The organism is Deinococcus peraridilitoris DSM 19664, assembly GCF_000317835.1.
GTDB classification, from domain to species: domain Bacteria; phylum Deinococcota; class Deinococci; order Deinococcales; family Deinococcaceae; genus Deinococcus_A; species Deinococcus_A peraridilitoris.
Genome location: NC_019789.1, coordinates 1 through 54,854, shown reverse-complemented (window position 1 = coordinate 54,854; position 54,854 = coordinate 1). Strand labels below are relative to the sequence as shown.

54 protein-coding genes and 6 pseudogenes (1 of these 60 running past the window's edge) are annotated in these 54,854 nt (G+C 62.3%); 17 read left to right on the top strand and 43 right to left on the bottom strand.

The genetic code is table 11. The annotated features are described in order from the left end of the window. The 7 genes from DEIPE_RS18975 to DEIPE_RS18945 form a co-directional block, all read right to left on the bottom strand. Positions 1-976: the 5' portion of a hypothetical protein gene (locus DEIPE_RS18975; RefSeq protein ID WP_015231207.1), read on the bottom strand. Its footprint begins 38 nt before the window's first position; 976 of the gene's 1,014 nt are visible here — the first part of the coding sequence; it begins with the start codon at positions 974-976; its stop codon lies beyond the left edge, outside the window. A gap of 3 nt (positions 977-979) precedes the next feature. Further along, positions 980-2,110: an enolase C-terminal domain-like protein gene (locus DEIPE_RS18970; RefSeq protein WP_015231206.1), complete on the bottom strand. Its 1,131-nt coding sequence runs from the start codon at positions 2,108-2,110 to the stop codon at positions 980-982. Positions 2,111-2,115: 5 nt separating this feature from the next. After that, positions 2,116-3,909 (bottom strand): thiamine pyrophosphate-requiring protein, encoded by a 1,794-nt coding sequence (locus DEIPE_RS18965; RefSeq protein WP_015231205.1) that lies wholly within the window; start codon positions 3,907-3,909, stop codon positions 2,116-2,118. 125 nt (positions 3,910-4,034) lie between these two features. Continuing rightward, on the bottom strand, positions 4,035-4,535 hold the full coding sequence (locus DEIPE_RS18960) for a hypothetical protein (RefSeq protein ID WP_015231204.1): 501 nt from the start codon (positions 4,533-4,535) through the stop codon (positions 4,035-4,037). 121 nt (positions 4,536-4,656) lie between these two features. Beyond that, positions 4,657-5,139 carry a hypothetical protein gene (locus tag DEIPE_RS18955; protein WP_015231203.1) on the bottom strand — a complete coding sequence of 161 codons (483 nt, stop codon included), beginning with the start codon at positions 5,137-5,139 and terminating at the stop codon, positions 4,657-4,659. A gap of 307 nt (positions 5,140-5,446) precedes the next feature. Further along, positions 5,447-5,839, bottom strand: a complete 393-nt coding sequence (locus tag DEIPE_RS18950; RefSeq protein ID WP_015231202.1) for a hypothetical protein — start codon at positions 5,837-5,839, stop codon at positions 5,447-5,449. 251 nt (positions 5,840-6,090) lie between these two features. After that, positions 6,091-7,611 carry a PQQ-dependent sugar dehydrogenase gene (locus DEIPE_RS18945; protein ID WP_015231201.1) on the bottom strand — a complete coding sequence of 507 codons (1,521 nt, stop codon included), beginning with the start codon at positions 7,609-7,611 and terminating at the stop codon, positions 6,091-6,093. A gap of 337 nt (positions 7,612-7,948) precedes the next feature. On the opposite strand from DEIPE_RS18945, the gene DEIPE_RS18940 reads away from it, so the two are divergent. Both DEIPE_RS18940 and DEIPE_RS22595 read left to right on the top strand, forming a co-directional pair. Continuing rightward, positions 7,949-8,683 (top strand): Crp/Fnr family transcriptional regulator, encoded by a 735-nt coding sequence (locus DEIPE_RS18940; protein ID WP_015231200.1) that lies wholly within the window; start codon positions 7,949-7,951, stop codon positions 8,681-8,683. A 72-nt stretch (positions 8,684-8,755) separates the two neighbouring features. After that, positions 8,756-9,541, top strand: a complete 786-nt coding sequence (locus tag DEIPE_RS22595) for a Crp/Fnr family transcriptional regulator (protein WP_015231199.1) — start codon at positions 8,756-8,758, stop codon at positions 9,539-9,541. A 223-nt stretch (positions 9,542-9,764) separates the two neighbouring features. Here the strand turns inward: DEIPE_RS22595 and DEIPE_RS18930 are convergent, their stop codons facing one another. Continuing rightward, entirely contained in the window at positions 9,765-10,064 is a 300-nt protein-coding gene (locus tag DEIPE_RS18930) for a hypothetical protein (protein WP_015231197.1), read from the bottom strand. A 180-nt stretch (positions 10,065-10,244) separates the two neighbouring features. Between DEIPE_RS18930 and DEIPE_RS25570 the strand changes: the two are divergent. Further along, positions 10,245-10,523, top strand: a pseudogene (locus tag DEIPE_RS25570) (hypothetical protein); the annotation flags it as partial. A gap of 39 nt (positions 10,524-10,562) precedes the next feature. Here the strand turns inward: DEIPE_RS25570 and DEIPE_RS23300 are convergent. From DEIPE_RS23300 to DEIPE_RS18870, 13 genes are all read right to left on the bottom strand, one after another. Continuing rightward, entirely contained in the window at positions 10,563-11,084 is a 522-nt protein-coding gene (locus DEIPE_RS23300; protein WP_015231196.1) for a hypothetical protein, read from the bottom strand. Between the two features lie 4 nt (positions 11,085-11,088). After that, the gene (locus DEIPE_RS18920; RefSeq protein WP_015231195.1) at positions 11,089-11,634 is read right to left on the bottom strand and encodes a carboxymuconolactone decarboxylase family protein; all 546 of its coding nucleotides are present in this window, start codon (positions 11,632-11,634) and stop codon (positions 11,089-11,091) included. A gap of 81 nt (positions 11,635-11,715) precedes the next feature. Next, the gene (locus DEIPE_RS18915; protein WP_015231194.1) at positions 11,716-11,940 is read right to left on the bottom strand and encodes a cation transporter; all 225 of its coding nucleotides are present in this window, start codon (positions 11,938-11,940) and stop codon (positions 11,716-11,718) included. A gap of 171 nt (positions 11,941-12,111) precedes the next feature. Further along, positions 12,112-12,936 (bottom strand): alpha/beta fold hydrolase, encoded by an 825-nt coding sequence (locus tag DEIPE_RS18910; RefSeq protein WP_015231193.1) that lies wholly within the window; start codon positions 12,934-12,936, stop codon positions 12,112-12,114. A gap of 52 nt (positions 12,937-12,988) precedes the next feature. Next, complete coding sequence (locus DEIPE_RS18905; protein ID WP_015231192.1) at positions 12,989-13,507, bottom strand: DUF1684 domain-containing protein; 519 nt, start codon at positions 13,505-13,507, stop codon at positions 12,989-12,991. Further along, positions 13,500-14,009, bottom strand: coding sequence for a DUF6789 family protein (locus tag DEIPE_RS22590; RefSeq protein WP_015231191.1), 510 nt, complete (start codon positions 14,007-14,009; stop codon positions 13,500-13,502). Before DEIPE_RS22590 ends, DEIPE_RS18905 begins: the two co-directional genes overlap by 8 nt. Before the next feature lie 73 nt (positions 14,010-14,082). Then, positions 14,083-14,421, bottom strand: coding sequence for a thioredoxin (trxA, locus tag DEIPE_RS18895; protein WP_015231190.1), 339 nt, complete (start codon positions 14,419-14,421; stop codon positions 14,083-14,085). A gap of 117 nt (positions 14,422-14,538) precedes the next feature. After that, positions 14,539-14,970, bottom strand: coding sequence for a hypothetical protein (locus tag DEIPE_RS22585; RefSeq protein ID WP_015231189.1), 432 nt, complete (start codon positions 14,968-14,970; stop codon positions 14,539-14,541). After that, positions 14,967-15,431 (bottom strand): hypothetical protein, encoded by a 465-nt coding sequence (locus DEIPE_RS22580; RefSeq protein ID WP_015231188.1) that lies wholly within the window; start codon positions 15,429-15,431, stop codon positions 14,967-14,969. Before DEIPE_RS22580 ends, DEIPE_RS22585 begins: the two co-directional genes overlap by 4 nt. Before the next feature lie 30 nt (positions 15,432-15,461). After that, complete coding sequence (locus DEIPE_RS18885; RefSeq protein WP_015231187.1) at positions 15,462-15,824, bottom strand: nuclear transport factor 2 family protein; 363 nt, start codon at positions 15,822-15,824, stop codon at positions 15,462-15,464. 144 nt (positions 15,825-15,968) lie between these two features. Next, on the bottom strand, positions 15,969-16,529 hold the full coding sequence (locus DEIPE_RS18880; protein WP_015231186.1) for a DUF7482 domain-containing protein: 561 nt from the start codon (positions 16,527-16,529) through the stop codon (positions 15,969-15,971). Continuing rightward, positions 16,519-18,834 carry a heavy metal translocating P-type ATPase gene (locus DEIPE_RS18875; protein ID WP_157449084.1) on the bottom strand — a complete coding sequence of 772 codons (2,316 nt, stop codon included), beginning with the start codon at positions 18,832-18,834 and terminating at the stop codon, positions 16,519-16,521. Before DEIPE_RS18875 ends, DEIPE_RS18880 begins: the two co-directional genes overlap by 11 nt. Then, entirely contained in the window at positions 18,729-19,064 is a 336-nt protein-coding gene (locus tag DEIPE_RS18870) for a heavy-metal-associated domain-containing protein (RefSeq protein WP_015231184.1), read from the bottom strand. Before DEIPE_RS18870 ends, DEIPE_RS18875 begins: the two co-directional genes overlap by 106 nt. A gap of 237 nt (positions 19,065-19,301) precedes the next feature. On the opposite strand from DEIPE_RS18870, the gene DEIPE_RS18865 reads away from it, so the two are divergent. Then, a complete protein-coding gene (locus tag DEIPE_RS18865; protein ID WP_015231183.1) occupies positions 19,302-19,613 on the top strand; it encodes a GNAT family N-acetyltransferase in 312 nt (103 codons plus the stop codon). A 50-nt stretch (positions 19,614-19,663) separates the two neighbouring features. Here DEIPE_RS18865 and DEIPE_RS18860 read toward each other — a convergent pair whose 3' ends face one another. Further along, complete coding sequence (locus tag DEIPE_RS18860; RefSeq protein ID WP_015231182.1) at positions 19,664-19,999, bottom strand: four-helix bundle copper-binding protein; 336 nt, start codon at positions 19,997-19,999, stop codon at positions 19,664-19,666. Between the two features lie 130 nt (positions 20,000-20,129). Then, positions 20,130-20,612, bottom strand: coding sequence for a heavy metal-responsive transcriptional regulator (locus DEIPE_RS18855; RefSeq protein WP_015231181.1), 483 nt, complete (start codon positions 20,610-20,612; stop codon positions 20,130-20,132). Between the two features lie 136 nt (positions 20,613-20,748). Here DEIPE_RS18855 and DEIPE_RS18850 point away from each other — a divergent pair, with 136 nt between their 5' ends. Together DEIPE_RS18850 and DEIPE_RS25565 are read left to right on the top strand one after the other, a co-directional pair. Beyond that, on the top strand, positions 20,749-21,033 hold the full coding sequence (locus DEIPE_RS18850; RefSeq protein ID WP_083865895.1) for an ATP-binding cassette domain-containing protein: 285 nt from the start codon (positions 20,749-20,751) through the stop codon (positions 21,031-21,033). Between the two features lie 46 nt (positions 21,034-21,079). Then, a pseudogene (locus DEIPE_RS25565) lies at positions 21,080-22,291 on the top strand (IS3 family transposase). A 23-nt stretch (positions 22,292-22,314) separates the two neighbouring features. On the opposite strand, the gene DEIPE_RS18840 reads toward DEIPE_RS25565, so the two are convergent. Continuing rightward, positions 22,315-22,545 carry a recombinase family protein gene (locus DEIPE_RS18840; protein WP_041231767.1) on the bottom strand — a complete coding sequence of 77 codons (231 nt, stop codon included), beginning with the start codon at positions 22,543-22,545 and terminating at the stop codon, positions 22,315-22,317. Positions 22,546-22,631: 86 nt separating this feature from the next. On the opposite strand from DEIPE_RS18840, the gene DEIPE_RS25315 reads away from it, so the two are divergent. Together DEIPE_RS25315 and DEIPE_RS22575 are read left to right on the top strand one after the other, a co-directional pair. Further along, the gene (locus DEIPE_RS25315) at positions 22,632-22,976 is read left to right on the top strand and encodes a transposase (RefSeq protein WP_342663295.1); all 345 of its coding nucleotides are present in this window, start codon (positions 22,632-22,634) and stop codon (positions 22,974-22,976) included. A gap of 79 nt (positions 22,977-23,055) precedes the next feature. Beyond that, complete coding sequence (locus tag DEIPE_RS22575; RefSeq protein WP_015231179.1) at positions 23,056-24,894, top strand: sensor histidine kinase; 1,839 nt, start codon at positions 23,056-23,058, stop codon at positions 24,892-24,894. A gap of 30 nt (positions 24,895-24,924) precedes the next feature. Here the strand turns inward: DEIPE_RS22575 and DEIPE_RS25070 are convergent. Then, positions 24,925-25,130, bottom strand: a pseudogene (locus DEIPE_RS25070) (IS3 family transposase); the annotation flags it as partial. Here DEIPE_RS25070 and DEIPE_RS18825 point away from each other — a divergent pair. Continuing rightward, positions 25,056-25,283, top strand: coding sequence for a tyrosine-type recombinase/integrase (locus DEIPE_RS18825; RefSeq protein WP_041231765.1), 228 nt, complete (start codon positions 25,056-25,058; stop codon positions 25,281-25,283). The pseudogene DEIPE_RS25070 and the gene DEIPE_RS18825 sit on opposite strands and share 75 nt — an antisense overlap. A 417-nt stretch (positions 25,284-25,700) precedes the next feature. Here DEIPE_RS18825 and DEIPE_RS22570 read toward each other — a convergent pair whose 3' ends face one another. Continuing rightward, on the bottom strand, positions 25,701-28,742 hold the full coding sequence (locus tag DEIPE_RS22570) for an EAL domain-containing protein (protein ID WP_015231178.1): 3,042 nt from the start codon (positions 28,740-28,742) through the stop codon (positions 25,701-25,703). Positions 28,743-28,846: 104 nt separating this feature from the next. Between DEIPE_RS22570 and DEIPE_RS25560 the strand changes: the two genes are divergently transcribed. Continuing rightward, a complete protein-coding gene (locus DEIPE_RS25560; RefSeq protein ID WP_041231764.1) occupies positions 28,847-29,155 on the top strand; it encodes an IS1/IS1595 family N-terminal zinc-binding domain-containing protein in 309 nt (102 codons plus the stop codon). 59 nt (positions 29,156-29,214) lie between these two features. Next, positions 29,215-29,568, top strand: a pseudogene (locus DEIPE_RS18810) (IS1 family transposase); the annotation flags it as partial. A gap of 78 nt (positions 29,569-29,646) precedes the next feature. On the opposite strand, the gene DEIPE_RS18805 reads toward DEIPE_RS18810, so the two are convergent. From DEIPE_RS18805 to DEIPE_RS18775, 7 genes are all read right to left on the bottom strand, one after another. Then, complete coding sequence (locus DEIPE_RS18805; RefSeq protein ID WP_015231175.1) at positions 29,647-30,519, bottom strand: ABC transporter ATP-binding protein; 873 nt, start codon at positions 30,517-30,519, stop codon at positions 29,647-29,649. A gap of 144 nt (positions 30,520-30,663) precedes the next feature. After that, the gene (locus DEIPE_RS18800; protein ID WP_015231174.1) at positions 30,664-31,566 is read right to left on the bottom strand and encodes an ABC transporter substrate-binding protein; all 903 of its coding nucleotides are present in this window, start codon (positions 31,564-31,566) and stop codon (positions 30,664-30,666) included. A gap of 25 nt (positions 31,567-31,591) precedes the next feature. Next, positions 31,592-32,512, bottom strand: coding sequence for an ABC transporter substrate-binding protein (locus tag DEIPE_RS18795; RefSeq protein ID WP_015231173.1), 921 nt, complete (start codon positions 32,510-32,512; stop codon positions 31,592-31,594). 414 nt (positions 32,513-32,926) lie between these two features. Beyond that, positions 32,927-33,937, bottom strand: a complete 1,011-nt coding sequence (locus DEIPE_RS18790) for a FecCD family ABC transporter permease (protein ID WP_015231172.1) — start codon at positions 33,935-33,937, stop codon at positions 32,927-32,929. A 23-nt stretch (positions 33,938-33,960) separates the two neighbouring features. Beyond that, positions 33,961-34,977 carry a FecCD family ABC transporter permease gene (locus tag DEIPE_RS18785; RefSeq protein WP_015231171.1) on the bottom strand — a complete coding sequence of 339 codons (1,017 nt, stop codon included), beginning with the start codon at positions 34,975-34,977 and terminating at the stop codon, positions 33,961-33,963. Between the two features lie 115 nt (positions 34,978-35,092). Beyond that, the gene (locus tag DEIPE_RS18780; RefSeq protein ID WP_015231170.1) at positions 35,093-35,755 is read right to left on the bottom strand and encodes a (2Fe-2S)-binding protein; all 663 of its coding nucleotides are present in this window, start codon (positions 35,753-35,755) and stop codon (positions 35,093-35,095) included. Positions 35,756-35,757: 2 nt separating this feature from the next. Continuing rightward, complete coding sequence (locus tag DEIPE_RS18775; protein WP_015231169.1) at positions 35,758-36,708, bottom strand: ABC transporter substrate-binding protein; 951 nt, start codon at positions 36,706-36,708, stop codon at positions 35,758-35,760. 464 nt (positions 36,709-37,172) lie between these two features. On the opposite strand from DEIPE_RS18775, the gene DEIPE_RS18770 reads away from it, so the two are divergent. Further along, entirely contained in the window at positions 37,173-37,910 is a 738-nt protein-coding gene (locus DEIPE_RS18770; RefSeq protein ID WP_157449080.1) for a hypothetical protein, read from the top strand. 68 nt (positions 37,911-37,978) lie between these two features. Here DEIPE_RS18770 and DEIPE_RS18765 read toward each other — a convergent pair whose 3' ends face one another. Then, a complete protein-coding gene (locus DEIPE_RS18765) occupies positions 37,979-38,875 on the bottom strand; it encodes a zinc-dependent alcohol dehydrogenase (protein ID WP_015231167.1) in 897 nt (298 codons plus the stop codon). Positions 38,876-39,099: 224 nt separating this feature from the next. On the opposite strand from DEIPE_RS18765, the pseudogene DEIPE_RS23280 reads away from it, so the two are divergent. Further along, positions 39,100-40,254 (top strand): annotated as a pseudogene (locus DEIPE_RS23280) (IS3 family transposase). Here the strand turns inward: DEIPE_RS23280 and DEIPE_RS18750 are convergent. Together DEIPE_RS18750 and DEIPE_RS18745 are read right to left on the bottom strand one after the other, a co-directional pair. Continuing rightward, on the bottom strand, positions 40,197-40,991 hold the full coding sequence (locus DEIPE_RS18750) for a helicase, type I site-specific restriction-modification system restriction subunit (RefSeq protein ID WP_015231165.1): 795 nt from the start codon (positions 40,989-40,991) through the stop codon (positions 40,197-40,199). The pseudogene DEIPE_RS23280 and the gene DEIPE_RS18750 sit on opposite strands and share 58 nt — an antisense overlap. Positions 40,992-41,117: 126 nt before the next feature. Then, a complete protein-coding gene (locus DEIPE_RS18745) occupies positions 41,118-42,122 on the bottom strand; it encodes a transposase (protein WP_015231164.1) in 1,005 nt (334 codons plus the stop codon). A gap of 1,311 nt (positions 42,123-43,433) precedes the next feature. Here DEIPE_RS18745 and DEIPE_RS18735 point away from each other — a divergent pair. Further along, positions 43,434-44,843, top strand: a complete 1,410-nt coding sequence (locus DEIPE_RS18735) for a replication initiator protein A (protein ID WP_015231162.1) — start codon at positions 43,434-43,436, stop codon at positions 44,841-44,843. A 629-nt stretch (positions 44,844-45,472) separates the two neighbouring features. On the opposite strand, the gene DEIPE_RS18730 is transcribed toward DEIPE_RS18735, so the two are convergent. From DEIPE_RS18730 to DEIPE_RS18720, 3 genes are all read right to left on the bottom strand, one after another. After that, on the bottom strand, positions 45,473-46,042 hold the full coding sequence (locus tag DEIPE_RS18730) for a dienelactone hydrolase family protein (protein ID WP_015231161.1): 570 nt from the start codon (positions 46,040-46,042) through the stop codon (positions 45,473-45,475). Positions 46,043-46,513: 471 nt separating this feature from the next. After that, entirely contained in the window at positions 46,514-46,789 is a 276-nt protein-coding gene (locus DEIPE_RS18725; RefSeq protein ID WP_015231160.1) for a hypothetical protein, read from the bottom strand. A gap of 171 nt (positions 46,790-46,960) precedes the next feature. After that, on the bottom strand, positions 46,961-47,506 hold the full coding sequence (locus DEIPE_RS18720) for a hypothetical protein (RefSeq protein ID WP_015231159.1): 546 nt from the start codon (positions 47,504-47,506) through the stop codon (positions 46,961-46,963). A gap of 577 nt (positions 47,507-48,083) precedes the next feature. On the opposite strand from DEIPE_RS18720, the gene DEIPE_RS18715 reads away from it, so the two are divergent. Then, positions 48,084-48,584 (top strand): PH domain-containing protein, encoded by a 501-nt coding sequence (locus DEIPE_RS18715; protein ID WP_157449079.1) that lies wholly within the window; start codon positions 48,084-48,086, stop codon positions 48,582-48,584. 310 nt (positions 48,585-48,894) lie between these two features. Here the strand turns inward: DEIPE_RS18715 and DEIPE_RS22555 are convergent, their stop codons facing one another. Beyond that, a complete protein-coding gene (locus DEIPE_RS22555) occupies positions 48,895-49,917 on the bottom strand; it encodes an Ig-like domain-containing protein (protein ID WP_015231157.1) in 1,023 nt (340 codons plus the stop codon). A gap of 201 nt (positions 49,918-50,118) precedes the next feature. Here DEIPE_RS22555 and DEIPE_RS24735 point away from each other — a divergent pair. Next, a pseudogene (locus DEIPE_RS24735) lies at positions 50,119-50,373 on the top strand (PxKF domain-containing protein); the annotation flags it as partial. 406 nt (positions 50,374-50,779) lie between these two features. Here DEIPE_RS24735 and DEIPE_RS18705 read toward each other — a convergent pair. Both DEIPE_RS18705 and DEIPE_RS18700 read right to left on the bottom strand, forming a co-directional pair. Then, positions 50,780-51,763, bottom strand: coding sequence for a ParB/RepB/Spo0J family partition protein (locus DEIPE_RS18705; protein ID WP_015231155.1), 984 nt, complete (start codon positions 51,761-51,763; stop codon positions 50,780-50,782). Then, on the bottom strand, positions 51,753-52,523 hold the full coding sequence (locus DEIPE_RS18700; RefSeq protein ID WP_015231154.1) for a ParA family protein: 771 nt from the start codon (positions 52,521-52,523) through the stop codon (positions 51,753-51,755). Before DEIPE_RS18700 ends, DEIPE_RS18705 begins: the two co-directional genes overlap by 11 nt. Positions 52,524-53,152: 629 nt before the next feature. On the opposite strand from DEIPE_RS18700, the gene DEIPE_RS18695 reads away from it, so the two are divergent. After that, positions 53,153-54,055, top strand: a complete 903-nt coding sequence (locus tag DEIPE_RS18695) for a coiled-coil domain-containing protein (protein WP_015231153.1) — start codon at positions 53,153-53,155, stop codon at positions 54,053-54,055. Between the two features lie 315 nt (positions 54,056-54,370). Here DEIPE_RS18695 and DEIPE_RS18690 read toward each other — a convergent pair whose 3' ends face one another. Next, on the bottom strand, positions 54,371-54,835 hold the full coding sequence (locus DEIPE_RS18690) for a hypothetical protein (protein ID WP_015231152.1): 465 nt from the start codon (positions 54,833-54,835) through the stop codon (positions 54,371-54,373). Between the last annotated feature and the right edge of the window lie 19 nt (positions 54,836-54,854).

Sequence of the window (54,854 nt, the reverse complement as noted above, 5' to 3'; positions counted from 1 at the left end):
CTGCGAGGCCGGCGAGCGCCATGCCCGTGAAGGACGGAGGCGCAGGCACCGGGGGGCCTTGCAGCATCTGGCTCCAGTTGCGCCAGCCGCCCATGTTCCGCTGAACGCCGTACGCGTGAAAGCCCATTCCGGCAAAACCCAGAACGGCGGTCGATTGAAGCAAGACCCGCGCGGCGGATGCCCGGGCGGGGTGCATTGCGGACAGCATCAACGCGGACGCAGCGAGGGGTGGGATGCTCACCGGCAGGTACATGAAAGGATCGTGGAACGCTCCGCGGAAGTGCAGTAATCCCGCTTCTGCCGCCGTACCCATCAGGCCGACGGCCGCACCGACAGCCGTGAGGCGGCCCAAGCGTCCGTCAAGTCGACCGCTGTTTCTGGCCACGGCATTGCTGGCCAGTCCAGCCAGCCCTGCAAACGTCAGGCCGAGCGGCGCGCCGATGGGCGCGCCGTAAAAGGCGTTCAGCCAGCTCAGGCCCCCTTCGCGCTTCACGACGTTGAAGGTGTGAAAGCCCGCGCCGACCAGTCCGGTGACGATGGCGCAAGCGAACACCGGCGCGCGGGCCGCCGACTTCTTGCCACGGAGACCCTCGATACCGGCGAGGAGCGTCAGTGCGGATACGGTCGGCGCGACGTACATCACGCGGTTGCGAAACCCCCCGCGGTAATGCTCCATAGTGCTGTCTGCCAGGATGCTGAATGCCAGCGTTGTCGCGGCGGCAGAGAAGTGCCTGGAAACGCGGTTGGCGCCTGGCCCTTCCTGATTGAGGCTCCGCATGATCAACAGGCCGGCGAGGCCTCCGGTGGCGCCGAAGGTCAATGCGCGCAGCAACACCCCTCGCTTGCGCGCCGTGTGTGCTTCGTGTGGAGCGGGACGCGGGCCAGGACTGGTCTGGAGGTTCGGTCGGGCGTATGGGTCATGACCGCACCCCGGGTCGGTCTCCAGTTCCGTGCGGATTACTTCGTCATGCTTCACCCATCACCTCCTTGGCGAATCGGCATGGGCATCGTGCTGATGCACCAGGAACCGTCGCACGTGGCGTTCCTTGAGGCTCAGCCCATGGCCGGGCTGCGAGAGATCCGGACTCAGCGCGCCATCCAGCGGTGTTCGTACACCGTCGAAGAGCAGCTGCTCAATGCGGACGTGATCATGAAAGTACTCCAGGTGCCGCAGGCCTGGAAGTGCGGTGCACACGTGAAGGCTCAGGGCGGGCGCGGTGTGCGCGGACAGCGGCGTGTTGTGGGCAAAGCAGAGCGCCCCCACCCGCAGGAATTCCGTGATGCCCGCGACTCGGGTCACGTCGGCCTGAAGCACGTCCACCGCACCGGCGGCGAGCATGTCCCGGAAGTAGAAGACGCTGTACCCATACTCGCCCGCGCTGATGTCCATGCCCGCAGGCGCGCGGTCGCGGAGCAGCCGCAAACCCTCCCGGTCATCGGACGACACCGGCTCCTCGAACCAGGTGACGCCCAGCTGCGCGAATTCCTGCGCGAACCGCAACGCCTGTTTGCGGTCGTACGCACCGTTGGCGTCCACGAACAGTTCCGTGTCTTCCCCGATCGCGTCACGGGCCAGTCGCACGCGCCTCAGGTCTTCACTCGGACTGCGGCCTATTTTGATTTTCACTCGCTTGAGGCCCTGTTCCACCCAGCCAGCGAGCTGTCGTTGCAAGCGATCCTCGCTGTATGACGTGAATCCGCCGCTTCCGTACACGGCGACTGTCTCCTGTGCGCGTCCGAGCAGCTGCGCGAGTGGCACGTTCAGCAGGCGCGCCTTGAGGTCCCACAAGGCGGTGTCCACCGCGGCCATCGCCATGGACGCCACGCCAGGCCGGCCGATGTTGCGCACCTGGCGCAGCATCGCCTGCCACGTACCAGGAACGTCGAGTGCGTCACGGGCCAGGACCACCTCGCACAAGTGATGTCGAATCAGGTTCGCCGCCGCCTCTGGCGCGTAGGTGAACCCCAGGCCCCACACCGCACCGGAGCGGACCCGGACCACCACCAGCGTCGTCGAGTCCCACGCGAAGGTCCCGTCGGATTCGGGTTCGTCGGTCGGGACCTCGTACACGCAGACGCGGAGTTCGTGGATGCCCGTGCCTGAGTACATGATATTCACTCCTTGCCGCGGGGCAGAATGTTCGCGAAGGCGTCCTTGGCCGTCTGTACCGCGAAGTGCACCGCGTTCGGGTCACCTGCGCGGGCGGCGGACATGAAGTTCATGGCCTGCTCGAACGTGATGTGCGGAGGGAGGGTCGGTACTTCCGGATCGGTGATGGCTTCAAGCACCACCGGCCGGTCCGACGCGAACGCCTGCGCCCACGCGTCCTCCAGCTGATCCGGGTGATCCACCCGAATGCCGCGCAAACCCAGCATCTCCGCGTACCGGGCGTACGGGAAGTCCGGGACATTCTGCGACGCCTCGAATTTTGGGTTGCCTTCCATCGCGCGCATCTCCCACGTCACCTGGTTCAGGTCTCCGTTATGCAAGACCATCACAATCAGGCGTGGGTCACGCCACTCCCGCCAGTACTTCGAAATGGTGATCAAACCGTTGATGCCCAGCATCTGCATCGCGCCGTCTCCTACGCAGGCGATCACCGCGCGTTCGGGGTAGGCGAACTTCGCGGCGGTCGCGTAGGGCACGCCGGGGCACATGGTCGCGAGGTTCCCGGAGAGGGAGGCCAGCATGCCGTGGCGGATCTTGAGGTCACGCGCGAACCAGTTGGCGCTCGACCCGGAGTCGGCGGCGATGATGCAGTGATCGGGAAGTTGCTTTGATAGTTCCCAGAACACCCTTTGCGGGTTGATGGGATTTGCGTTTTGCATGGCGCGCGCTTCGAGCACCTCCCACCAGTCACGCACGTTCGCTTCGATGCGTTCACGCCAAGCGCGGTCCGCTTTGCGTTTCAGGCGGGGAATCAGGGCGCGTAGCGTCTCCGCGCTGTCTCCGGTGAGGTTCACTTCCATCGGATAGCGGATGGAAAGCATTTTCGCGTCGAGGTCGATCTGCACGCCACGCGCCTGCCCTTCTTCGGGCAGGAACTCGGAGTACGGGAAGCGCGACCCGACCATCAAGAGGGTGTCGCACTCCATCATCATGTCCCAGCTGGGTTTGGTGCCCAGCAGGCCGATGGAGCCCGTCACGAACGGCAGGTCGTCCGGCAGGGCGGCTTTGCCGAGCAGGGCCTTCGCGACGCCCGCGCCCAGCAGTTCCGCCACTTCAATGACTTCCTCCGCGGCGTTCAACGCGCCGGCCCCAACGAGCATCGCGACGCGCTCCCCGGAGTTCAGCACGTCCGCGGCGCGGTCGAGGTCGAAGTCCATGGGAATGACCCGCGGCGCGGAGTACCCGACGCCCGAATGGATGGTGCCGTGCTTGCGTGGCGGCGTCTCCACCGCGTCTTCTTCCTGCACGTCATTCGGGATGATGATGCAAGTGACCGTGCGTTCCGCGCTGGCGATGCGCATCGCGCGGTCCACCAGGTGCCGCATCTGCGCGGGTGAAGCGGCCTGCTGCACGTACTCGTGCGCGACGTCCTTGAACAGGGAGACCAGGTCCACTTCCTGCTGGTACTCTCCTCCGAGCGCGCTGCGAGCCTGCTGCCCGACGATCGCCACGACCGGCTGGTGGTCGAGTTTCGCGTCGTACAAACCGTTGAGCAGGTGAATCGCGCCCGGTCCGCTGGTCGCGAGGCACACCCCGACCTCGCCGGTGAATTTCGCGTGCGCGCACGCCATGAACGCTGCTTCCTCCTCGTGCCGTGCCTGCACGAACTCGAACTGATCGCCGGCACGGTCGAGCGCGCCGAGAATCCCGTTGATGCCGTCACCTGGAAAGCCGTAGATGCGACGCACATCCCACTCGGCGAGGCGTTGCAGCATGAAATCCGCGGTGGTCTTGGTCATGGTGTTCCTCCTGTTGAGGTGATGGGAATGCGCGGAGCGCCCCGGACAGCGCGTACTGAATCAAAAGCGCGTTGCTCTGCTGGTGAAGCGTCCGGGTTCGTCCGGGTTGTCCGGAAGGTGGCGCGTTACCCGGGGTGTGCTCGTGGCGTGCTGAGTTGCCGGTAGGCGGCACCGAACACCACGCCGTACACGACGTGCGTCGCCGTCTGCACCAGCATTCCCTTGGGTGACAACGCGAATGGCGACAACCAGAGTGGGAAGAGGGTGGGCAGCAACCAGAATCCGAAGAAGAACAGCACCGCGGCGGTGACGAGGCCCAGCGCCACGGGTGAAATGGTCAGGTGCGCGGAGAGCCAGGCGAAGACCAAACCGACCGCCGCGGACATCACGAGGTGCAGAAATAACCCCAGCAATACGTCGTTGCCAGCGAACCCTGCGGGTTCCAGCGCGTCCGGACCCACCATGAACACCGCGGGTACGCGGACGACCATCCACGGGCTGTTCCCCTGGAGTGCTGACGCGAGCGCGTTAATGAGGATGAACGCCGTTTCCGCGCTGAGCGATGCCAACAGACCGGCCGTATACCGGGGTTGGTGAAGCGCAGGGCGACTTTTGGCGGTGCTCACGAGGCCTCCGGTACGGTCACGCCGAAAACGGGGGAAGGTTACGCTCGACTGGAAGGGCGCGGCGCTCGCGGCTGAAGGCCGCACCTCAAGAGGTTGTCGCTGGAACGAGCGTCCCCGGCACTCAGTAGGAGTTGCGCCTCAGGCTGGACTGGTACGCCCATGCAGCGATCACGCCGAATACGACATGTGAGAAAATGGAAATCCAGTTGCGGGCCATGGCGAACCAGGGGAACACGGCGGTCATGCCGTAGAAGTTCACCAGGTACAGCAGCAATCCGAACACGGCGCCGACGAGGAGGGCCGCGCCGGCACTCATCCGCTCGATGACCCAGGCCAGCACCAGTGCGAACACCACCGAGAGGAGGAAATGTACGCCCATCGCCGTCATCACAATGCCGAAATCGAAGGTGGCGGGAGGTGGGAGGACACCTTGGCCCAGCGCGATCGCCGCGATCATGCGGGGTGGTCCCCAGGCGCTCCCGCCACCCACGGTCGCGACGAGGAGCATTTCGAGGACCATGAAGATCGCGCCGGCGATCAGCCCGGCGATCACCGCGGCCTTGACGTTCAGCTTGAGTCCGCTTGTGGTTTGGTGGCGTTCCATGACGTTCTCCTTCCATCAACCTTCCGGTTGGCGTTGTTGGCTCTCTTCCTGCTGAGCATGGTCTGCGACCGTCACCTCCTTTCGTGCGGTGAGATGCTGAGCCGTCGTTCGTCTTTATCCTGAACCGCTGCCGTCTGGCTGCGTGTCGGGCAGGCGACACGCGCACTTCATCCATCGCTCAGGTCACTCCCTCCTTCTGGAATTGGCCTGCCATCATCAGGAAGAAGGCGCGGTGCTCATCCCGCACCGGGAAACGCGTACAACCAGCCCAGCACCATCCCGAACAGCAGGTGGCCGATCAGGAACATCAGCACCGCCCCTGGCCGTACCCGCCCGCGAAGACCTTGAGGGCTGGCACCTGGCCGCGCTTGACACACCCGTTCATCGCGTCCATCCCGGGCAGCATCATTCCCCCGATCAGCCAGTGCAGGAGTCCCAACTTCAGTCCCGTTTCAATGGGGCGCGGCACGGCTTCCTGGTCCAGTGCTTTCGCGTACGGGATGGCGATCAACGCGGACAGCAGCAGGTGCATGCCCATCCCGGCCGCCTTGGTACTCATTCCTTGTGTCGTTCCAGTCAGCATGCTGCCTTCGTAGGTGGGCATGCTCAAACGACTGACGCCCAGGCGGTGCATCATCGCCCACGCGCCGATTGCCGCAGCGCCTTTCAGCCCTGATGTCATGGCCTGTTTGGTGTTCATGCGTCCTCCTGAGATCCCTATGAGTGTGCAGTCGCTTCACGCGTATCCGCGTGAAGCAGGTCGGGTTCACTCCGTCTGCGGCTTGCAGTGTGTTCGAGCAGATCCTGGCTCGCCTGCTTCGCTCGTCACGGCATGCTCCGCCTAACCTGACGTCTGCTGGCACCATGCAGCCCGGAGGCCGAATTCACTCGCGGAACTGGCCACCGGGTACAGTGAATTCACGAAGGATGGCGAACGGATCCCGTCTCTGGTTATTTGGTCTTGGTGACTTTCCAGATGACCCCTGTGCCGGCCTTGTAGCTGTAGGGGGGTTTGCCTTTCTCGGTCAGGCTCATGTCGATGGTCACGACACCGTAGTCCACGATGTACATTGCGCCGTCCGGGCCGAACTTCACGTCAAAGGGGCGTTCGAGGCCTCGTCCTTCGGCATTCTGAACGGACGCAGGTCCGGCTTTCTGGTTGCTCACGAAAGGCGTGACGTGACCGGTGGAGGGATCCACGCGCGCGATGCGGAAGCCGGCAGGCTGGTCTCGCAGCGGGTTGGTGGGTGGGGTGAGGTCCCCCCATTCCGCAACAAAGACGTGCCCGGCGAACTCGTTCCAGGAAGCGGGCGCGACGTCGAGCAGCGAGGGTGAGGAGTTGAAGGGGTGCTTGCCGAGCAGCAGGTTCTTGTCGGGCGCGGTCAGACCGCTCGCGGCATGATCAATCAAGAACCCGAGGTTCTTGCCTTGCGAGACGCCGCCAATGAAGACTTCTGCCTGGAATTTGTCGTCCACTTCGAACCTGGGGTCGGTGAGGGGTTCGAGCGCTGCGGAGAAGTCCGGCACGCCGTACCAGGCGCCGGGCTTCACGCGGTACGTGGGGTCGAATTCATCCTGGACGGGTCGTGCGCCACGAATGTCGTACCCGTTCTGAGCGGCGTACATGTCCCCGGTAGTTTTGTTCCAGGCGATGCCGATCAGATTGCGAAAGCCCCAGGCATACGGGGTGAGGGTCGCTTCGGCGTTGTTGGGATCGAAGACCAGGATGGAGCCGCCGCATTTGTTGGTGCCTTTGATGACCTGGCCGGGGGTGGTTTCAGTGCCAAAAGGCACGTACGCGCCGGTCATAACCATGTCGTCGGGGTTGTCTTTGGTGCGGAAGTCCGGAGTCCTGAAGTTCCGGCCTGTCAGCACGATGTCCTGGCAGGCTGTGGGGCGCAGGGTCGGGTTCGCCATGACCCACGGGGCGACGCTGGCGTCGATGACACCGGCGTTCCCGGCGAGGCCGACCGCCACGTACATCCTTCCGTCCGGACCGACTTTGATGTCATTGATCTGGTGTTCCGCCTGACTGTCGATGATGCCTTTGAAGACCTGGGTCACCGCTCCGTCCATGGTGGCTTTGGAGACGGCGCCGGTCAGGTCACCCTGCGCGCGGTGCGTGAAGTAGAAGGCTCCATTGTGAAAGGTCAGGCCCACGACGGACGCGAAGACGCCTTGATCGCTGAGCGTCACGACCGGCGTGGTTTTGCCGGCTTCGACCCGCAGGATTCGGGAGGGGGCGAGTTGTTCGGGGTTGAGGCCACCGCCAGCTTCCGCGACGTACATCTTGCCGGTGTTGTCCCAGGTGAGCGCGGTGGGGTACGTGAGGTTGCCGACGACTTTCTCGACTTTGTATCCCTGCGGGACGCTGAAGACGGTTGCAGGCTCGGTTTTCGCGGGAGCGCAGCCGGTGAGTGCGGCGCCGGTCAGCAGACTCCAGCTGAGGAGCAGGGCGTTCGTTCTGGTCATGGTCATCCTCCGTCGACTTGGGTGAGAAGCTTACCCGGTGTGCTCCTGGGCCTGCTGCGGGGTCAGCGTGCGTGAGGTCAATGGCGAGGAGCGGCTGGCGGGTTTGTCCACCTTTAGCGTGTGCGTAGAGATGGCGCTGTTGTGTCGCCTGGGAGACATCACACTGAGATATAAGAGAGCCTCAAAGACCGATGAGAAAGCGTCAGCCTGGCAACATGCGAATACGACAGCAGTGACCACGACTGCACGTAAAGCAGATGAAAGCGCCGTGAGCCAAAACTCTGGGCAGACTGCGACTCCGCAGTTCTGCATGCCCGCATCTGCTACAACCAAAAGAATGAACAGCGCATGGTTCGTGCGGGACACCGACCTGCTCCTGCGCCTGCGACCCGAGGACGTCAACACCCTTCAGCAGATCTGCCCCTACCACACCTACCAGGCTGGTGACGTCCTGTACCGTCAAGGCGAGCAGGCCACACACCTGCATATCATCCTGGAAGGTCACGTGAAGCTCTGCATGATAGGCGCCGACATGCAGCAGCACGTTCTCGCGACCCTCGGCGAAAACGACTTCGTCGGTGAATCCTTCCTCAGCGCCAACGCCCGCTACCGCGCGGAGGCCATCGTCACCAGTGACCGCGCCGTCACCTGTCCCATCACCCGAGACGACTACCTGCAACTCGCCTTTCGCGCGCCACGCGTCGTCCTCAGCTTCACGGAAGTGCTCGCCAGTCACCTCGCGTCCTGTCACGACCGTCTGGGAGTCACTGCCTACCCCCTGCAGGCTCGCGTTGTGCACGCGTTGCTCGAGGAAGCGCAGCGGTTCGGACGGGACGCGGGCGGCGCCTGGGTGACGCTGGAGCGCAGCCTTTACCATGACGAGCTCGCTGCCCGCGTGAACGCCACGCGCGTCAGCGTCACAGAAGTCATCTCCAATCTGCGCCAGTTAGGACTGATCCAGGGCACGCGAGGCCAATACCAGGTCGACGTGAAAGGTCTCGCTGCCCTGCCACAAGGGCAGTCAAGGACCGCCATCACGAGGGAAACGGCCTTGAGCAAACGGCGCTCCTGAGCGTACTGAGGCATTCCGGACTGAGAAGCCGATCAGACTCACCGACCCGGCCGCGCATACAATAAAGTCATCATGAACGTCAATGAGAAGCTGCTCACACTGCTCGCCACGAGCGCGCAGGCTGCACGGGCCCCTCATGTCTGGACGGTCATCCAGCCCAACTGGGGTGAACCCCTGTCGGGCGAGAACCGTCAGCTGGTCCACACCATCTGCCCACCCCAGCCGTTCAAACGCGGCGAATACGTGTTTCGGCGAGGCGACCCGGCGCAACACGTGCGCATCATCCTGCAGGGACTGGTGAAGCTGAGCGTGTGCGACGGGAATGGCGAAGACCAGACGCTGCTGCTCTGCGGACCGGGGGACATCATCGGCGAGAACTACCTGATCGACGCGACGTGCTGCGAAGCGGACGCGCTTTGCCTCAGTGACACGCTGATGTGCCTCATCACCCATGAAAAGTTTCTGGAAATGGTGGCCTGCGTACCCGAGGCGATACTGAGATTCGCGGCGGTGCTCGCTAAACACAACGCGGACCTGCAACAGCGACTGCGCGAAACAGCACACTGCGCCACCACTCGCGTGGCGTGGACCTTCGTGGATCTCGCCCGGCGTTTCGGCACTCCCGGACACAGCGGCCTGTACCGGCTGCGCCTGGGCGTGAGTCAGGCGGACATTGCCGGTCTGGCGAACACGACCCGCGTCACGACCACCGAGGTGATCAGCCAGTTGCGCGAGCAGAATTTGCTCCATGGCACGCGGGGACGATACCTGGTGGACGTGACGGGTCTGGAGCAGCTGCTTCACGGAGCACCGCTCGAAACGAATGAAACAAGGCCCGTTACTTCCCTGCCTACCTGACAATCCCGGGAAGATAGAAAAAGCGAGTGGCTGTTCAGTAGCGTCGAGCCAGACCAGCAGAAACAGCGTCTCATCCTGCATGAAGCTCAAGTGACGTTGAGGACGAATGAAGTGCGGACCGAAGAAATCGAATAGACATCTGCCCAGGCGCCGCTCGCCTCAATCGCTCGCGCACCGAGAAGTGAGCAATACCACCCTGCGGGCGGTGCTCGCGAGGACGACTTCACTCCAGCTTGGCGAGTTTCTGCGCCGCAGTAATAACGTTCTGCAGCATCTGCGGGTACGGACCGATCAACGCGAAGCGATTACGGCTGCGCGCCAGCAGACCGGCAAGCTGGTCTAGTTCGAGTTTCACGCTCTCCGCTTCACTGACGCGCGTGACATTGCTTTTCCGCGTCGTGTGGCCGGTGAAGGGACCACCGAGCGGCCTGTCGGGTTTCGCATGATCTCCGCTCTCTACCTGGGGTGGTTTAAGGAAGGTGCTATCAACCGCAAAGTGAATTTCTTCACTTACTTCGATCACTTCCAGTCCTCACCACCCGAGCTGAGGAGCGAATGATGCGCGCAGAAGCTCACCCTTCCACACGCACCACCCGGTACCCCCTCTGCCCCTCGGCCCAGCCGAACCGCGATGCACTCGCCGACATAGCGACCGTACAATTCCAATCCCAACTGAACCAGCGCGTTCCCGGCGCCCTCACCGTTGAGGACGCGCCACTTGGACCGCGTCTCACGACCGCGCAATTCGTGGGCGTGTTTCGCCTGGCTGGCCCTGCTGCGCTCTTTGCTGCTCGACGCGGGCGTCACCCCACTCAACCAGCGTCTTGCACGAACCCCCGACTTCAAGCTAAACCGCCTGCATTCCCGCTACCAACCCGCCCTGGACCTCGCGTGGCTGGTACTCGATGGTCTCGGCCCGCTGCAAGACGTGGGTGACCTGCCCGCCCAGACGTTCACCTTCAACATGGACCGTCTGTTCGAAAAGTACCTCGCTTCCGAACAGATGGTCCGTGTCTTCTTCTTATCGTTTCCGGGCAGCTGCTGTTCCACGTGCCTTGGGCCTCTTTTGCTCAGCAGCCTGGCTTCCGTGGCACGCGCCCAGGTCGTCCACGAGTCCCGTCAAATGCAACAGCTTGAACGTCATGATGGACAAGAGGGCAAGTTGCACGAGCGGCGTGACGCCCGCGTTCAGCAGCGGGAGGCGTGGCATGCGTGGCCCGTACGCCCAGAATTCACGCCGAACGGCGATGACCTCTGTCACGACCGCGACAAGGAGCCCGACGATCGCCGCGACTGTCCACGTGGACCGCGAGGGACGCGTGAACCACTGCGGGTCACGCCGCGCCCGCACCAGCCCCAGGTACAGCAGCGTCGTGAAGGATGCGTCGCCCAGCGTGCCGAGCAGGCAGGCCGGCAGGTGCGACCAGAAGGACCGGTACGGGTGGTACAGGGGCGCTTGGACGTTCTCCCACACGAGATTGAGCACGAATGACACCGCGAACACACGGCGTGCGGTGCGGCGGGTAATTGCGGTGCCGTTCATGACGTCAGCTGGCTGCGGCGAGCGGCCGCACTGGTGGGAATTCAACGTCGGGTTTCGTGGTGTTGCTGATGTAGTTCGTGAACACGCTCAAAGCGACATGCGCGATGATCTCCAGCACTTCTTGTTCGCTGTAACCGGCGAGCAGCACGGCGCGCAGGTCATCCTCGCGGATCTGCCCGCGTTCCAGCGTCACGATGCGCGCGAATTGAAGGGCTGCCTTGGTTTTCGCGTCGCCGGAGTCCGCCTGGTAGTTCGCCTGCAGTTCACTCTCGTCAATCCCAGCGCGTTTCGCGGCGGCGGTGTGCGCGGCGAGGCAGTACCCGCAGTTGTTGAGTTGCGCGACGAGCACCGCGATCTGCTCACGCAGGCGTGGACTGAGCGTCTGGCCGAGCGCGCCGGTGAACTTCAGGTAGGCGTCCAGGACGTTGGGGGAGAGCGCCATCACCTGAAGGATGTTCGGCGTCATGCCCCTCTGGTTCTGAACGGCGTCGAGGAGTTGCTTGGCGCGGCCGGTGGCTTGTTCAGGGGTGACCTGGTCGATTCGGGCCACCAGGGCCTCCTTTGTGGTGCGGTGAGCGACCACCTGGATGGTGGCTGCCTCCAGTTCACGGGATGGTTCACGGGTGTCCGGTCAGGCTTGCTGGACTTCGTAACCCATTTTTTCGAGGCGGGCGCGGACGTCCTCGGGCTTCACCTGGTCCGGGTCGATGGTGACCTTGATGCCCTGGGTTCGGGAGCTGGCCTGCACGTTCTGCACGCCGGGCAGGCGGTGCAGGGCAGTGTCGATGCGTTGTTCGCAGCTCGCGCAGTGGATGGTCTCCTCACCAGTGACTTTGAAGTCGAGTTGCGTCGGCATGTGGGTCCTCCTTCGCGCGGCGGGATTTCCGCCACCTGCATGTTGACGTTACACTCTCCACTCGGACGGAAGGTCAAGGGGCCGCGCGTGAAGCCGAAGAAAGCCTGAAGGACGCCTGAGCCACGCCGGGCATCCCGTCCGCGGCGCGTTCAAGGACGCCTCACACCGCGCTCAGCCAGCCCAGTTCAAGTCCCCGAGCAGTCCCTGAACGGCGTCCGCTACGCGGTCCGGGTGGTCCTCAGGAACGAAGTGCTTGCCTCCTTCGATGCGGTCGAGCGGTGCGCGCAACTCGTAGGCGAGGCGGTACCCGTACCCGATCTCCTGAAACTGATCCGCGGCGCCCCACACCAGGCGCGCGGGTACGCCGAGACGGGGAATCTGGTCGCTGATCTCCAGCGTGTCCCGCACGTTCAGCGACCGCACCTGGCGGATGAACGCCGCTGCTCCCCCGTGCCGCTGGTAATGCGGCCAGTGGTGCTTGAACGCCTCGCGCGCCTTGCTCCCCTGGTCATGACCCATCATCAGGAACGACTGCATGACCAGCTTGAATACCGCGTCCGGCAGGCGCTCGACGACGCCACTCGCCGCCCGCATGGCCTTCACCATCGGGATCGGCCAGGAGTCGTACGAAATGGCGTTCATCAGCACCAGGCCGGCGACCAGGTCCGGGTGACGCACCGCCAGGATCTGCGCGACCCCGCCGCCCAAATCGTGCCCGACCACCACGGCGCGCCCCAGGCCGAGTTCACGCATCCACGACGCGAGGTACTCGGCTTGCCGCGCCACGGAGATGTCACGCCCCTGTCCTTCCGGGATGCTTTCCCCGTACCCGACCATTTCCCACGCCAGGGTCCGCGCGCCGTGAACGCGCGGCATCACGTGGCGCCACAAGCTCGGGTCGGTGGGGATGCCGTGCAGGAAGACCACGGGCTGACCTTGCCCTTGTTCCTCCCAGCGCCTGCGAATGCCGTTCACCGTTGTGACATTGCTTTCCATGATTCCTCCTCGCTCGTGACGGCGTGTGGCGCTGAGTTTCAGTTCGCCTGCCTTATTTGGGGTTCTTCTCGCCCGCCCTGACCGGGAACGGCAACCAGTTCTCGCTTGGTGGCAGCGGGCAGCTCCAGGTGTCCGCGTACGCGCAGTAGGGGTCGTAGGCGAGGTTGAAATCGAGGATCACCCCGTTCCCCTGGACGGCCGCTTCCAGGTACCGCCCGGCGCCATACGTTTCCGGACCGCTGGTCGCGTCGCGAAAGGGCACGAACAGGCGTACGGGCGTCTTGTCGTCGGGGTGCGCGTACAAGTTCAACTCGGCTTCCCCGGCGGGCAGCGTCACTCGCGCCGTGCCGTACAGCCTGAATTCCTGTGTTTCTCCGGTGCTGGTGGTGATCACGGCGCTCTCTCCAGCCGCGCGCTTCAGTGGAGCCACCACGCGGTACGCGGGGTCAGGCGGGTAGTATGACAGGCCCTCAAAGGACGCACGCGCGTCCTGCGGGATCGGGGAGCTGCGGGTGCGGAAGAGATCGTCCTTCTGCTGGCGGTACTTCAGGATCTCGGCGACGTCATCCACGCTTGACCTTCCCGGCGACCATGTGTGACGCCCGGTCAGGCCGCTCGTACGCCAGCGCGCTGACTACGCCGTACACCAAGTGCGCGATGATCGGCATCGGCCACTTTCTCGGTGGTTTCTGCGTAGCGGCTTTGTCCATGCCGGTCGCGGGCATCACACCTTCGAAATTCACGCCCCACACCGCGAGGCCGAACAACGCACCTGCGAGCGGTGCGGGAAGCCCAGGAAGCCGGTTGCGCAGCGAGCCGTACAGGGCGCCTATGCTCGACCCGTACCCAAAATGCACCCCGTAGGATGCTTTCAGTTCCTGATTCTCGTTGAGCGCGTCGGGTCGTCCTGCCTGCCTTTCCATCCACTCGACGACCTTCTTCGGCACGAATTCGTCAGGCCGCATCTCTTTTGGTGCCACCTTGGGACCGACCACGCGCATCAGCATGGTCATGACGACCGTTCCTGCGGCTCCCGCGAGCGCGCCACGGGCAATGCCTGCGGTAACGTTCATGTTTCCTCCTTAAACTTCAACCGTGGTAACGCGTGCCGGTTTTCGCTCCGGCAGGTTGCGCATGACGTCCGGCTCAGCCGCTCGCTGATGGGTTCAGGTGCTGTTCGAGCATCCGGGCAATCGCGGCTTTCGGGTGCGCGCCAACCATGCTGTCAACCGATTGGCCGTTCTTGAGGAGCAGCAGGGTGGGAATGCTCTGAATGCGGAACTGCGCGGCGAGTTCGGGATTCTCGTCGACGTTGACTTTCGCGACCTTCACCCGGCCAGCGTACGCAGTGCCGAGTTCCTCCACCACCGGGCCCACCACGCGGCACGGACCGCACCAGGGCGCCCAGAAGTCCACCAGGGTGAGGCCGCTGGCTGTGGCTTCGCTGAAGGTTTCGTCGGTCAGCGGGGTCGTCGTGGGATTCATGTCATACCTCCTTGTGGGAGCACTTCATAAGGACCAGGGTTGTTTCAGGGGCAGGTCAACGTGAGGGACTCCCGGTGTGTTCCGCCTGTTGGCAGGGACCTTAAAGGATTTCAGACGTTACAGCAACCAGTACACGAACGTCTCCTGGAGTCCGGCGCTGAGCATCACGATGCCCGCCAGGTACGTTCCCGCGCGGTTCCATGAGCGCCAGCCGCGCAGGTACCGTTTACACCGGCTGGCCTCGCCGTCCTCCCGGGAAAGAGACCACAGGGACGCCAGTCCCAGCAGTGGCACGCTCATACCGAGCGCGAACACCGCCGGGTACAGCGAACCGAACGGCGATGTGGCTGCCAGCGGCAACGTCAGCCCGAAAAACAGGAAAAACAAGGTCGGGCAGAACGCCAGGCTGAGCGCTACGCTCAGCGCGTACGCGCCCAGGAACCCGCCGCGCGCCTCCCCGAGCGCCTGCATTTTGCTGCTGAGCTTCACGCCCAGCGCGAAGTGCAGGCGAATCACCCCGAGGATCACCAGGCCGACCAGCAGCATCATCGGTCCCAGCACCCGCCGTAAACCGAGCAGGAATTCTCCTGGCGCTTGAACTGGCCCGGACACACAAGCGCGACGATCAGGCCAAGCAGCACGAACAGCGTGACGCGGCCCAGCAGGAACGCTCCCGCGCGCCGCGTCACGCTGCCGGGCTGCGGGTCGTGGACGACGAACGCCAGCGAAGCCGCGCCCGACGAGAGCTGGCAGGGCGCGGTGGCGGCCAGCAAGCCCAGCAGGAACGGTGCTACGAACGGGAACGCCGAGTACGCCTGCTGCTGTACGGGCTCCACGAGGTTCGCGAACAGCTGGCCGTACCAGTGTTGCGATCCTAGCACCACCTCGCGCACGACGGGATACACGCTTCCCCAGTTGAACACCAGCAGCACCGCGAGTAACGCGATGAAGCCCCAGGCGAGGTGAGAGGACTTGAGCACAGGGGAGGGGCGGGAAGTGGGTTCACTCATAGACGTTCGGCCGTTGCCTTTCTGCCTTCATCATTTGGACTTGACTTTGACGGTGTAGTGAATGGTCTGCGCGTGGATTTTCCCGTCACGGATCAGATATGAGTCGGCGCCGTCATCCACGAACGCGTGCTCGCTGTCCGCCTTCCACTCCAGCAGGCCCATCTCACCTTCCACCAGCACCGTCGTGTACTCGAAGCGTGGGTTCGGCAGCTCTTTGAACAGCCGCTCGGCGAGTTGCCTCAAGCCGTCATGCCCGTGGTACACGCCATCCGCGATCAGGACGACCAGGTTCTGGGAGTAGTTTCTCTTCAGGTCGTTCTCGACGGTCCCTTCCCTGGATTCACGCAGGTGGTCGTCGAGCACTTCCCGGGCGCTTCGCGTGGACTCGGTCATGGTTCACCTTAAGTACCTCCCGGTTAAGTTTTAGGTGTTCTTCCTAAAACTTAACCCGACCGGAGGGAGCAGGGACAGCGTAGCTCCCGCTGGAATTGGAGAGCTGAAGTGAAGCGGAAGATCGGAAATGCAAGCGGGAGCTACTTAGCGGTGCCCGCCCTGTGGCCAGGTGACAAACGGCGTGTTCACCACGATGCCCGTGCGTTTGAGGGTGACTTCTCCACGCTGGGCGTCCTGCTGGACTGCCTCAGCGGACTTCAGCACGCGCGCCCGGCCCGGGTTCTTCCAGGTGACCTGGTTCAGGGCGCGCAGCGGTGAGTAGCCTTTCTCGCCCGGGGGCCGGTCGAACACGTCCGGCTGAAAGCCGAGAGGCCCGCCGCCCTTCAGGCCGTTGGTGAACACGTAGAGGTCGGCGAGGGCTTCCTTGGGAACTTTTGCGAGGGCCGGGACGACCAGCACTGGGGAGCCCATCATGCTGGTGAGCATCTCCGCGACCTGCGGGTCGGACGTTTCGGTGTGCAGGAAGAAAATCTTCTCGCCTGCCGCGTACCCCTGCACGGGTGGGATGGTGTGCTCGCTGGTGGTCATGCCGCCCATGTCCCCCATGCCGCCTTGCGCGGCCGCGGGGTTGAGCGCGAGGTACGCGAGGACGAAGCCCGCCATGAGAACGGCAACGATGGTGGTGACGATCAGGTTACGCGCCATGAGCTTTCCTTTCAGAGTGTGATGGCCGGGGAGAGGAATTCCTTCGCTTTGGGAGCAATCTCCCGCCGAAAGAGTTGAGGAGGACGGTGCTGACACTGGCGAGCATCGCCGCCATGGCCCAGGCGGGGTGTACCAGGCCGGTCATCGCGAGCGGCACGCCAATTCCGTTGAACAGGAAGGCCAGGGTGAGGTTCTGCACCGTTTTGCGGAAGGACGCGCGGCCGATGTGATAAGCGTCCACGACGGCGGTGAGGCGCTCACCGATCAACACGACGTCCGCGGACTCGATGGCAATGTCGGTGCCGGCGCCAGTCGCGATGCCGACATCCGCCTGCATCAGGGCGGGCGCGTCGTTGATGCCGTCGCCCACCATGGCGACGCGGTGCCCCTGGCGTTGCAGTTCTCGCACGGCGTCCGCTTTGTCCTGCGGGAGGACTTCCGCCTGGAACTCCTGAATGCCGACCTGCTCGGCGACGGCTCGGGCGGTGAGGTGGTTGTCACCGGTGATCATGATGGGTGCGAGCCCTGCGTCGTACAGGCGCTCGATGGCCTCATGCGCGTCGGGCTTGATCTGGTCGGCGATGGCGATCAGCGCTTCGGGCTGCCCGTTCACTTCCAGGGCGATAACGGTCTTCGCTCGGGCTTGCAGTGCCTCGATGGTGGACGTGGCCCGCTCCAGCGCGCCGCCCTCCCCGACGAAGCGGGGACTGCCAACGCGGACCCGCTGCCCGTTCATGGTGCCGGTGACGCCCTTGCCCGCGACGGAATGGAAGTCCTGCACGGGGGGAAGTTCGGTGTGCTCCGCTTCCGCAGCGTTCACGACGGCGCGGGCGAGGGGATGCTCGGACGAGCTTTCCAGCGCCGCGGCGAAACGCAGGATGTCGGCGCGGTCGAACTTGCCGAGCGGCACGACGTCCACCACGGCGGGCTGGCCGAGCGTGATGGTGCCGGTCTTGTCGAGCACGACGCGCTTCACGTCCTTGAGCGCCTGGAAGGCTTCGGCGGAGCGCATCAGGATGCCCCGCTCGGCGGCCATGCCGCCCCCGCGGATCATCGCGAGTGGCGTCGCCATGCCGAGCGCGCAGGGGTACCCCATCACCAGCACCGCGAGGGCCGCGAAGATCGCGCGCGTCCACAAGGGTTCGCCCGCGAACAGCCAGGCTCCGGCGGACCAGATGACGAACGCCAGCAGGGAGAGGCTCAGCACGACGGGGACGTACACGACCAGGATGCGGTCGACCAGCGCGAGGATGGCGGGCTTGAGGGCGCGGGCTTCCTCGACCTGCCGCGCGACCTGCTGCAAGAAACTCTCTGCGCCGACCCGCGTGACGCGCACCAGCAGCGCGCCCGACTGGTTGATCGACCCGCCGATCACTTCATCACCGGGGCGTTTCTCGACGGGAATACTCTCACCGGTGACGAGGCTCTGGTCGACGCCGGACGCGCCCTCAGTGATGACGCCGTCGACGGGAATGCTTTCGCCGGGCCTCACGCGGACGCGTTCGTCCGGGCGGACGTCCGCGAGGGGCACTTCGACTTCTCGTCCGTCGCGGATGACGCGCGCGGTGGGCGGGACGAGCGCCAGCAATTGACGGACCGCTTGCGACGCGCGGGTGCGGACGCGCAGGGACACGTAACCGGACAGCAGGTGATAGGTGGTGATGAACACCGCGACCCCGAAGAAGTCGACGAGGGGGAAGTTCGGGATGAGGTACCCGAGGAAGCCGCCGGTCAGGCCGGCGAAGGCGCCGAATTCCAGCAGTACGTGCTGGTTGAGGATGCCGCGCCGGATGCTCGCCCAGGCCATGGTGAGGATGTGCCAGCCAGGTCCGAACACCGTGGCGAGCGCCAGGGTCGGCATCAGCCAGTACATGAACGTGACGAGTTCCGGGGTCATCGGCATGCCCATGAAGCGGCCCATCACTGCGATCAGGGAGAGGATGGTGAACACCGCGGCGAGCAGCAGGTTGTTGCGTTCGGCGCGGATTTCTGCTTCCTCTTCCTCGATGGTGCGCACCTGCTGGGCGTCCCGGACGGTGTAGCCGAGGTCGAGCAGCGTCTCCTTGAGGGTTTCGGGGGTGACCTGGCCGGGGCGGTACTCGATCAGGGCTTCCTCGTGCGCGAGGTTCACGTTGACGTCCTGCACGCCGTCCATGCGGCCGACCGCCTTGGTGATGCTGCTGACGCAGAAGGAGCAGCTCATCCCGCCGATCTTGAGTTGCAGTTTCTCGGTGTCGTGCTGATGCGCGAACGCGTCCGGTTCGTTGGTTCGTGCGTTCCGGTTGGGGCCGGGGGGGGCGGCCATGTGCTGCGCTCCTGGGTGACGTCGTATCCCATGCGTTCCAGCCGTTCGCGGACGTCTTCCGGGGTGGCTTGGGTGGGGTCGTGGGTGACGTTCACTTGTTGCGTCTGGGTGTTGGCGAAGACTTTCTCCACGCCGGGCAGCCGGTGCAGGGCGGTGTCGATGCGCTGCACGCAGCCGGCGCAGTGGATGGTCTGTTCGCCGGTGATGTTGAAGGTCAGTTTCTCCGACATGGTTCCTCCTTGCCGGGGTGTGGCCCAGCACGTCACCCTTACGGTAGAACCTCCTCTCGACTGGAACTTCAAGTGCCTGAGGAACGATTCGCCGAGCGAGCCGTCATTTCAAGGGCAGTGCGAACATGAGAGGTAAGCCGCAGTGAACGGTGAAGCCCGGTGAAATTGACTCTCCATTCGAGTGGAACGTGTAGCTTGAGCATGGCCACCTGCACGTTCACTGGAAGGAGCCTGAACATGCCCGAAGTTCGTAACAACACCGATCAGCAGCGGTACGAGCTGGTTCACGACGGGGAGCTGGCTGGCTTCCTCGAGTACCAGCTGATCAGCAACGTTGTCGTGCTGCCACACGCGGAAATCGACGATCGGTTCGAAGGCCAGGGGCTGGGCAGCACCCTGGCTCGGCACGTGCTGGATGACGCCCGCACTCAAGGCCAACGCGTGGTTCCAGCCTGTCCGTTCATGGCGGCGTTCATTCAGCGTCACCGTGAGTACGTGGAGCTCGTCCACCCACGGCAACGCGCCGAGTACGGCCTGAGCGACGGGTAACCCAGGAGTTCCACACGGGAAACTCCTGGGAGCGCTTGAGGCGGCGTGACTTACGCGGCCATCTGACGGCAAAGGTCGGCGCAGCGACGGCAGGCCTCGGCGCACTGGCGCATGATGTCGTCGTCACCCATGCGCTCGCACTGCTCAGCGCAGGCGTCACACACTTCGGCGCAGACGCCGCAGGCGCGAGGAGCGAACTGGGAGCCGCGGATCATCATTTCCGCGCAGGCGGTCGTGATCGCCGCGGAGTCATGGCAGAGGCGGATGCAGGCTTTCATGTCCTGCACGTTCTGCGCCTCAAGGCAGTGTTCGGCGCAGCGGGTGGCGAGCTGCGCGACGTTGTAGCACTCCTGGATGCACTGTTCCATCGTTGCTTGGTTCGTCATTGGGTCCTCCTGTGGATGTGATTGAGGGGCTGTCGGTCAACCTCCTGACAACAGGTTGGCCGGCCGCGTACCTCACGGCCGGCCTGAACTTACCCCTTCCATTCGAATGGAAGGTCAAGTTGAGGGAACGTTAAGACTCGCGATTGAAGTTCAACAAAGCCCGCTCATGGCTGCTCACGCCGTCATTTCCTCGCGGGGCTTCGTAGCGCTCCACGATGGCGCAGATTTTCCCGTCGCATTCGTCGGCGATGACGCTCTCGTCACGCAGGCGGATCAGCTCGTGGCGGAACTCGGTCATGGTGCGGATCTGATGGTCGAGGAGTTTTACTTTATGGTCGAGCAGGCCGAGCAGGTGCTTACAGGGCTTGCCACCGGACTTGCGCACCGAGAGCAGCTCGGCAATTTCCTCCAGGCTGAGTCCGATCGCTTTGGCTTTGTTGATGAAGATCAGGCGTTCACGGTCGGCGTGGCCGTACAGGCGGAAGCCGCCCTTGCTGCGCTCGGGTGTGGGCAGCAGGCCGATGTCCTCGTAGTAGCGGATGGTTTTCGGGTTCAGGTGGAATTCGCGGGCGAGTTCCCCGATGCGCAGGCATTCTGGTCGTGTGGTGCTCATGCTGTCCTCCCTGGGATGCAAGCCTCTTGACTTTCCACTTTACTGGAAGGTGTAGCGTGTCGGTGTGCGCCGCGTCACAGGAGGAGCACCCGTGAACAAACCCCTGCGTTTCCCGCACCCTGGAGCAAATCAGCGAATGAGACACTCCGATGATGCCGAGCCGACCATCCAGGTGGAGGACGAGCCCTTGAGCTCCCCGATCATTCACGCCGAGCACCTGAAGCGCACCTACCGCGTTCCCAAGAAACGCCCGGGGCTGGGTGGAGCCTTCAGGGATCTGCTCAACCCCGAGTATCGCATGGTGCACGCCGTGAAAGACGTGACCTTCAGCATCCAGCCGGGCGAGAGCGTCGCGTACCTCGGCCCGAACGGCGCCGGGAAAAGCACCACCGTGAAAATACTCGCCGGCTGGTCTTGCTAGGGTTTTGTGGAGGGGAAGTTCAGTGTGATCCACACTGGAGACGGATATGGTAACCCCGAAGCAGCAGTACACAGCCGAGTTCAAGCAGGAAGCCGTCCGACTGGTTCAAACTACAGGGAAAAGCTGTGCCGAGATCGCCCGCGACCTGGGTGTTCCCCCGAATTACGTGGCCCGCTGGAAAAAGCAGCAGGAGACCCAGGCTGCTACAGGACGCCCGGCGTTCACAGGGCGTGGTGTCATGGCTCTTTCTGAACAGGAAGCCCGGACCAAGCAGCTCGAACGTGAGCTGGAAATCACCCGTCAGGAACGGGACATCCTGAAAAAAGCACTGGCCTGTCTTGGGCAGAACGGACGCCCCCCTGGACGCCTGCCCGCTTCTTCGCCAAACAAAGCTGATCTTTGCGTTTATCCATCAGCACCAGGAGGCGTTCCCAGTGGAACTGATGTGCGAGGTGCTGGAGGTCAGTCTGAGCGGCTATTACGCCTGGCGGAGAAGGCCGGAGTGCAATCGAGTGCAAAAAGACCGTGTATTGACGGCAAAAATCATCACTTACCATCAGCGGAGCCGGGAAACGTACGGGACACCCCGGATCAAGGAAGACCTGGCCGAAGAGGGACTCATGGTCAGCCGCCAACGAATCGGGCGCCTGATGAAGGCAGCCAAACTCCAGGTTCGCTGCAAGCGAAAGTTCCGCACCACCACGAAGTCAAAACACACCCACCCAGTCGCGGAGAACGTGTTGGACCGCGATTTCAAGGCGAACGGCCCGAACCAGAAGTGGGTGACGGACATCACCTACCTTCCCACGACAGAGAGCTGGTTGTATTTGGCCACCGTGATGGATCTGTACTCAAGGCGAATTGTCGGTTGGTCTCTGAACGAGCGTCTCCACACGCCGCTGGTCATCGACGCGCTCAACATGGCCAGACAGCGGAGGAACCCTGGGGCAGGGTTGCTCCACCACTCGACCGGGGGAGTCAATACGCCAGCGACGCGTACTGGCAAGCCTTGGAGCGCTTGGCAGCCGTGCAGAGCATGAGCAACAAAGGGGAGTGTTGGGATAATGCTGTGCAGGAAAGCTTTTTCGCCACCTTGAAGACGGAACTTGATCTTCGGCAGGCCCGTGGAACTCGCGCCCAGACGCGCAGTGAGGTGTTCGAGTGGATTGAGGTGTTTTATAACCGGCTACGTCGTCATTCATCGCTCGGCTACCGCTCGCCGGTGGCCTTCGAGGAGCAAGCCCTCAGCATGAACTGACCCTCCACCAAACCCTTGCAACTTCAGAGCACGAGGTCCACGTCGTGCTGTGTGACGCGGTCACGTAACCGATCGAGGCCAGGGCGGTTGAGGCGGGCGCCGCTCAGTCCATCGTCACGGAAGATGTGGTCGGCGTCGACATGGTGGCCGCGCTCGTTCGCTGTGTTCTGAAGGCGTTCGAGTTGCTGTTCAATGGTCTGCGTCTGGACTTGGCGGCTGCTTGACACTCGGGCGTACAGGGCTACTCGCATCATTGACCTCCCGTTGGGGAGGCTGGGTTGCCCACTGCGTCAGGAACTGATAGGCCCGGTCGAGTTTCCGCAGGTCGGGGTGCTCGACAATGGTCCGTTGGATCTGGATGGGCTGCTTGATCGACGCTTGGCGTGGCATAACCACCTCCTTGTGTCGATCTTCTTCTTGCCGGCTGCCAGGCGCGCAACTTGAGGCGGGCAGGCCGAACAAAACAGAAAATGTCGTTTGTAATCAGGCCATCGAGTCCTTGAATTTTCAGCTGCGCAAGGTCACCAAGACCAGGGGGTCGTTCCCGAATGAGGAAAGCGCTTTGAAGGTGCTGTTCCTGGCGATTCAACGAGCGTCGAGCGAGTGGTCGATGCCCGTGAAGGATTGGCGATCAGCGCTAAACGTGTTTACGATTGTCTTCGAAGGGCGCGTGCCCGTCCGGTGACTCCCGGACCCCCGGCCCACAAACGCCCGTACACCTCCTTAAATTCAGCCTCAACGCAGCCCGACGGAGCCCAACGTTCATGCCGAAACTCGCTCCCCTCCAGACGCACCTGGCGCTCACCATCGCCTTGATCACGCTGCTCCTCACCTTCCTCCTTTCCGCAGCCGTGGGAACCCTTGCCGCCCGGCAAGTCGAGCAGGACGTCCACAACTCCCTGAAGCAACTCGCGTACCAGCTCAGCTTGACGCTCGACCGCGGAATGCACGAACGCTACCGCGAACTGCAAGTCATCAGTACCCTCGAAGTCATCCGTCAACCCTCCGCGAATCCAAGGTTCCAGCGTGCCCTGCTCGATAAACTGCAGGTCACTTACCCTGCGTACGCCTGGATTGGTTTGACCGATCCCGACGGTCGAGTCCGTGTCGCGACCGGCGCGCTGCTCGAAGGAGCGAACGTCTCCGCCCGACCCTGGTTCCAGCAAGGAAAACAACGCGCCAGCGTGAGTGACGTGCACGAAGCGTTGCTGCTCGCCAAACACATTGCCAGCCATGACGGCTCTCCACCTCGCTTCGTGGATGTCAGCACACCCGTATACGACCTGCAAGGCCGCTTCGTGGGTGTGCTCGGCTCTCACCTCAGCTGGTCCTGGGCGCAGAACGCCCAGCGGGCCCTGCTGGAGTCCACCCCGAGAGAACATCACGTCGAAGCGCTGGTCCTCGCTCAGGATGGCACGGTGCTTCTCGGACCGTCAGCACTGGTCGGACGCGCTTACCCTCAGCCACCAGGGTCCGGTGACCGGTGGACGGCTGACGCTGTGGAGCGGCTGGACGGCCAGGAGTACCTGGTTGGGCATAGCGCCACACGTGGCCACTTGGATTATCCAGGTCTCGGCTGGCAGGTCCTCGTCCGAGAAAACAAGCAGACCGCCCTCGCGCCCGTCCGGGCGCTCCAGCAGCGAATTGTCCTCCTGGGGATCCTCGCTGCCGTGGCCTTCACGCTGCTTGGCGTCCTCGCCGCGGGCTACCTGGCGCGCCCTTTACGCCTTATGTCCGTGGCAGCGAACCGCCTGCGTTCCGGGGAAGGCGTACAGATTCCAGTCACGAGGCATTACACCGAAGCGGCGGTGCTTTCGCTGGCCTTGCGTGAGCTGCTCGACGAGCGCGACCGGCAACGACAGGAGATGCAGGAGCTGAATGCCACGCTGGAACAACGCGTCGCGCAGCGTACCGAAGAGCTCGAACGCATCAATGAGGAACTCGACGCTTTTTCGTATTCGGTCTCGCATGATCTGCGCACCCCACTCCGGCACGTGAGTGGATTCGCCGAGATGCTCGAAAAGCGCCTCGGGGAAACCGATGACGGTACAGCCCGTCGGTACCTGAGTGTTATTCGCTCTTCCACCATTCGCATGAACCAGCTGATTGACGACCTGCTCGCCTTCTCGCGTCTCAGTCGGGAGCAGTTGAACGTCACGGCAGTCGACCTGAATGAGTTGGTGGAAACCGTGATCCTTGAACTCGAACCTGACATGGTGGGTCGTGATGTCGATTGGAGGGTGTCTGTCCTGCCTGTGGTTCGCGGGGACAAGGCGCTGCTGAAGGCCGTGATGACCAACCTGCTCTCGAACGCTTTGAAGTACTCAGGGAAGCGTGACCGTGCTGTCATCGAAGTGCGGGCGGAGGAAGGCGCGGAGGCTGTGGTGGTGACGGTCCGCGATAACGGGGTTGGTTTTGATCCGAAGTATGCCGATAAGCTGTTCGGGGTGTTTCAGCGTCTCCACCGGGCCGATGAGTTTGAAGGAACGGGAATTGGGCTGGCGAACGTACGGAGGATTGTGGAACGCCATGGGGGAAGGGTGTGGGCGCACAGCCAGCCAGGTCAGGGCGCGGCGTTCTCGTTTTCGCTGCCAGACTCCTGATGAGGTTGTACCGGTTTTGCGCACTTGAGGTTAAGCGGCGGCCAGCTGCTTGGCAAGATGGAGGGCTTCAAATTCCACTGGGCTGAGATAACCAAGCGTGGAGTGGCGGCGTTGGCGGTTGTACCAAACCTCCAGAAAGACAAAATCCGCTGCTGCGCAACATGCCGGGACGCATAGTCAGCGCCATCCGTTTCCTCCCGCTTCGAGCAGGCGAAGAAGCTTTCGACTACGGCATTGTATGCCGCCGTGCCGGCGTCAGTTACAAAGGCTTCCACGCCCTGCGGCACCACGCTGGCACCCGCCTCGTTCGGGAAGGCTTCAGCCTGGACGACGCTGCACGGCACCTGGGACACAGCACCCTCGAAACCACACGCATTTACGCCAAATGATCTGATGACAACCTCAAGCGCGGCATCGGGCGCTGGTAGCTGTCATACAGCCACGTAAACAGCCTGAAGTTCATTCCTGGCGACCGCTCGAACGGAGGTATTCTTGAGCGCCCTCCTCAGCGTCGTCCTTCAATTCAGCAATCCAAAGGTGAACTTCAAAGCAGGAGCAAAATCAGTCCGAGTGCAAAAGCTCAAGGAGCTGAATCGCTATCGCTCAGTTGGGGTGCGCGTTCGTGCTGACGTACGAGGCGCTCTGCCAGTCCTATCACAGCAGCTGATGGCTCTCACTTGCGGACTAACCACTAACAGCCATAACCCCATCAGGATCATCACCGGAAGCTCCAAGCCATCACACCCATTTCAAATGAAATTAGATTGGTGAAGTCTGGAGCAACTGCCCGACTTACCCCGGACTCTTCAATGGTGCCGTTCAATCATTTTCCGCGCTTGTTGCTCTAAAAAAGCGAGTATTTCCCCTGGTGGTAATGGCCGCGCAAAGTGGTACCCTTGCGCGAAATCGCAGCCCACGTCCAGCAGCAGCTGCAACTCGCTGTCCGTCTCGACACCTTCCGCAAGGGTACTCAAGCCGAGGTGATTGGCGAGTCCAACGATGGCTTTCACTACCGGAAGAGCGTTCTCTGCGTCCCTCAAGTTCTGTACGAACGAACGATCGATCTTCAGGACGTTCAATGGCAGGCGTTGCAGGTAACTCAAGCTCGAGTAACCCGTGCCGAAGTCATCGACTGCGATAGACACCCCAAGCTGACGAAGGTGTTCCATCCGGATCGTGGTTTCGCGCACGTCGCGCATCACGATACTTTCGGTGAGCTCCAACTCCAGGCGCTCAGAAGCGAAGCCCGTCGAAGCGAGGGATGCAGAAACTGTGCTCACGAAGTCATCCCGTTCGAATTGCAGCGCGGAGACGTTTACAGCTATCCGGAAGGAAGCGTGCCCCTGATTTGCCCACTCCACGCCTTGTCGGCACGCCTCTTGCAGCACCCACGCTCCAAGCGGCACGATCAATCCCGTTTCCTCTGCGAGGGGGATGAACTGCGCAGGGGAAATCATGCCGCGTTCAGGGTGGCGCCAACGCAGTAAAGCTTCCACACCGATCAACTCACCGTCACGCAACCGCACTTGCGGTTGGTAATGCAGTTCGAGTTCCTGCCGTTCAACGGCCCTGCGGAGGTCACTGGCCAGTTGCAGGCGTTCAAGAGTACGCCGGTTCATGTCCGGTTCGAAGACCTCGTACCCGGTCTTGCGATGCTTTGCTCGGTACATCGCCATGTCCGCGTGCCGTTGCAGTGTACCAGCATTCAGCCCAGCTTCCTGGGAGACGCTGATGCCGATGGAAGCGCCCAGATAAAACTGACGGTTTCCCACCTCGAACGGCACAGCGAACGCGGAGAGTATCCGCTGCGCGACGGCGGTCGCCTCGCCCACCCCGGACAACGGAAGGATCACCGTGAACTCGTCGCCTCCGACGCGGGCGACCAAGTCCTCTTGGCGTACACAGCCCTGCAGGCGCTGCGCGACGGTGATGAGTACCTTGTCCCCCACGTCATGCCCGAGGGTGTCATTTATGCCTTTGAAATCATCAAGGTCCACGAAGAGTAACGAGGTGAAGTAGCCGCTCACCTCCGCTTGTCTAATGGCGTAGGCGAGCCGTTCAGTAAAGAAGGTGCGGTTCGGAAGTCCCGTGAGGGGATCGTGGTTCGCTTGGTGGTCCAATCGCCGGGCCAACATCTGGTGCTCCAAAATTTCATCTTCCAGCTGCCGAGTGCGCGCCTTCACTTCCTGTTCCAGGATGTCCGAATGATGCTCAAGTTTCTGAGCGTACTGCTTCACCGCCGTTCTCTCGTTGAAGTGCGCTAAAGCGTTGATCACGGTCCGTAACGGTGTCTCATCATCGAAGTACACCTGGTTTGGTCGTTCGTAGACCACATACCCGTAATGCACGTCATAGGTGTAAAGTGGCGCCACCATCAGGTTCCTGCGAGCCAGTTCGGCACGCATGACATCAGGGAGCATGCCGCGCGGGTTGAACATCCCCACGGCAGGCGGAGACGGCATTCCGCGCGCAAGCACCACCCGCGCAGCGTTCGCCGGGGTAGGTCCAAAAGGCTCGTAGAAGACCAGCGCGAAACTCTGCATCCCGTAGTGCGTCAGGTACTCGTCCACGCCCTTCAGCAGTTCTTCAAATGTGGGAGCAGCGGACATCTGACTGATCAGGTAGGCGCGGCTGGACTCCCTGGCGCGCCTACTCGTGAGCGTCCCTTTGAGGGCGCTGTACAGCATACTGAGTGCGGACGCGTGTAAGTCATCGAAATCCGCGCGGGTGTCTCCGGACAGTGTGGGTCTGAGTTTCTCCCTGACGGACTGCAGGATGTCGAACCAGGAGTTAACGTCAGAATGAGCTTGAAGCGAGGTAGTGATGCTGTTCTTCCAGAATAGGAGGAACTCTGCTCGTTTGCTCGGGTCGAGTGTGGCCTGGTAAAGGGATTCGAACACTTGCTGTTGTTCGCGCGGCGCATGACTCCACCCTTGTGTATCCAAGGACGGCGCTACGTGCTGTGGCTTGAGGGCGGTTCTCGATGACGTGCCACAGGATTGCCGGATGATCAACTGCGTGTCGAGGCGCACCTCGAGAGGAGTGCTGCCGTGGTCGATCAGGGCGAGGAGCGCCTCGGCAGCTGCGCGTCCTTGCTCGAAGAAAGGCTGCCGTACAGTCGTGAGCGGAGGAACGGCGCTGCGGAAGTCATCACTGTCGTCGAACCCGACAACGGCGACATCTTCAGGAATCCGGAGGTTCCGCTCGCGTAAAGCCCGCGTGATTCCTTCGGTCATTTCATCGTTCGCGGAAACGATCACGTCCACCTGAGCTCCGCTGCTCAGGAATCGCGTGACTTCGGCGTACGCATGTTGCGGGTCGTAGTCCCCGTTGAGAATCAACCCTGGGTGGAAGGGCAGTTGGTGCTTGGCGAGTGCGTCCTTGAAAATCCACTCGCGCTCGTCGGAATCGAGATTCCCGACAACCCCGCGGACAAATGCGAAGTTCCGGTGATCACGTTCCTTGATGAGGTGTTCCATCAAGGCTTGCATTCCAGGAGTGTTGTCGATGGACACGCTCGGCACGCCGGGTATGGAGCGGCCGATACTTACCATTGGGAGGTCCGCGAAAGGCTCAATGAACTGGAGGAGTTCATCTGACGTGTCTTTGCGACTGAGCGTTTGGGAAAAGAGGATCAGTCCCTGGTGCTGCTCGCGTCGTATGAGTTGGTAGATGTCGTTGGCTTTCCGGTAGAGATGCCCCTCCGACCGCAGTTCGCCACCTTGGTAGATGGTACTTGTGATCCCCCGTTGCTTCAGAACCGACTGGATGCCGGCGAGGAGGCGCGTCGGGTAGTAGTAGAACACGAAGTCCGAGATGATGGCGATGCTGGTAGGCTGGGTTCCCATGGGCTGTACGCCAGTCAATCGTAGTCCCGTTAACGTCACACGGCTCTTACACCGGGCTCCCTGGAGGTAGTGGCTTTAAGAGGATGACGGGTGTTGAATGGAGTATGAACACGACGTGCTGTGCCCGCTGTCAGTCGGTCTCCGTCGTCAAGAACGGCCACGTCAAGAGTGGCAAGCAGCGCTTTCTCTGCCGAGCCTGCGGCTATCAATTCACTTTCGAAGCCAGCTGGCATCGCATTTCCCCTGAACAAGAAGCCCTGGTCGATCGCCTGCTCAGCGAACGCCTCTCCCATCGGGGCATCTGCCGGGTGAGCAGTGTCAGTCGCAGCTGGTTACGCCTGCACCTCAAGAAACTCCAGAAGCTCGTGGTGCACAGGGTCGAGGATGAGGTGGTCAGCGCAAAAAAAGCCTGACGCAGGCCCATACTCCGCAACGGGTGCTGGAGTGCGACGAATGATGCACCTTCGTCGGTCGGCGTTCACGTGACCTTTGGATTTGGTTGGCCATGGACCGGGCGACACGCCAGATCGTCGGTTGCTTTGTGGGCCAGCGGGACGTCCTGGGGGCTTACGGGTTGTGGCAAAGCCTGCCCACAGCGTACTTGAGCGCGGAGTGTCGCACGGACCGTCTGGCCGCCTACCAGAGTGTGGTCTTTGGTGGGCTGCATAGAATTGGTGGGACCCAGCATATTGAGCGCTTCAACGCCACGCTGAGGGCGAGGTTGGCCCATCTGGTGCGCAAATCCTTGTCCTTCAGCCGTAACCAGCATCATCTCGAAACCCTGGTCTGGCTCTTCATTCACCGCTACAACGCGTCATTACCTTGAACCCACTACCAGCTGAGATGCGGACAAAACGATGAATACCCACAGTGTCGCTGAGCCAGTGCGCATGTGAACCAAGCGTCAAACGGCCTTCCCACCGTCAGGCTTCCCCTCGGAACTTGACCGTCTGGCGATGCCGTACGGGATGACGTAGGGTCTGCCGGTGTCGGGATCCTCAAGGAGGTGGGCTTCGAGGCCGAACACGTCGCGCAGCAGCTGCTTGTTCATGATGCTGGCGGGGTGGCCCTGAGCGTAGACTTTCCCGCCTTGGACGGCGACGAGTTCGTCGCTGTAGCGGACGGCCTGATTGAGGTCGTGGAGGACCATGATGATGGTTTTGCCTTCCTCCTCGTTGAGGCGCCGGACGAGGTGAAGGACTTCGAGTTGGTGGCTGAGGTCGAGGTACGTGGTGGGTTCATCCAGCAGCAGGGTGCTGGTGCCCTGGGCGAGGCTCATGGCGATCCAGGCGCGTTGGCGTTGCCCGCCGCTGAGGTTTTCAAGCGGGCGGGTGGCGAAGACGCGCATGCCGGTGTGGTCAAGCGCCCACGCGACGATGTCACGGTCTTCTTTGCTGCGCTGCGCGAACATGCCCTGGTGGGGGTGACGCCCGAACCACACGAGCTCCTCGACGGTGAGGCCCTCGGGCGCGCTGGGACCCTGGGGGAGGATAGCGAGTTTCTGCGCGACGACCTTCGTGGGGAGGCGGTGCAGGTCGTGCCCGTCGAGGAGGACGCTGCCTCTCTCGGGGTTGAGGAGTCGGGAGAGGGAGCGCAGCAGGGTGCTTTTCCCACAGCCGTTCGCGCCGATGATGGTGGTGACGCCGCCGGGCAGGGTGAGATCAAGGTCCTCGATGACGCGCCGAGTGCCGTAGCGGAGGCTGAGGGTGCGGGTGCTGAGCGCTCCGGGCCGGGTGGGAGTGAACGGAGCGAACTCTGACACGGTAGAAGACACCATAACCCCCTCGTCTGTGAGGAACACTCTTGGAAACCGGAATGCAAGCGCGAGCGCGTTCCGTGTGTTGTGCTTTTCACTGCACTCGCAGCGGCCCAGCGAAATGGGTGCGCGAGTAACTGCCAGTGCGCCCACAGCTTGTCGTTCTCAGCGTTTTCCGAGGTGTTGTTCGAGGTCGTCGAGGACTTTGTTTGCGGCGATCACACCGATGCCGAGGAACCAGTAATCGTCATTTACCGCATGCACCCGGCCTTCCTTCACGACGTTCAGGCGCTTCCACAAGGGGTGCTGCAGGTACAGCTGCTGATCGGTCTGCTGCGCCGGTCCGTACGTGCTGTAGAACAGCACGCCGCCGTCCATGTCCGGAATGCGTTCGGGCGTGGCGACTTCCATGAAAGCGTCCTTGTCCTGCGATTTCGGGCGCTTGAGGCCGGCGTCCTCCAGAATGGTGCCGATAAAACTGGCTTTCTGTTGCAGGCGGGTCTGGCCGGGCACGAAGCGCACAATGGACACCTCGGTGTTGAGTCGGTCCCGACCGAGGCCTGCCTGGAGTTTCTTCGCGCGCGCGTAGTAATTGCTGAGGAGTTTGTTCGCCTGGGCTTCGCGGTTAAGGGCTTTCGCGTTGAGTTTGAGGTTGTCCTTCCAGACGACGCCGACGGTTTCTGCCATGACAGTTGGGGCGATTTTGCTGAGTTGCTCGTAGATGTTGCCGTGGCGAATTTTGCTGGTGAGGATCAGGTCGGGTTTCAGGGCGAGGATTTTTTCGAGGTTGGGTTGGGCGATGGTACCGACGTCGGTGATGCCGTCGGTTTTGCCTTTGAGGTAGCTGGGGAAGCCGGCGCCGAGGGCGGTGACGGCGCCGATGGGTTTCACGCCGAGGGCGAGGGTGCTGTCGAGTTCACCGGTGTCGAGCACAACGACGCGTTTGGGGGTTTGCGGGACGCAGGTGTCGCCCATCGCGTGCTTGATCAGGCGGCCTTCGCAGTTCGCGTCTTGGGCGAGGGCGCCACCGGGAAGGGCGAGCAGGGTGGTCACGAGCAGTTTGTGCATCAGAGGGTTCTTTCGTTCAGGTGGCTTACTTGGCTTGATCGACGAAGTTTGCTTTGGCGGGCTGGTCTTGCAGGTACCCGCTGGCGGTGGCTTGCGCGAGCATTTTGTTGAAGGCGATCACGCCGCGCCCCTTGGCCCAAAGGTCCCGGTTGAACTCGTATACCTGCCCGGCTTTCACGGCGGGCAGGCTTTGCCACAACGGGTTGGTCTTCCACTGGTCGAGGGGGGTAACTTCTCCGGGATTGCGCAGCAGGATGATCGAGGCGGGGTTGGTGGCGACGAGGCCTTCGAGGCTCATCACGAACTGCGTATCCTTTTGCGGGCTGACCGGATTGTCGCGCCCCAGGTCCTTGATCAACGTGCCGAGGAAGCTTTTGTCGGAGTGCACCCAGAAGCCGTTGGGGGCGAGAACACCAATGACGGTCGGACCGGCCTTCTTGCTGGTGAGGAGCTTCGTTTTCGCGAAGAGCCGCTGATGCTCTTCGCGGAGGGTTTTGCCTTGCGCGTCCTTGTTGGTGAGGTCCGCGATCAGGGAGAACTGGTCGAGGAGTTCGTCGCGTGAACCACGGTAGGAGTTCAGGACGAGGGTGGGGGCGATTTTCGCGAGTTGCGGGTAGATGTTTTTGTGTCGTTCGAGGTCGGCGAGGATCAAGTCGGGTTTGAGGGCAAGGATCGCTTCGAGGCTGGGTTGGTTGCGCGTGCCGACGGTGGGGACGCCTTTGACGTACGCCGCGAGGTGCGGAAGGGGGGAGCCGTCGTCAGCGACCCCGGCGGGCTTTACGTTGAGCTGCGCGAGGGCGTCGATAAAGGAGTTTTCCAGGGCGATGATGCGTTTGGGGGTACCTCTGATGTCGGTGCTGCCCAGTTCGTGCTTGACGGTCTGGCTGCTCTGCGCGAAGGCCGTGGTGAGGGTCAGGCTGGCGGTGAGGATCAATTGGTGTTTCATGGCTCCTGCTTTCGTGAAGCGGGTGGGTCAAGTCGGTTGGACTTGGGGAGGTGCTGTCGAGTTCGCCGGTGTTGAGCACAACGCGTTTTGGGTTTGTGGGACGCAGGTGTCGCCCATCGCGTGCTTGATCAGGCGGCCTTCGTAGTTCGCGTCTTGGGCGAGAGCGCCACCGGGAAGGGCGGCCGGAACCACGAGCAGTTTTCGGATTAGAGAGTCCTTTCGTTCACATGGCGTCGCAGATCTTATAAAGCCGAGCGGATTACTCGGTTTTTCCGAATTGTAATGACTACTCGATTGAAGGTCAAGCCTGCGCGAGCCTGATTCGCTCATTTATCTTGACGTCACGGCTTCAACTGTTAAGCCTGAGTAAGTCAATTCCTCGCGCCGCCACGCCCGGTACTTCAGGAATTCGACTTACGAAGTGCGGGCGGAGCGGCGCAGCAACCACAGGAAGTACGGCGCGCCAATCAGGGTGGTGAGGATCCCAGCGGGAATCTCGATGGGTGGGAGGAGAGCACGACCCAGGGTATCCGCACCGATCACAAGAATCGCGCCGAGCAGCAGGGCGACGGGCAGCAGGCGGGCATGCAGTCCGCCGACGAGGAGACGCGCGAGGTGCGGGGCGAGCAGCCCGACGAAGCCGAGAATGCCGCTACCGGTGACGGCGGCGCCAGCGAGGCCGACAGCGATGGTGAGGGCGAGGCCGCGCGCGAGTTCGACGCGGATGCCGAGGCTGGTGGCGACCTGCTCGCCGAACGCGAGGACGTCGAGGCGGCGCGTGATGAGCAGGCTGAGTGGGAGCAGGATAAGCGCCCAGGGAAGGACGCGCGTGAGGCGTTCCCAGTCGGCGCCGTAGATAGTACCGGTGAGAAACGCGAGGGCGCCGCCGATCCCATCGGGAGCGCGAATGAGGATGAGGTTCTGCGTGGCGCCGAGGGCGGCGGCGACGGCGACGCCGATCAAGGCGAGGCGGACGGGGGCAACGCGGCCACCCTTGCGGGCGAGGAGGTACACGGCGGCGAAGCCGAGCCATGCACCGAGGAACGCGCCCCAAGGGAGCGCCCAGGTGGGTGCGCTCGGTACGAGCAGTAGCAAAATGGTCGCGGCAAGTCCGGCACCGGCGCTGACACCGACCAGGTCGGGGCTGGCGAGCGGGTTGCGGATGACGCCCTGCATGACGGTGCCACTCGCGGCGAACATCGCCCCGGTGAGGGCGCCGACGAGGATGCGCGGCAGGCGCAATTCGAGCAGGATGCGCGTGGTGAGTTCATCGCCGCCGCCCGTGAGGACGCGCAGCACCTCGGTGGGTGGGGTGCGGACCGCGCCGAGCCCGAGCGCGAGGACGCTCACGCTGAGCAGCAGGACGCTGAGCAAAGGCAGCAGCGCGATGGTGCGCCTTAGTTGGTCGAGTGGGGTGCTTTTCATGATGTCCTGAGGGTGCGCGCCGTTCAGTCACTCTTTCCGAGGCGGCGGGCGAGATACACGAAGAACGGCGCGCCAAGGGCGGTGATGAGGATGCCGACCGGAGTTTCGTTTGGTCGGTCGACGAGACGGGCGGCGACGTCACCCCAGACGAGCAGGGCGCTGCCGAGCAGCGCACTGAGGGGGAGCACGACGCGGTAATCTGGTCCGGCGAGGCCGCGCGCAACGTGTGGCGCAACGAGGCCGACGAAACCGATGGGGCCGACGACGCTGACGGCGCTCGCGGCGAGCAGTACCGCGAGCGCGGTGAGGACGAGGGTGTTCCGGGCGGCGTTCACGCCGAGGCTGCGTGCGACGTCTTCACCGAGGGACAGCAGGTTCACGCGGCCTGCCGCGAGGAACGCGGTGAGCAAGCCGGTCAGCACCCACGGAGCGCTGAGTTGCACGTGTTCCCAGGTGCGGTTCGCGACGGACCCGGCGAGGCTGAACAGCGCGGCTTGCGCGCGGTCCTCGAAGAGGATCTGGACCGCACGTGACGCGGCAGCGGTGAACGCGGCGACGGCCACCCCGGACAGCGCGAGACGCAGCGGAGTGAGACCGACACCGGTGGCGATGCTGAAGGTAAGGACAGCAGCGGCGGCGCCACCAGCGAAGGCGAGCGGGACGAACGCGGCGGCGCCGAGGGTGGGGAAGAACACGACCATCAGCAGGATGGCGAGGGCGGCGCCGGCTTCCACGCCGAGAATGCCGGGGTCCGCGAGGGGGTTGCGCGTCACGCCTTGCAGCAGTGCGCCGGCGACGCCGAGGGCGCCGCCGGCAAGCAGCGCGATCAGGGCGCGTGGAAGGCGCAGGGTCCAGATGATGAGGCTTTCGCTGGTGTCGTTCGGGTGTACGAGGAGTTCGGCGACGTGGCCGAAGGGGATGCTGGCGGCACCAAGGGCGATGGAGGCGATCAGGCCGAGGACAAGGACGATCAGGCTGATGGTAAAGGCGAGGGTGCGGGCCGTCCAGCGGCGTGTGGGAATCGGTTGGGCGACGCTCACGACGGGCGGCCGCGCAATTCCTGAACACCGGAGCGCTGAGGGATACGGGTGTGGGATGTCGGCGTCTTGTTCGGTCTGGGCAACTCATCCACCTTCCAGTCGTGTCGGCGTGGCATCAGGCCGGCGGGGCTGTGGTTTGGTCAGCAGGGCAGTTGCCGCAGCGTTCAAAGTCGAGGTAGTGGTAGCAGCACGAGGAGCGCACCATCACGTTTCCGTCTTCTTCCTGGCGGACGCGGGTCCGGTGAGGGACTGGCCACTCCTCCGTGAGGCGCGTCGCCCATTCGGCCGCTCGTTCAGGCTGCCCGGTTGCCTGGCCGAGGACCAGCAGGGCCTGCACGGCGCGGTCACAGGCGACGTGGACTACAAGGCGTTCGCGAAGTTGGGTGGCGGGCGTGACGGCTTGGCTCGCACGAAAAATCTGACCGGTTGCGTGGCCGAGTGGGTCACCGGATTGCACCAACGTGGTGGTGATGAGGTTCAGCTGGCCGAATGGCCGTGGTTCGTCATGCGGCCAGTCCAGTCGCACCTCGCCTTGGACGTGGAAGCCGTGGATGAAGGCCGTGGCGAGGTGGAGCATGCTCACCGGCCAGAAGAGGGCGTTGAGCAGCAGGACATCCGCGGTCGCGGGGCGGTGCTGAGGACGCAGGGCCAGCAGACGCGCCCGCCACGACGGCCAGGACGCGACGCACTCATCGAGTGTTCGTCCTGCCACCGTGGGCTGTACGTTCAGGTACAGCTGGCGCGCGTTCAGTTCAATCAGCAGCTTTGCGGTGTTCACGATCAGAACTGTTTGAGGATGCTGCTGGTCAGGTCGCGTGAGACTTTCTGGTCGACCAGGGGGCCGGTCCAGGGGCTGAAGGGCTCCATCTGGTAGGTGATGGTTCGGTCCTTGAGGCGTTGCCCGACGCTGGACTTGCTGAAGGCGTTCCCGTCGCCCCAGGGAACGTTGATGACGAGGGTGTCAGGAGTGATTTGCAGCAAGGCTTCTTGCGAGATGACCTGCCAGCCGCCCGGGTCGACCTTGGTGCCTCTGGGGTAGCCGTCCTTGAAGCCAAGCTCCCAAGCGATGTTCGCGACGCGGTCCCCGGTGTAGAGGTACACCTCACCGGATGGGAAAGGGGAGAGCACCACGGCTTTCGGGTACTTTTTGAAGATGCCGGCCTGCTGGAGTTTGTCTTTGTTCTTTTGGTGTTCGAGTGCGACGTTCTGGATGATTTGCTCGGCTTTGTCCTGCTGGCCGAACACCTTGGCGGTTTCCCGAAGGGACGTTTTCCAGAAGTCGGGTTTGTTCTGATTGAACGACAAGGTGGGGGCGATGGCGCTGAGCTTGTCGTAGCCGGTGTTGCCGTTCCAGGTGCTGCGGAGGATCAGTTCGGGTTTGAGCGCGAGGATGGTTTCGAGGTTCGGGGCGGTCCAGTTGCCGGTATAGGTGACGCCTGTGAGGTCACGGCGGGCGAGGAAACCCTGCTTGAGTGCTTCGAAGTTGATGCGTGTGCCGCTCACGTCAGTGGGGGCGAGGCGTCCGCTGCCGAGTCCGATGATGTCGAAGCCGAGGGCGAGGGCGAGTTCGAGGCTTTCCTCGTCGAGGACGATGACGCGTTTAGGTTGGACCGGGGCTTTGGTGGTGCCTTCATCGTGCTGAACCATAATGGTCTTGTTTGACTGGGCGTGGGCGAGCGTGGCTGTGAGGGTCAGGATGGCGAGCGGGACGATGGCGCGTTTGGTGTTCATGGGGCTCCTTGTAGCCAGTGGAATCAATTGCTATCACTATTCCGATTGGACTAATCGGGATTACGGTAGCGGACTACACCTGGGGAATCAAGTGAGGCCCCATCCTGGACGAAGGCCGAAGGTGCAGCCTTCACCGCCCTGCGTCGCGGCGCGTTGATTCGGGCGACCTCATCGCCGCTACGGTGCCAATCCTGCCATGGTCGCGTGTTCTCAAGCGCACTGAAACGTTCGCACCGGGCACAGACACCAAGGTCGGCCTCGCCCATCGTACGGCGTGGTGGCGAGCGAAAGAGGGGTTCGAACACGTTCCACTGCTGATCGGTCAGGAGCATGGGCCTACCTTGCCGTGCTCAGGGCTGACGAGGTTACCGGACCGCTTCTATCTGGACTCTGCCACTTTTTCTTGTCGTCCAGGTAGTACGGAACAAGCGAACGCAGCACCGATGTATGCGTGACTTGCGCTTATGGAGTACAGCAATGATTGCTACCGTGATGCTGATATGCCATCCGCTCGATTCGCATTTCTGACCCTCATGACGCTTTCCTTATTCGCCTGTGGTGCCAGCGTACCCAATACCACCACACCCGGTGAAACCAAAGCGCCAGTTGAAACCACCGATCCTTCCACGCCCCCGGAAGAAGTGAGCAATATGACAGCCCTGAGCGGGACGATCGTTGACTGGGTTGCTTACCCAGGCCGGACACGTCGGGTATTCCTCGACGTTGACATGAACCTTCAGTTGACCTTAGCAGTCGTGCAGACCAACGGTCAGTTCAATCTCCCGCTGCCCAGCGCGCAGCAACTTCAGCCTTACCTGAAAGACTTCAACGCCATGCCCGCCAATCCCGACTGCACCTATACGCTCAAGTCCAGCAATGCTACGTCACGCGTGTTTTTTACTTCGAACCTGGAAGTGTACGACGTGCAAGAGGAGTCTGTGTCAGGGAACGTCCGACTGTACGGCGAGGCATCGGGTGGGGCCCAGCAGATGGCGTTGTGGACCTATGCGACTGAAGCAACCACACTGAGTGGATCGGAGCGTTGTGTCAGGGACGGTTACACGTACAACATGACGTTTGACGCGCGAATTCCGAAGGGCTGGAGCGCCATGACTCAGGAGATTGTGGAGAGTTCGTTGACGCTGATGTCGAGCACCGTCCGGTCCGGTCGGCCAGACGGGGAAGTCTGGAAGTACTTTTAGCCTTTCCACTTCTTTGCGTCGTCTCAACGGAGTTTTCTTGACGCAGGCGGGGTGAGGCGTCAATGCGCTCACGTCCAATCGACTACGACGGACACGGGCCGAGGCAGTACACGCAGCCGATCAAAAGTGTTCACCAGATCGGCAGGCGCAACCGAGGACTCGAATACCCTTGTCAGGAGAGGCTCCGGATGCTGCCACAACCACTCGGCATAGGTCCGGTAGTCCTCACCGTCACTGGATGCGACAACCAAAAGTTCCCGGTCGTGAAAAGCGCGAGGCAACACCAAACTGCCCCAGTTTCCGTCGCTGAGCACACACGCCCGCCCGTGAGGCCGCAAGGACGACAGCAACTCCACGAACCCATCCGGACTGGCACTGCACTCAAACCCGGCGTCGAACTCCTGATTTCCAAGTTCTCCAGGGGCAACGACTACGACACCAAACTGTTCGGCAAGCTGTCGCCGCTCGGCATCTGGCTCGATCGCAGTCACGTCAGCTGCTCCACGACGGGTCAAGTTGAAGATGGTCAACAAACCGAGCAGCCCCGCACCAGCAACCAAAATTCGGTCATGCGTTTGCGGCATGATTTTCCGGATGCCTTTATGCGTCTCTTCGCCCAGAATGGCTGCGAGCGCCACGCGGTCAGGTACGTCGTCTGGTACGACAACACACCGTTCGTACGTCACCACCCCCTCGCTGACGTGACCAAGCGTCGTGACGATCCTTGTCCCTGGTGGGATGGGAACACCCTCGCTGATTTCAGTGACGCAACCAAGCGTTTGATACCCGACAGCACGAGGGGAAGCATTGGAGTCGTGGTTTTCGATCAAGCTCAACTCCGAGGCGACGCTGATTGCGCTGAGCTTCGTCGTAAAGCGGACCTGGCCGGGCTGGAGTTCAACCCTCGGCTGAACATCCCATTGCAGCTTCCGTGGCCCGTATAGCCGCAGTACTTGAGCGTGCATGGGTTCAGTCTGACTAACCGGCCGGGGCTGAACAATGACCGCAGGTCGGACAACACCAGCCTGGAATCAGCCAAATGAATACGCGTCCAACGACCCGAGCGAGTTTAGGAATGGTCATCAACGCGTTTGGTAGGTGGGAATAAGCCCGAAGATAGGGGGCACCACTGACATGCTCCCAGGAAACTGGTCCAAAGGCACTTCCGAATTACAGTTCGGGAGGTCGTATGACGAAGACGAGAACACAGCAGAAATACAGTGAGGAGAAGATCCTCGAAATCCTCAACCTCATCGAGGGCGGCAAGAGCGTGTCCGAGGTCGGGCGCACCTACGGCATCAGCACCAAGACCATCTACTTCTGGCGCAACAAGTACAGCGGCATGCAACCAGACGAGATGAAGCGTCTCAAGTACTTGGAGGATGAAAATGCCCGCCTCAAGAAGCTCGTAGCAGATATGGCGCTTGACAACGCCATGCTCAAGGACGCGCTGGGAAAGAGGCCGAAGGCCGAGCGAAGCTCGGCCAGTCGGTGGTAGCACCCGCTCAGCGGCGGAACGTGGTGCGGCACTACCAGGCCGTGTTCAAAGTCAGCGAACGGCGCGCCCTGCGCGTATTTGGATTTGGGCGATCCACACACCGTTACCAGGGGTGCAAGGACGACTGCCGCCTCGCCGACCAGCCTGGGGAGCTGGCGGCTCAGCGGCCTCGGTACGGTTACCGGCGATTGCACGTGTTGCTGCGACGTCAGGGCGAACTGGTGAACCACAAACGGGTGTACCGCGTGTATCGCGCTGAGGGGTGAGCGGTACGCAGAAAAGGTAGAAAGCGCGTGGTCGCTGAGGGCCGTGTTCCAAGCGAGAAGCCCACGGGTGCAAATCAACGATTGAGCATGGACTTCGTGACGGACAAGCTTGCCAATGGGCAGCGGTTTCGCGTGTTCAACGTAGTCGATGACTTTACGCGGGAGTGCTTGGTGTGCCACGCGGATGTGTCGATCACGGGCGAGAAAGTGGCGCAGCTTCTCAGCTCGGTGGTGGCCGAGCGGGGCAAGCCGCAGGTGATCGTCAGCGACAACGGTCCGGAGTTCATCAGCAAGGCTTTGGATCAATGGACGAGGGTCGGGCTTCGCCCGTCCCGTTGGGGCACACGAGCAGGGCGTTAAGCTGCACTTCATCGCGCCGGGAAAGCCTGTGCAGAATGCGTTCGTGGAGAGTTTCAACGGTCGGTTTCGGGATGAATGCCTCAACACCCACTGGTTCGTGAGCTTGCCTCAGGCTCGGTTCGTTATCGGGGTATGGCGCCGGGAGTACAACTCCGTGCGGCCTCACAGCTCGCTTGGCAACTTGTCACCATGGGAGTTTGCCCGCCGGACGGCGGGCTGAAGTACAGTCTGTTTTGGAAGTTCCTTCTGGACCAGCAATTGGGTGAACCTCACGAACGTGCACTCAATCGAAAATCGCTTCCGATACTCGGCCAAGGTGTCGAACAGAGACAGGTCAGAGGCGATGACCACTCGCTCCCCCGCAGGTGAAAGAGTGGCCACGACCTGCATGGGCGTTCCGTATACCGGCTCGCGTTCGACGACTCCCCGAAGCTGCCCCTGCTTGAGGTCTGTAAATGCTTCTCGCACGGGTACGTCGTCCAGTAATGTGTCATCTCGAATCCTGATACACCGTCTGATCCGGCGTTTTTTCAGGGCGGCAAACCACTGCGCTCCAACAAACTCACGGTCAGCCAGGAAGACCCGAACACGCTTTCGAGGTACGAATTGAAGCAGGCGGTCCAGTAAAGCGATGCGCGTGCTGGTTGAGCTGGCCCCACCATGTTCAAGGAGGTCCCACACCAGGGGTATCGCGTAGCCAGCGTAAAGGACAGCGATGACCAGAATGTTGTGCTCGCACTGCCCGAAACGCCAGTTTGTTCGGTCCATGATCAGGGTGACCCGCTTGGAGCCAACGAGCGACAGGATCAGCTGAGCGACCTCAGTTTGCGTCAGGGCTTCTGAGGCGAAGAAGCGAGCCACCCGCTTTTCTTTGCTTTCAGGCTGGGCGTGTCCAGGGAGGTGCTGGGCGAGCTTTCGGTGACTGACATGCTGGGCCTGGATGGTGGCGAGCAGCATGTCGGCGAAGCGTTGTCGTTGGTCGCTGCGTAGACCTGGAAGGTGTTGCGCAAGGAGCTGAGCGAGGCTCGTGTGCGGCGAGCCGGGAAGCCGTGAGTTCATCCTCCACAGCTTCCCCTGGTTCTTTTAGATTTTCCTGTGCTGCACAGCACCCAGCTCAACCTGTCCGGTACTGAGGGTCGCCACACTCGTTACCAGGTGAGGCCTTTCGTCGTCGCATGACTCGCTCACATGAACCTTGAAGCCCGTCCAGCGGGTCTGGCGCTTGATGGAGTAGCGCGCTGCCGGGTCGTACGGACTTTCGATGCGCGCTGCACCTGGAGGAAGTTCGTCGAGGCGTTTGGGACGAACACCCTTCCGCGTGTGTCGGCACTGTTGGTCCCACACTTGCTGCAACACGGCGACCAACGGTAAGGCCAGCACCTCAGCCCGCCTTGGGTGGGTGTTGAGTGCTGCGAGCAGCGCGTAGCCGTCCTCGGTCGCTTGCTGAAGGTAGGCATTGCGCTGGACTTCGGCGCGTGGCAAGCGGTAGTCCTCTACCCGGTGGGCGTATCGGTCAAGCCACTCTGGCGCCACAATTGTGCGCAACCATGCGCCATCGTACTCAGCAAGTTCGTTGAGGGCGGCGCGTACCGTCTCGCCGAGCAATTCCAGCCGGTTGAGCTGCCGCACGGCACCCAGCACGTGAGTAGAGTCTGTGCGCTGCTTGCCTCCGGCTCGCAACAGGTTGCGGGCCTGGCACAGCTCCAACAGGCGATTGAGGGCGAACTCCTCGACCTCTCCCGTGACCAATCGGGTTCGGAACTCGCTGAGCACTGAGGCGTCGAAGCCGGTGTCTGTCAGTTCGAGCCCGAGCGCATACTTCCAGTCGATGCGGCTCCGCACGGCGTTGGCAGCCTGTCGGTCAGTGAGATTTTCCAGGAACTGCAAGGCCGTGACGAACATCAAGCGCCAGGGGCTGAGTGCGGGCTGGCCACGCACCGCGTAGAGGGCGGCGAAGTCAGGGTCAGCAAAGAGCGTGCCCAGTTCGTTACGGATGAGCATGGGCGCCGTCGGCTTGGGGAAGCAGGCGTGTGCGACCTGTTGGGTAAGCTCAGGAATATCGTTGACTGGTTCGGGGTGCAGGCTCATGCCTCATCTTGCACCTCCCCAACACCTTCGAATTCGCCAGCAAAGTCCTTTCCTTGGCAAAGAAGGCCACGGCTTTTTTCAGCACGTCACGCTCCTGACACGCAATTTCGAGGTCGCGTTCGAGCTGAGCCCTGCGGAGCTCCTGCGCGGAGCGCGCTGGAACACCCCGGCCGGTGAAGCTGGGTTTCCCTGACGCTTCGCGCGCCTCACGCTGTCGCTTCCAACGGACCAGCAGGTAGTAATCGGCGATCTCGAGGTCGCGGCCACTTCGGCACAGCTCTTCCCGCTGGTGAGGACCAGCCGGACGGCCTCCTGCTTGAACTCCGCGCTATGCGTGACACTTTGTCTTGGCATCTCAGTCCCCATTCTGGACGAGACTCAACTCCCCCTCCACCAAACCCGAGCAAGACCAGGATCTGGCCGATGTTGCTTCCGTGTTGCCGAAGTGAAGCGGCTGGGCTTCAACCTGTGAGTAACGTCAATTCGGTGGGGGCGCATGCTCCCGGCACGTTCATCAACGCAGGTGAAGGCGGACAGGAATTGACCCTGCTCACCTCGGTCATCGGTGATGTCTGCCAAGGGGGTAACAGGAATGGTATATCGGAAGACTTGGGCCATTGTGTAGACGGGTCGCCGAAAATGCCCGGCCACTGCTTCTATCTAACGCGCGATCAGGCTGGGACAAACCAGTGCCATTCCACCCAAAACGCTGTTCATTGCGAAAACAACCTGCTTGATGCGCCAGCAAGTCACGCTGGGACCCTCGCGAACACTACCGAACGACCACTGCCGGGCATATCGGAAGACTTGGCCCAAATGCAATCGTGCACTCGGAGTAGACACGGAAGACTTGGGCCGAATTGCCCACTCCGCTCCGTAAAATCGGGCCGTTTCCGTCCTCGTACTTCTCTCCAGCGTCACATCGGAAGACTTGGGCCGTTTGCTCGCCCCAGGACGAAGCAGACACGGAAGACTTGGGCCGTTTGCTCGCCCCAGGACGAAGTAGACACGGAAGACTTGGGCCGAAGCTATCGGAAGACTTGGGCCGGGACTATCGGTATACTTGGGCCAAACGTATCGGAAGACTTGGGCCAAAACATGTGGTGCATCGGAAGACTTGGGCCGAGAGGGCCACGAAGTATCGGAAGACTTGGGCCAAACGTATCGGAAGACTTGGGCCAAAACATCCTTGGTCAGACGCTCCAGAGGGCGTCCCGTGATTCTGCTTGATGTTGACATCAAGTATTCAAATACAAATAAAAGAACATCCAACAAGAAGTCAACATCACCAGTACAATTCAAAGCAACGGCATGCCACGAAAACGTCCGGCCACACCCGAAAGCACTGAACTGAAACGCTACGACGAGGCGAATGTCGCTCGTCTTGGATTGATCTCGATTCAGGAGCGCGTTCCTGTTGGGCACAATACCTGGGCTATCGAGTTCGTCGTTGACGGTCGACCGGCGCGCCTGTCATGCGACGCACTCCCCCGGCACGGTGGTGTTCCGCACGGACTCGACAATGACATCAGCCTGGCGCTCATCACCCTGTACCTCGAGGCTGGCAGCCCGGATAATGGAACGTTTGACACCAGCGCGTATCAGGTGCTCAAGGTCACCGGCCTGGATACCAGCGGTTACTACTACAAAGCCCTCAAGGAATCCCTTGACCGCCTCTCTACGGCCACCTACACCGCCAGTGAGGCCTGGCGTGCGGGTGGCCGCTGGACTACCGTGCGCTTTCGCTACATCGAACGGCTGGAGTACACCAGCGACAACGATCGGCTGAACCTGTCGGGAGGAAGTGTCCTGCGCCTCACCCTGGCGCAGGAGATTGTCAAGTCCGTGCGCGCGCAGTACATCAAACCCCTCAACCTGCAGTTCCTGGCGAGTTTGGAGCGACCGCTGACCCGTGCGCTGTACCGCTTGCTCGACGCGCAGCGTTACCAGCCGGACGCTGAACACGACCCTGCTACCACGTACCACGTCAATATCATCGAATGGGCGGACGCCTGCAAGATCGTTGACAAGAAACCCGCGAAGATCCGCCGTACGCTGGAAGGCGCGCATGCGGAACTGATCGAGCGAGGTTACCTTCGCCGCGTCGACTATGACGGGCGAGGCGAAAAGCAATCCGTGCGGTACGAATTTACCCGCCAGACCACCTTGAAGGTCGCTGACCCAGAGTTGGTCGGCAAGCTCGTCCGCCACGGCGTTGCGCCCGGAGTGGCACGGAAACTCGTCGATGAATATGGTCAGGCACGCATCACCGAGCGAATCACAAAATTCGATGCGATTGTGGCGTCAGGGTATCAGGCGCGGAGCAAAGCGGCATTACTGGTTGACATCATCCGAGACGACCAGGAAAAGTATGCCGATCCACAGGGTTTTGTCAGTCAGGACCGACGGGCCGAGCTCGAAGTGCAACGTGCCGAGCAGACCCGGGGTCTCGAAGCGAAGATCGCTGAGGAAGACCAGCAACGAGAGCGGGCCTGGCGGCAACTTCCACTGGAGGACCAGGCGGAAGAAGCACTCAAGACCGTCTCCGCGTTGTTTGGCAGGCGGCTTTCGACCTCCACTCTGGCGGCCCTGCGCAGCGCCATCGTGAACGGGGAGCTGGACGCTGCTGATCTGGTGAAACGTACGACCCAGGCGGCGATGAACATGCAGCTGCAGGATCTTTCGCAGGAACTCAGCGTGTACGCGCAGCGCTTTGGATGACCGGTGTTGCCGTTTTTCGGCAGTGCCGACAGGGTGATGGCACAAGGCATGGGTCGGAAATGGTGATGGGTCACTGGAGCCGACGTGAACGGGCGCTGGTATTCAGCGCTGCCGTGCTGAAATGGGGCACACTTGGCGTCCGCGAGGATGTTCTGGCCCTCGCGGACGTCCCCCTCTGGTTCCGGTCTGCAGTCGTGAAACCGCCCCGGACCTGCGTCAGGTGGCGGTATCCTGCCGGGCTCGTGCGGCCGCGAACTGCACCTGATTCCCCCAGGCGCCGCGCGCGGAGGTACAAACCAATCTTTGGCCTTCACCGGCGTGGGGTGTCCTCACTCTGTTCGTGTGGCAGTCGCGGAGAAGGCTGGAGGTGAGCCGCACTACGTGACGGCTGCGGACAGCCGGGGTCGAACTTGCGACGGAACGCCCAGCGGTTACGTTCAGTTGGACGTGTGTCACAGGCGACTTTCAGGAAGCACGGCTCGACGGCCGACAGAAGAAACACGGATGTCGCGGGTTGTCCATGTTTCTTCTGCATCTGAGTGACCTTCAGGATTTGCTGTTGCACGCTGTGATCGCGTCGGCGCGTACCTTGGCGCGCTCGAGGTCGGACATCGAAGCGCAGTTCGTATTCAGCACTGTTTCAAGAACGCCACCACACGTCGCATAACGAGTGAGGCGGCGCCTGCATCGTACGAGGGCAAGCTGCTGTCCGTGAACAAGTGCTGATTTCCCGGATACAGGAACAGTTCCGCCTGAGCGGTCGACTCGACGAGCGATTTGGCCGCCTCGTGGTCTTCCTCGAAAAAGGGGTCGGCTTCCATCGCGTGCACTTGGGCTGGGAGGTCTCTTGGCCACGCCTCTCCGAATTCCGAGATTGGCAAACAGGCATGGAACAGCAGCGCTCCCCGCGCACCTGGGCGCATCTGAGCCAGTTTCTGTGCGGGCATGACCCCGAGCGAGAATCCAGCGTAGATCAGCTCAGGAGGCAGATTGTCCGCTGCGCGCACGCCGTTTGCAACGATACAGTCAAACCCGAGTTCCTTCGCGAAGGCAATGCCGGCTTCGAGGGTGTCGAAAGTTCGGCCATGGTAGAGGTCGGGCGTATGGACCACGTGTCCGGCCTGCCGGAGTTCATCGGCGAATGCGAGAAAACCGGAGGTTTGACCTTGGGCGTGATGGAACAAAAGGATATCAGCCATACGCCTGTAGCGTAACGCGAATTGCCGTCATTCTATGACGCATTGACGGAGCGACGGATGGCTGCCCTGAAGTGCGGCCGGCGGTGCGCGCCTTCCCTGACTCAGCGTTGTGAAGGGGAGGCAGGGTGCGCCACGGGACGTTCGGGCTCCGCTCCTGCATGTTCGGGTATGGAGTGCCGCGCCTGATCCAGGGTCATGTGGCCCGAATGGCACACTTGTTTCCAGCAGGGCCTCCGGCAAACACCGTGAGGTTCATCAGCGGAGCTCGGCATCACCGTCAGTCTAGCGAGCGGGGACCCCAGGGGCCGCCCTTCGCATACGCCGAGCACGGGTCAGCTTTGCTGACCAAACCATCACCCTGACGCGAAGGCAGGCGTACGCGAAGCTTTCGGGTGCCGTGCGGAAAGTGCAAGGGAGCGGCATCAAGGGAATCTGACTGCCCTTGATGCCGCAGTGGTGATCGGAAACCTGTTACCGGCAGGTGTTGTAGACCCAGGCGGTGTTCTGAACCGCGCCTTGCCGGATCACCTGCGCGAGCATCGAACCTGCCGGAATACGCTCCGGGCTGCTGCTGGTCAACACGCCGAAGTCGCAGTTGCTGGTGTCCAGCTGCACTTTGGTGACGCTGCGCTGTGCACTCGCCACGCCGAAGTACTGCGCGGACATCTGCCCGACCGCAAACGCAAGGGCGAGAAGCGCACCGAGTTTCCAGCGTTGCAGCTGCTTTTTGAGTTGTTCAGTCTCCATGCGGCCGATTCTAGAAAGCAAGTGGAGTCCAGACCCATGACTCACCTTGCGCGGACCTTGACGAATCAGTTCTGGAGCACACGGGTGATTTGCCGGGCGGACCGTCCGGCGAGTATGAGAACCCAGGAAGACGAGGGGCAGCGATTTGCTTCTCGTCGTCAACACGGTGTTTCAGCGTCGGTTCATCATCTTGGAGCCGATCATCGCCGCAAGACTGACCAATCCTGCGCGCGCCATGGGATTCTCCAGCAACTGACCCAACCCGCCCGAAGCGCCTTGTTGTGGCTGGCCGAAGCCACCCATCGGGCTTTGCTGCTGGCCGAAACCGCCTTGTTGAGCGCCCGCGCCACCCATCATGCCGCCGAACATACCGAAGAGCTCCCCGAGCCCCTGCCCTGGACGGTTGCCCTGCTGGCCCGTCAGGGACTGACCGGAACGCTGAAAAGCTTGAATCATGTCGTCGTCATCGTCGTCACGGACGTTCTGTACTGGAGTGCCGTTGTGCTGGATCATGGCTTGCGCGAGCGCCTGACGCTGGCGGGGATCGAGTTGTGCAATGTATTGCTGAAGGACCTGTTGTTGCGTTTCCGGCGGCGCCTGCTGCATGAACTGACCGACGTACTCGGCAGCCTCATGCGGGTCCACGTCGTTGTGGTTGTTTTGCGCGCGCGCGAAGCGCTCGTTGCGGCCTGAGTTTCCGAAGAGTTCTTCAAACATCGTCAAGCTCCTTTCGTCTTCCCATGCTCAACATACGCAACGCACAGGAGAAGACCCTGGCAGCAGAGTTCAGGTTTCATCACAAAGGCACGCAAGCGTGACAGCGCTTGTGGGCGTTGATGACTCACCCTGCTCGGGACCCGAGGATTTGAGGCAAGATCCTCAAGAGCGGGTGCGGCACCACGGAACGTTTCCCCGCGTGCAGCCCACCTCGGTGCCCGTCGCCCTGTTCCGCGTGCCAGACACCCTGCGCCCTCAGTTTGGTGCCTGTCCTGTCCATACGTTTGATTCTGGTGTTTCGTGTCTGATCAAGGCCATCGCGTGCAGCCGCGCGTCGTGCCGAGCGGGAAGATGGGAACGCCAGTGCGTTCCGCGCGTATATGGAAGTGAGATGAGTCAGGTTGTCCGTGCGACTCCCAGGCTTTCCCTTGATATTCCTCGTCGGTACGGATGGCAGGGCTGACGGCAATCCTACGTGCACAAGAAGCAGGAGGCACCGACCGTGAATTCGATTCATACCTCTGAAGAAATCAAGGATGGACTTTCTGAACCAGTAGTAATTGCGGTCGCACGTCCAGTGAGCACCGTGTTTTCATGGCTGGTCTGGCTGGTCCCTGTTTTGTTGCTGCTGGTGGCGCTCCTTCCGAAGGCAGACCTGCCGGTCGCAGGAAAGGTGACCCTCAGCCTGCTGCATCTGGTTGAGGCAGCCGTCATCACCGCCGTCCTGTGGTTGGCTCCACGGCGTTTGAAGTACACCCTCACGCGGGACGCCCTGATGATTCAGTGTTTGTCGGGGGTGCAACGCATTCCCCTGCGTGGTCTGAAGGCTCGGCTGACCGCGGGCCAGCTTGGCACACGGACGTTCGGGATGGGGTTGCCGGGCTACCTGAGCGGACATTTTCGCTTGCGAGGTGACGCGCTCGGCGTCACGGGCGTTCAGGCGGTAACGAGCAACCCGAATCAGGGGGTGTTGCTGTTCGGGCACGGAAAAGCGCCATTCTTCGTATCTCCCGCGAATGCGCCTTCCTTCCTGCATGCCCTGGCGGAACGAGGAGTTCAGGTCGAGTCAAACCTGTGACGATATGGCCGTCATTCATGCCACCCCGGCGTTTTGCTGACATGGCACGACGGTTCGGCAGCACTGTGATGCCGGCGGTGTTCGACCAGAGGCCGGAACACTGCGGGCCGCTCGCCGGGCGGCAGGCTGAGGTAGCCTGAATCGAGGGATCCGACCTGGACCAGAGCCTGGGCGAGGCCCGCGGAACTGAAACGCAGGGATGCGTCCCAGACGCGACTGGTTTCTGGAGACCCCAAAATAGTCGGCTGAAGTTGACATGGAACACCAGGGCTGACCCCGGGGTCAGCCCTGGTGTTGTGGCCTCCGTTTATCACGGCGAACGCATGGCGAATTGACCGAAGTCTAACTCCTTCCTTTTCAGCACCATTGCCTGGCCGTCGATGTGCGTCACACCATTCGCTTCGGCGAACATGGCGTCGGTATCCTCCGCTTCCATCCATTGTGCGTAGACTGACGTGCACTCGTGAGGCGGCAAGAGATCGCACGATGACATCATGTGGTTGAATTTCAAAACAATGCTCTTGCGGTTGTACGTGAGGATCGCGTCCCCATCTGCGGTGCAGGCGGTCTTGTCACCGCCGGAGCAGCTGAAGGCATCCCCGGTGATGACCGTACTGCTATCCCCCATGACGGCCACACCTGTCCAGGTCACGTACCCGTCGTAATCGTCACCGTCACTCACTTCACGGACCTGGTACCACCAGTCACCACGGAAAGAATTGGTGTCAATGCCATCAATCGGGGTGGGTGTGACCGTCTTGGCTGCACCGGCGCCTTCGTTTCCCGCTTCGTCAATCGCGACGGCACTAAACGCCACCGTTCCAGCATCCGCCGCCGTAACCGTGGCGTTCACTTCGAAGGGGGCGTCCTCGTCAATCGCGATGAGCATCTCGCCTTTGTAGAACTTCACCATGGTGACTTTGCGGTCATCTTGGGCGTCCGCTTTGAGATTCACCGTCCCGGGCGCGCTCACTTGCGCCGGACCTGCCGTGAGGGTCACGGTGGGTTTCACGGTGTCCGGTGGGAGCGGGATGTTCACGGTGATGGTGATCGCTTCGCTGGTCTTGACGTTCCCGACCTTGTCGTACGCGCGTGCTTCAAACTGGTGTACGCCGTTCTGGCGTGAGCTTGCGAAATCGATGTGGTGATCGTACGGCGCCTGAGTCTCCTGATGTACGTACTTGCTGTTCTGGTAGAATTCCGCCCGGTCGATGCCGCTGGCGTCTATGGCCCTGGCGGTGAGCAGCACTTCGCGGGCAGCGGTGACGGTCGATACGGGCGCGCTGAGGCTCACCGTCGGTGGAACCGACTTGGTGCGAGCGGAAATGTTCACGTTGAAGCTGACACTGACGCTGGTACCGACATTACCTGCCGCGTCGTACGCTTTGGCGCTCAGGGAGCGGGCACCGTTCTTTGCGCCACACTGGCGGTGGAAGAAAATCTCGACTTCTGCGGATTCTTCATCCCAGTCGACAACACAGTGCTGAACATCGTGAAGGGCGGCTCGGCTGTGCCGGTGTAATTCAAGCTCGGGGGCGACAAGGGCCCGAAGGTCTTTGCAGCGAACTACCCGAAGGTGCTGCCGATTGCCTGCTCGAGTGCGACAACCAGCAGTGCAGTCGAGGAGACCGTGTCAGCCTCCAGCAGCAGCCTGACCTTTGACCCACCGTCCGGTCAGTACACCTACACCTGGAAGACCAGCAAGGTCAGCCAGAACACCTGCCTGAAACTGGCGATGAAGTTCCGTGACGGCTCCGACCAGGCTACACTTTTCGAGTTGCACCGCTGATCAGCACGTCGAGGCCCGAGATCTCACCCGCAGCTCAGCAACGGGAGCTCTGGCCTCAGGACAAAACCTTTCAAAGACCTCCCCGCCTTCGATTTCAATGTGCAAGAAGCACGTCGTCTGCCGGGTATCCTGGGGTACATCTCCACGAACAGCGATGGCTGGCGGGTGAACGGCCACGGACGGGTGCTGAAGTTCGACTTGATCACCAACTCCAGGGGCGCCGCACGAGAAGCCACATGCGCATCTCCGCTGAAGGCGCCTTGCAAGCTGGCGAGCAGGTCGACACCCAGGCGCTGGATTTCAATGCGGTGTCACCCCTGTGCGGGGCCCTGAAGCCCAGGGGTGCTGAGATTACCCGTGTACTTCAGGGATCGGCGACCGCCTGCTTCCTGTACGATCAACACATTTAGAGGTGGTACAGCTCGTCGATCTCGCGCATCAATTGCTCCAGGCGCTGCCGTTTTTGTGGATCGAGGGCCTCGAAACGGCGGCGGTTTCCCAGAGTCTTGCTCATCTTTTCCACCCGGGCAAACGCATCTACTTTTTGAAAAGTAGAACTCTTGAGCCGGGTCAGCTCGGTTCGCAGCCTGGCTTGGCTGGCGCCCCCAAGAGCCATCTCCAGCAGGGCCGCGCGGTGTTCCTGCGGGGCGGCGGCGACAATTCCCGCCAGGCTGTAGCCAAGCTGGTGCTCGCGAATGGCGTTCAGCACCGGTTCTGGCCACCCCAGGATGCGCAGGCGGTTTTTCGTGAAACTGAGCCAACTGCCACCAAGCTCCCGGAACAGCTCCTCGAGTTCCTGAACCTGCCCAGGGTTGCTTTCCGGCTTGTACTGTAAAGCGTTGAGCACGCCGGGCACCTGCGCACGGGTGAGCCCCAGCCGGTGCCCGATGATGGTCACCGTGGCATCGACCTCGTCGATCACCGAGAGATCTTCGCGCTGCAGATTCTCCACGGCTGCCGCCACGGCCACCTGCTCGTCGCTCAGTTCGCGCACCTCGACGGGTACCGTCTGGAGACCAGCCAGTGTGGCAGCCCGCCAGCGGCGCTCTCCGGCGACGATTTCTGGTCCGCGGGGCGTTTCGCGGACCAGCAGGGGTTGAAGCACTCCTTGCGCCTTGATGCTCGCCGCCAGCGATTCGAGCGCTGCAGCGTCCATGTGCCGCCGAGGCTGATGGGGGCTGGGGCGCAGGTCGTCGACCCGCATCTGCCGCGTTGCGCCCCGGGCGGGTTTGGCCGCTTCGAGCTGATCGCGGGTCACCACGGTGCTCAAGGCGGCTGACACCGGAGCACGTCGGGTCCGGCGGGCAGGTGCCCCGTCCTTTTCCAGGCCGGCGTTCTTGTCCTTAGTCGGCGGACGTTTGCGGGGAATCCCTCCCGGTTTACTGGCCATGCACGACCCCCAGGTCCAATGCAGCCAGCAGTTCGGTCGTCGCGCGTTTGACCTCCAGGTCGGCCGGACTGCCCGGCTGGTAGGCGCCCACCGGCAGGCTCTGGGCGTGCGCGTCCGGATAGATCGCCGGACGGTAACTGATTGGGCTGCCCAGCGGGGAAAGGTTGCCTTGCATCCAGGCCAACGCTTCGCGGTGGTGCAGCGTATGAGGATTGTGCTGCGTTGGCAGGTACCACGCCACGTGCAGGCCGGGATTGAGTTTGCGGTACGTCTCAATCATTTTCAAGACGCCCGCGATGCCGCCGACGCCTTTGTGGGTCGTCGGTACCGGCACGACCAGACCGTCGGCCGCCACGGCCGCCGCGAGCGACAGCTGACCGAGCGATGGGGGAGAGTCGATCAGCACCAGGTCGTACTGGTCGTGCAGCCGGCGGACCTGCTGACGAAGGTGCGCGAAACCCCCGACCACGCCGGGCAGCTGGGCCTCGGCGGACGCCAGCCACAGGTTGCTGGCAATCAGCCGTAAACCGTGGACCGCGTACGGTTCGGGCAGGGGTTCATCGCGCAGCAGGGTTCCCAGCACGGTGCGCTCGTCCGGCACCTGCGGCACTCCCAACCAGCTTGACAGGTTGGCCTGCGGATCGACGTCGATCAGCAACACACGCAGTTGATGATCGCGGGCCAGGGTGTAACCGATATCGCGCGTCGACGAGGTTTTCGAAACACCTCCCGCGTGATTGAAGAAAACTAGGGTCCTCACTGCTCCTCCTGGAGTTGAGGCCGGTGGGCGGTTCTCAGCGCTTCTCGTCTCAACATGGATTCATCCTACCGAACATGCCCTCGATGCGGCGCAGAGCGACAGGCACAAGAGATAACGTCTCGATGGAAGGCCCGGTAATTCGCCTGGGCCTACAAGGTCAACCGTGAAGCCGGGAGGGAGAGGGAAGTCCTGAGCGCACAGCAAAGCGAGCAGCGTGGACGGCACCATCCGCACCTGAAGCTGCTGCCCGGTCGCCTCACCCGATTTTGAGTGGTATGCCTGGATCTCGAACCGGGGGCAACGTCACTCACCACAGCCGACCGCGCGCTGGTGTTCACCCTGGAAAGTCTCAGTGTCGTCCATCGTGACCGGCGGGCGAGGCATGGCGACCACGACCGGTGCATGGACCACCCGGATCGTGGAGAAAGTAACTTCTCTTTTGGGACCAGGGCCACGCGGTCAGTTCCGAATTCGGCTGAGGCGGCAATTCTCAGCGCACACCCGAACCCTGCGGCGGCAGGACAGCCGTACATTGCACCGATACCAACATGCACCGAGGGCGAAAAGTTCTTCAGAGATCAATACGCCGTCAATGCTGCTGCCTCCTCCGGCACGCTAGACTGCAAGCCATGCCGGACGCACCCGACGAAGCTCGCCGCGACTCCCGATCTGCCACCGAACGCGCTGCCTTCAGTGCAGCGCGCGAGCACGTCGGTGCGGCCGGCTTCGCCCAGCGAGACACACTGGAACAGCTCATCAGCGCCGGACGTGAGCAGATCGAATTCACCCACTCCCTTCGCCAGGTGATGAAGTCCACCTTGGAACAACTGCACGCCCTCCCTCCGGCGGACCTTCACCATGCTGCCGGAACGCAAGTCACCGCCCTGGAGAACATCGTGCAGGCCTCGCGGGCGCAGCTGGAGACCGCTCACCGCTTACGTGAAGCGATCCAGCGCACCATGGCCGAGATTTGCGGAACACCGGTCGAGGACATCAGCGCGCACCTGCTGCGCAACCTGAGCCAGGTGGTGCAGCGACAGGCGGCGGATCTGGACGGGCTGATCAAGCTCGCGCTTCATGAAGCCAGCACTGTTCAGCAGATCGACACCCTCAGCCGGATGAGCGCGGAAGCACAGACGCAACTGCTGCGAACGGACCGGGAGCAGGTCGAAGGGGAGATCCTGGAGCTCACCCGACTCGGTCAAGACGCCCTGGAGCGTATTCGGGCCCTGGAGGCCAGCGGCATCACGTATGCCGCGCAGAGGGAACAGCTGGAATGCGAGGACGCAGCGGCCCGGGCCCACATTGCCGGGCTGGAAGCGAACGCGGCACGGGACGCGCACACGATCACCCGGATGGAAGGGCAACTGGAAGCGTCCCGGGCACACACCGCCGAGCTGGAGGCGGCTGCCCGCAAGACCCAGGAGAAGATCGCGCGCCTCCGTGAGCAGCTCGAAGCGCAGCATAATCACGACCATGAACTGATTCAGCGTGCCGAGGAGATTCACCGCCCCGACGGATCGGATCAGTAAGGCCCATGGGAACCGCATTCCCCGCTCTACAGGAACGAGGCCGTATTCGGCGTTGCGTGCGTTGATGAATTCCAGCGGTGTCGGCTGACGCTGCTTTTGCTGGTGAGGTGGCAAGTGCGTGCACTCCCCCAAGCGCCGCCTCCACCAGAACACTGTGCTCTGCCTGACGCGACAGCACCTCTCCTGATCCTCGATGATGCCGGTTCGTGAACACTGAGCCCACCTCTCATGGTGTGAGTTCGGCGTTTTCCGCGACGCGTTCCTCGCATGGGCCGCTGCCCTCGAGGTTCCCGTATAAACCATCACCAGGTGCACTCAGCGCGCTTTGGACTGATAGGTGCGCGTCACGACGACGCCGTACAGCAGGTGTCCGAGGAGGAACATCACCACGCTCCCTCGCCCGTACCCTCTGGCAAAAGTTCTCAGCCGTGGTGTCTGTCCGTCTCGCACGGTCGAATTCAGAGCGTCCAAGCCTGGCAGGGCCAAGCCGGCGACCAGCCAGTGCACCAGGCCCAGCTGCGCGCCCACAGTGTTCGTACGGGACCGGGAGCGTTCCAGTACCGCCGCGTACGGCAAGGCAATCAGCGTGGAGAGCAACACGTGCGCACCAATACCCGCTGCCCGACTGCCCACGCCATCGGTTCGGCCCGTGACGATGCTGCCTTCATAGCGGGACATGCTCAGCGCACTGACCTTCGACTGGTGCGCCACGAATGCGAGCGCTTCCATGGCTGCGGCTCCCAACACGCCGGCCAACGCGGCTCTTCCAGTCTTGATCATGCTGCCCTCCGGCGTCTCG

Excerpts from the sequence above, each read along its gene's own strand:
- DEIPE_RS18695 (WP_015231153.1), top strand. The coding sequence starts at position 53,153 with ATGCCGGACGCACCCGACGAAGCTCGCCGCGACTCCCGATCTGCCACC.
- DEIPE_RS18875 (WP_157449084.1), bottom strand. The coding sequence starts at position 18,834 with ATGGCCGCCCCCCCCGGCCCCAACCGGAACGCACGAACCAACGAACCG.
- DEIPE_RS18725 (WP_015231160.1), bottom strand. The coding sequence starts at position 46,789 with ATGGAGACTGAACAACTCAAAAAGCAGCTGCAACGCTGGAAACTCGGT.
- DEIPE_RS18885 (WP_015231187.1), bottom strand. The coding sequence starts at position 15,824 with ATGACCGAGTCCACGCGAAGCGCCCGGGAAGTGCTCGACGACCACCTG.
- DEIPE_RS18915 (WP_015231194.1), bottom strand. The coding sequence starts at position 11,940 with ATGCCGACGCAACTCGACTTCAAAGTCACTGGTGAGGAGACCATCCAC.
- DEIPE_RS18965 (WP_015231205.1), bottom strand. The coding sequence starts at position 3,909 with ATGACCAAGACCACCGCGGATTTCATGCTGCAACGCCTCGCCGAGTGG.
- DEIPE_RS18940 (WP_015231200.1), top strand. The coding sequence starts at position 7,949 with ATGAACAGCGCATGGTTCGTGCGGGACACCGACCTGCTCCTGCGCCTG.
- DEIPE_RS18730 (WP_015231161.1), bottom strand. The coding sequence starts at position 46,042 with ATGGCTGATATCCTTTTGTTCCATCACGCCCAAGGTCAAACCTCCGGT.
- DEIPE_RS18750 (WP_015231165.1), bottom strand. The coding sequence starts at position 40,991 with ATGCTGCTCGCCACCATCCAGGCCCAGCATGTCAGTCACCGAAAGCTC.
- DEIPE_RS18850 (WP_083865895.1), top strand. The coding sequence starts at position 20,749 with ATGAGACACTCCGATGATGCCGAGCCGACCATCCAGGTGGAGGACGAG.
- DEIPE_RS18790 (WP_015231172.1), bottom strand. The coding sequence starts at position 33,937 with ATGAAAAGCACCCCACTCGACCAACTAAGGCGCACCATCGCGCTGCTG.
- DEIPE_RS18880 (WP_015231186.1), bottom strand. The coding sequence starts at position 16,529 with ATGGCGCGTAACCTGATCGTCACCACCATCGTTGCCGTTCTCATGGCG.
- DEIPE_RS25315 (WP_342663295.1), top strand. The coding sequence starts at position 22,632 with ATGGTCCGTTGGATCTGGATGGGCTGCTTGATCGACGCTTGGCGTGGC.
- DEIPE_RS18690 (WP_015231152.1), bottom strand. The coding sequence starts at position 54,835 with ATGATCAAGACTGGAAGAGCCGCGTTGGCCGGCGTGTTGGGAGCCGCA.
- DEIPE_RS18800 (WP_015231174.1), bottom strand. The coding sequence starts at position 31,566 with ATGCACAAACTGCTCGTGACCACCCTGCTCGCCCTTCCCGGTGGCGCC.
- DEIPE_RS22570 (WP_015231178.1), bottom strand. The coding sequence starts at position 28,742 with ATGGGAACCCAGCCTACCAGCATCGCCATCATCTCGGACTTCGTGTTC.
- DEIPE_RS18950 (WP_015231202.1), bottom strand. The coding sequence starts at position 5,839 with ATGAACACCAAACAGGCCATGACATCAGGGCTGAAAGGCGCTGCGGCA.
- DEIPE_RS22585 (WP_015231189.1), bottom strand. The coding sequence starts at position 14,970 with ATGATGCTGCTGGTCGGCCTGGTGATCCTCGGGGTGATTCGCCTGCAC.
- DEIPE_RS18765 (WP_015231167.1), bottom strand. The coding sequence starts at position 38,875 with ATGCACGCTCAAGTACTGCGGCTATACGGGCCACGGAAGCTGCAATGG.
- DEIPE_RS18745 (WP_015231164.1), bottom strand. The coding sequence starts at position 42,122 with ATGAGCCTGCACCCCGAACCAGTCAACGATATTCCTGAGCTTACCCAA.
- DEIPE_RS18860 (WP_015231182.1), bottom strand. The coding sequence starts at position 19,999 with ATGACGAACCAAGCAACGATGGAACAGTGCATCCAGGAGTGCTACAAC.
- DEIPE_RS18910 (WP_015231193.1), bottom strand. The coding sequence starts at position 12,936 with ATGGAAAGCAATGTCACAACGGTGAACGGCATTCGCAGGCGCTGGGAG.
- DEIPE_RS22575 (WP_015231179.1), top strand. The coding sequence starts at position 23,056 with ATGCCGAAACTCGCTCCCCTCCAGACGCACCTGGCGCTCACCATCGCC.
- DEIPE_RS18705 (WP_015231155.1), bottom strand. The coding sequence starts at position 51,763 with ATGGCCAGTAAACCGGGAGGGATTCCCCGCAAACGTCCGCCGACTAAG.
- trxA (WP_015231190.1), bottom strand. The coding sequence starts at position 14,421 with ATGAATCCCACGACGACCCCGCTGACCGACGAAACCTTCAGCGAAGCC.
- DEIPE_RS22580 (WP_015231188.1), bottom strand. The coding sequence starts at position 15,431 with ATGAGTGAACCCACTTCCCGCCCCTCCCCTGTGCTCAAGTCCTCTCAC.
- DEIPE_RS18855 (WP_015231181.1), bottom strand. The coding sequence starts at position 20,612 with ATGAGCACCACACGACCAGAATGCCTGCGCATCGGGGAACTCGCCCGC.
- DEIPE_RS23300 (WP_015231196.1), bottom strand. The coding sequence starts at position 11,084 with ATGAACGGCACCGCAATTACCCGCCGCACCGCACGCCGTGTGTTCGCG.
- DEIPE_RS18945 (WP_015231201.1), bottom strand. The coding sequence starts at position 7,611 with ATGACCAGAACGAACGCCCTGCTCCTCAGCTGGAGTCTGCTGACCGGC.
- DEIPE_RS18955 (WP_015231203.1), bottom strand. The coding sequence starts at position 5,139 with ATGGAACGCCACCAAACCACAAGCGGACTCAAGCTGAACGTCAAGGCC.
- DEIPE_RS22590 (WP_015231191.1), bottom strand. The coding sequence starts at position 14,009 with ATGAACGTTACCGCAGGCATTGCCCGTGGCGCGCTCGCGGGAGCCGCA.
- DEIPE_RS18865 (WP_015231183.1), top strand. The coding sequence starts at position 19,302 with ATGCCCGAAGTTCGTAACAACACCGATCAGCAGCGGTACGAGCTGGTT.
- DEIPE_RS18970 (WP_015231206.1), bottom strand. The coding sequence starts at position 2,110 with ATGTACTCAGGCACGGGCATCCACGAACTCCGCGTCTGCGTGTACGAG.
- DEIPE_RS18735 (WP_015231162.1), top strand. The coding sequence starts at position 43,434 with ATGCCACGAAAACGTCCGGCCACACCCGAAAGCACTGAACTGAAACGC.
- DEIPE_RS25560 (WP_041231764.1), top strand. The coding sequence starts at position 28,847 with ATGAACACGACGTGCTGTGCCCGCTGTCAGTCGGTCTCCGTCGTCAAG.
- DEIPE_RS18825 (WP_041231765.1), top strand. The coding sequence starts at position 25,056 with ATGCCGGGACGCATAGTCAGCGCCATCCGTTTCCTCCCGCTTCGAGCA.
- DEIPE_RS18775 (WP_015231169.1), bottom strand. The coding sequence starts at position 36,708 with ATGAACACCAAACGCGCCATCGTCCCGCTCGCCATCCTGACCCTCACA.
- DEIPE_RS18870 (WP_015231184.1), bottom strand. The coding sequence starts at position 19,064 with ATGTCGGAGAAACTGACCTTCAACATCACCGGCGAACAGACCATCCAC.
- DEIPE_RS18795 (WP_015231173.1), bottom strand. The coding sequence starts at position 32,512 with ATGAAACACCAATTGATCCTCACCGCCAGCCTGACCCTCACCACGGCC.
- DEIPE_RS18720 (WP_015231159.1), bottom strand. The coding sequence starts at position 47,506 with ATGTTTGAAGAACTCTTCGGAAACTCAGGCCGCAACGAGCGCTTCGCG.
- DEIPE_RS18805 (WP_015231175.1), bottom strand. The coding sequence starts at position 30,519 with ATGGTGTCTTCTACCGTGTCAGAGTTCGCTCCGTTCACTCCCACCCGG.
- DEIPE_RS18770 (WP_157449080.1), top strand. The coding sequence starts at position 37,173 with ATGGAGTACAGCAATGATTGCTACCGTGATGCTGATATGCCATCCGCT.
- DEIPE_RS22595 (WP_015231199.1), top strand. The coding sequence starts at position 8,756 with ATGAACGTCAATGAGAAGCTGCTCACACTGCTCGCCACGAGCGCGCAG.
- DEIPE_RS18840 (WP_041231767.1), bottom strand. The coding sequence starts at position 22,545 with ATGATGCGAGTAGCCCTGTACGCCCGAGTGTCAAGCAGCCGCCAAGTC.